Genomic DNA, 56,707 nt, shown 5'->3' on the forward strand with positions numbered 1-56,707 from the left:
TCCCCCGGCAAGGGCTCGCTGAACTGAATACGCCCGCCGGGCCCGATCATGCTGGACAGGATCTCGCGCCGCTGCTCCAGCGCCATGTCTGCAGATCATGGCCGTTAAGGTGAAGCAGATCAAAGGCAACAAAATACAAGTCGTGCTGCCGGCGGGTGATGGCTTTGCGCAGCGCTGCGAAGACCGAAAGGCCCTTGTCGTTCAGAACGACGATCTCGCCGTCGACAATGGCGCTTTCGGCACCAAGGCGCTTGGCGTCGCCTCCCCAAAAGCCTGAGCATGACGTTACGGCACTTTTAAATTAGCGCAAGCGAGTATTAGCTGTCTAGTCTCCTTCACATCGGCTCTGGTCGCCTCCCCCTTGCTGCCGCGCGTTGCCAAACCGGGAGCGCGATATGGTAGGATGGGCGCATGCCTGCTCATGACCGAGCGGCCGATGTTCATGGCTTGAGCTCGACGTGGCAGAGGGCTGCAACCGTCAAGTTTCCCAAGTCGTCGTGGCGATGAACGATCGCGTCGAGGATCGCTTACTAAGCGGCGTTTACTAGGTTCCGCTGGTCCAGCCCTACGCGATCACACCATAACCACGTCATGACAAATCAGCCATGGTATGGCGCGGCGGGCCTGTTCCGCTTGTGGCCGGCGCCTACCCACCCGGGTTCCCCAACCATGGCGTCGGCCATTTTCGTTCTCTCAGCTATTATAGGCCTTTGCTATCGGCCTATGTGTTGGCCTTGGATGGCGAGATCGCGGTTGGATCGCCTCGTTCGTTTGGATGTTTCGCTGGCGTTGGGAGGAGGCGCATATGTTCGCCAGCCGGCGGATACCACACCGCCCCACCGGTCAGGCCCAGCGCGCCCGCTGCAAAGTCCCGAAGACGGCTGCTGGGCCGCTGGCGGGCAGCGGCTACTTGCTGACGATCCAATCCACCAAGCCAGTTCGATCAGCTCGCACCCAGTCAAATCGCGCACCAGGGGGCCTTAGCTAAATCGCGCCATTGACACTCAGGCGCTCCGGTTTCCCTGAGTAGGCGTCGGAATGCAGAGCGGAGAACGTCGGCTTGAAACGCGGAGACGGCAACAGTAGACGGGTCGGCATCTTCCCAGCCTAGCGCCACGTCGCGACGACGTTGACGAAGGCGCTTCAGAAGCTCGCGTGAGGCTCGGATAGCCCTGCGCGACTGATCCATGTCCCGGCGAAATGTGGCGGGTTCCGCCATGGACTTCTGGCGCATCAGCAAGGTGGCCGTAGTGGCCGCTTGAGCGATATCTATGAGCTTTGCAACCATCGCAGCCTCCCTCAAAGCAATGGTAAACGCCACATTAATAAGCCCGCCGAAACTCTCTCTGCAATGAAAAGAGTTGTACGATTTTTACGAATTCCCGCACCTTCAGTGATGCCGGACCGCTGCTATCCTCGCTCTTGTTCTGTCATCGCAATGAAGGACGACATCTTCGAGCAGCCGTCGCACACCTGTTGCATGAAAAAAGCTGTAGGCGTTTATAGGTGCCCGGGGAATCCGCCGTTTGTTTGCGTTGTGGAGCGGGACAAAGCAGGTTTCCTCACTCAGGCTGCCTACCGTGAAGCGGGGCACAAGCCCGACTTCCACGCGTTGCCGTGGGAAGCTGAACACAGCGCCGTCAAAGAAAGGCAGGTGAACGGGACGGCGCTCGCTGAACGGGACGGCGCTCGAACGCGCCGGCTGCCTTCACGTTCACAACCGGCGCGCCGTGCGGCTTATCAGGCGCGCTCCATCGCAGAAGGGAAGGCATCAGCTGCAGCACTGCTGGCCTCTCCCCCACATGAAGGCTTGCGCGCATCGCTAGGCCACGGTGCCGATAAAGTTGTACTCGACCGGCAAGGGAGTTGGTGACTCGTACTCCGGACGCTTGCATTCGATCAAGCAGCCGCAACGCAAGGCCCTCGTTATTGAACAGAACGAGGCGGATGAAATGGTGAAGTCGCGTCAACCCATTGGGCGGCGACTCGTTTCGGAGTAGGGAACTTGCGACACACCTCAACTCGACCTGATCTTCTGGCGGCCTGTGGCGCGAGGCGTCGTCAGAAGTAACCGCGAAAGCAACAAATAAAACGGGCGCCAACTGGTCCGAATAACCGTTTGCCTGTTGTCAGCAAGGATCGGTCCCTCCATGCTCTGACCGCTGCAAACACTGGCGTGGAGAAGCCTCGATGTCACAGACCGATGAAAGTCTTATTACCGCTACCATCGAAGGCTACGTTTTGGCCATGTCCACCGGTGCCGAAGAAGGGCTGCGGGCAGCCTTCCACCCACGCGCATCAATCATCGGTAACTTCCAGGACGCGGTCGAATGGCTGAGTGTCGATGCCTATGTCGGCGAGGTGATGGGTGCGGGCTTGCCGCCGAACACCAGCCCCAACTGGACAGTCGCATGGCTCGACATTACGGGCGATGCAGCGACTGTGAAGGTTGAGGACGAGTTTGGAACCACAAGATTCACCGACTATCTTTCCCTGCTCAAGATCGCTGGAGAGTGGAAGATCGTTAGCAAACTCTACCACCTTCACCATTAGGACCGTCCAGATCACAGGCCAAATATCGCGAAACTGGCGACCTCCAACCTGTCGTAGGTCTCCCAGCGCCTTTAGAGCTTGAGCTCACTCCTTAGCGCGTCGATTCGCTTCGAGGCCTCGGCTTTGCTTAGATCTTCAGCTTAGCTTCTGTCGTCGCCCGCCTGCTCACATAATGTTTTCAAGTAGGAAGCTTGCGACGGAGTCATTGGCTCGTCACCAGTCGTCCATTCGTCAGGATCCTTGCTGATAGTTTCGTTTTTGGCTCGGGGTGAAGTTTGCATGACGCTCTCCGTGTTGGGAACGGCACAACGCATTTGATCTGCTTTTGTTCAATTGCGAGGGCATAGGTGTTCACGACTGCAAGTTTACCCGTGCTGGAAGAATACGGCGAAATTGCTTAGCTTCCGCTCGCGGTCGCCAACGATGAGCCGACGCCAACTCTGCGCGACATCGAAAGAACCTCCGCGCCCGCAATTTACCCCAACGGTGAGGAGAGAATCCCCATGAAAGCAATCGTAGCGACGGACCGGACTGCAGGAACGGCCGGGATGAAGTTGGTGGAGCTACCCGAGCCTCAAGCGGCAATTAACGACGTGGTCGTACAGGTTCGTGCGGCAGGATTCGTCAACACCGAACTGGAGTGGCCCTCGACGTGGGCCGACCGAGCCTTCCGTGACCGGACCTCTCCGATTCTCGGCCACGAACTGGCTGGTGTTGTCACTGCGCTCGGCTACGGCACCACGGGGCTTTCTATAGGTCAGCGGGTGTTCGGCCTCGCGGACTGGCATCGCGACGGCACCCTCGCCGAGTATGTTGCCATGGAGGCCCGTAACCTCGCGCCGCTGCCCGGCGATGTCGACTTTACGGTGGGCGCTAGCCTGCCGATCTCCGGCCTAACTGCATGGCAGGGGCTGTTCCAGCATGGCCGCATCAAGGCCGGGCAGAGCGTTCTCGCGCATGGCGCTGCCGGTGCCGTCGGTTCGATGGTGGCGCAGCTTGGCAGGGAGGCTGGAGCCTATGTGATCGGCACCGGGCGTGCTGTCGACCGCCAGAAAGCGCTCGACTTCGGTGCAAATGAATTCCTCGACCTCTCAAAAGACACCCTTGAAGATGTAGGCGGCGTCGATCTGGTGTTCGATGTCATCGGCGGCGATGTCCAAAAGCGATCCGCAACGCTCGTCCGGGCCGGAGGAACGCTTGTGACAGTCGTCGGACCAACGGATATACGACCTGCAGACGGCCTGGCGGTTGACTTCGTCGTCGAGGCTGATCGAGCCCAGCTTTCTGAGATAGTGCAGCGGATCCGGGATGGACGACTGCGGACGAACATCGGCAAGGTTTCGAGCTTGGGTGATGCCATCGGGACCTTCAACTCAACGGACCGACGCGCGGGGAAGACGGTTGTCCGCGTTCGTCCGTGAGAACTTGGGAGAGGAGGCGGCTCCTCTCTCCTCGTGGTCGCGTCAGGCAGCTGACACGGTGGGGCGCAAATAAGCGCCTGTCGCGGGATGTAGCCATTGTAAGCCGGGCGAGGAAGCGGCGTCGTCCATCGCAACCCGATGAGCTGGTTTACCAAACAGAGGAGGTCGAATGCTCTATGTGTTGAAAGGCCGCGATGGGGCTCTGCAAGAGTGATACGATTGCCGTCAGGGTCTGCGATCTGGGCAATCTTTCCGTAATCACCCTCCGATTCACGTGTGAGCATCACGCCACTTTCTTCAAGCGACCTCCGGGCTTTGTCCATTTTGGGGACCACAATAGTCAGCCTGCCGGACCCAGCATTTTCCTTATCATGGAAGATTTGCAAGTTCGCGCCTGCGACGTTGCGCCATTGGATCAACCCGTCCATGGGACGATCATCAGGCCTCCGCTCGAAAAGCCGGGTATAGAACTCCTCCGCTTTGTCCATCCTTGCCGTGGCGAGCACGGCGTAAATTCCTTGGATTTACATTCACATGCCTCGTGCAAATTGATTCCACCAATAAATGGGCAAAGGGCGGGTCCCGTTCCGAAATGCGGTGTTTGCGGCAACCTAGTTTGTACGTTTCCGGCTCTTGCCTTTTTCGGAAGTTGCACCACAGAATAGCTGATTGAGGTTCTATCTCTCTGGGAGGATGGGATGGACATTCAAGCACCTGTTCGGCCTGCACAGCGAACGGCCAAGGAGTTGGTTCGCGAGGTCCTGTTGGGTTCTCAACCGGGCAATATAATTTCCGTGAAGGCGACCATTGCAGCGGTGCGCGAGCGCGGCCATGATCTTCGTGAGACTGACTGCCAGTTGGTCGAAATGATCGTCAATTCAGCCTCCGTTTGGGGACTGTTCATCGCCTTTGACGTTCGAGAGGCTTGATGCCCCACCGCTGGTTCAACCCTCCGGTTTATGTGAAGACTGAGCGCCCGGGGCTTCGCCTTGGTGTCAACCGAGTTGATGCCGCGGCCGAGGAGCTTCTAAAGTGGTCCAATCGTGGCCCCAAGTGGCGGCTGGCGGCCGAGGCTTGCCTATCTGCGATGGATGGCAAAATGCCAGGTAATGACTTCCGGCTGCTGTTCGAAGCCGCGGCTGATGAAGAGGAGATGCTGCTGCCGGATTGACACCGCTGGACGGGACCATTCGGGTCTGTTCGCGTCGGTTGGCGAATTCACCAGCGCAACGGGCATCTATGCCGTCCGGCTACCGAGCGACGCCCCAGATGGACAGTTGTTCGCCGGTGGGCGTACCATAGGCCCGGGGGTTGACCGATGGAGGTCACATGGTTGATGAAGAGCATCGCCGCGAACGCGGCAGCGGGTGCTGAAAGGCGCCTCAATCATCAGCGGAATTACAAACTCCGAGATCAGTTGCACCATTCGGAACCAAAACAGTGGCGGAGCTGAGCTCAAAGTCCCGGTGGAATCGCGTGTCCCTGAGCGGTTCGTGCTTTACGTGCCGACCGACGGCGTTGCCTACCAAGCAGTCCTGCGGTGGCGCAGGAACGACCGAATTGGGGTTCAATTTATAGGAACGTTGCCAAAGCCGCGTCTCCACTATGGCTAGGCAGCGCCGGTGCATTGGCTTGCGAAATTTGGACACTATCCGGCGCTCCGCACGTGTTTCAGGGCAGTCGTACTTTAGAGGTCACCCCCCGGCGAACCTTCGTTTCAGGTCGACATGGTCAGAAGGCTGAAGATCACGGGAATATTCCTCGTCCAGATAGTTAGCCAGACGCCCACGCGCTGCGGGGGTACCCAGTGAAGACGTCAAACACCGTCCAGCTTTCGGCGGGTTCCTTCCTCAGCTCGTAGCTTTGGGAAGCCATGCCGTCACTAGGTAAGTCTGCGGTCCAGTTCTCAAGCAGCGATCGACATCGTGTGGGAGTGCATGTTCTTGAGCAGATTCGGTTTCAAGTATCGCGAGGGGTTGGCTCAGCGGCTGGTGAGCGACCCAGCAGGCTCAGAACCGGCACCCGTTTGCGCAGCCCTTTGGTGCAGATAGGTAGAGTCAAAATCTGCGGCGCGAACGAGCCCTGCCCAGTCGCTCGCCTGAAAACGCGACCCGACGGTGGATATCAGACCATCGCGTCTAAGGTCCTGGAGCACTCGGTTCACGTGCACGGTGGAGAGGCCAACTGCGTCGCCAAGTGCAGCCTGCGTTATGGGGAGATAGGCCACATGATCTTCAATGCGACCTACCGAGCGAAGGCGGACAATGAGTTCGCAAAAAATGTGAGCGATACGAGAGTAGGCGTCGCGCCTTCCGACGTTGGTGACCCACTCTCGATAGATCGCCGCATCGATCACAGTGGAGCGCCAAAACACTCTCGTTATGGAAGGGTGCTGGTCGCATATAGTGCGAAGAGCGTCGTGCCGCATGAAGCCCACCCGAGCGGGCATGAGAGGGGTGAAAGTGCAATCCATGACCGACAAATGCAGACCATGCAGGTCGGGAATGTCGCCCGGAACAAAAAAGGAGGAGATCTGACGCTTGCCCTCCCCGGTTAGTGTGGTCGACCCTATCAAGCCGTCAAGAACGACGAAGGAAAGGCTCGGCTTGTCGCCCTCGCGCAGAATGTCTTCGTTGGCCTGATATTCCTTCTCCTGAATCGGGATGTTCCCCAGAATGCCAATATCTGATTGTGCGAGTTCCGAGATGGTCTGGAGCTTGCGTATCAAGATGTTGAAAGACGGACTATGTGCCATCAAGAACCTGTTCGGGTTTTTGCTCCCAACTTTTAGTTAGCGCTAATGTTCCCGCTGCCCAGAGGAGACGACGGCCAATGGTCAGTGCGTCGACGATGGCGGGCGGGGCTGGGGGTTCAGCTGTCCTCAATCCTTTTCGCCTGCCGCACCCTGTTCGAAACGGCCGGATCACAACCTGCTTTCCACCGGATTAACGAATGCTATTGCGCGCCAGGAACCTTAAGAGTTCGCAGCCGTTCAACTGTTGGGGCGCTCGAAGCAGGCTTTCAATGTCATCGGGTTCCGTGCTGATCGTGGAGACGTCGAGAACTCTCTCCGGGAGGCCGGGTTCGAGGTGATCGCCGGCTTAAAGGGCCTTGAAGCGATTGCGACTTTCGATCGTGAGCCGGAGCGAGTTGCGGCTCTCCTGACAGATATAGACTTGGGGACGGCCCAAGCGGGTGGGATGTGGCCCGGCACCTCCGAAGCGCCGATCCTACTATGCCAGTTATATGACAGCGTTGGTCGATGCCATGGCCTGCTACGCAATTGACCGACATCAAATCGACATCCTGTCTCTCGGCTGCGTTGAATCGGACAAGGGCCAAATCCCCAAGGGCGGTATCTGGCACTGGCGCGAGATCATTTCTGCCGCCATGCGCCTGCAAAGCCAGAATGCACTGGGCCAAGCTGGGCTGCTGGAGGACGAGACCGTCTACTACGCGTCGACGGAGCACCTATGAAGTCTAATCCGATCGACCTCGACGACTACACCCGGTCCGCCGCAGAGCTACCTGTTATTGCTGCCTCACTGGTCAAGCAACATGAGGAACGGCTGGCGGCGCTTTTCGCTGCGCCGCGTCCACCCTACAAAGCGGTGTATGGGCCAAGGCCTCAGGACCCGTAATAGCCACCTGTTCTTCGCACGATGTCGGCTTTCAGAAACCGCCTAAAGCGATCCCGATATTGGGCGCAATGGCCATCCGTTCTGATTAAGTCGTCTTGGCCAGCCGTGGTCTTCAATCGGCCCCGCATGATGAGGTATGATCAAGAAGGATGTAGACTAAACCGGAAGAGACAAGGTGCAGGTGCAAGCATTGAGAGAAATAGCAGGAACCGAACCAATCCACAGGAATATTTTGTTGGTATTTATGTTGGTAGCAGATGCGGCTAACATTCCCCTAAGCATCTGAAAGCAAAAAGCGATTTTCTTCACTTGAATTCCGCCTCTGGGCACCAGTTTTCTCTGAACATCAAGGGCTTGACTTCCTGGCGCCGCACCGACGGATTCCTGATTTCGGCCTGCCGGCTGTGCCGGCAAGCCTGCGCAACCGAGTTATGAACTTTCGGGGCGCACGGTCTCCACGCGCAGCGAGCCGGCTGGAAGCGGCTGCAGCAGTTCGGCTTCCGGCTTGGTCAGACTGAGCCAAGCCGCCCAATCGCCGGGCCGAAGCACCACGACCTGCCGACTGTGATAGGGCGCAATATCCGGTCCAGGCTCGGTTGTCAGCATGGTGAAGGTTGGCGGCTTGTTGCCGGCAGCTTCACGCCAAAGCCCTGCGATGGCCATGAACGGCGAGCCGTTGAGCGTGAAGCGATGCTTTGCCTTCGGATACTTCGTGCCCGTGAACTCGAAGAAGGCGGATGCCGGCACGAGGCAGCGTTTGCTGCCGGCGAATTGCCGGCCTTCGGAGCGGAAGTTGAACACTGGTCCGCCTTTCGGGCCGGCCGGCGGAAATCCAAACGTCATCGACGTCAGTTCAACAACGCCAGTGTCGCCGGCGGCGCGCATGATCGGGGCTGGATCGTTGATATGGATGTCATCAACCCGCGGCAGTTCAAGTTCGGTCTGATGGGTCGGGATCTCGAGTGCCAGCGACTCCAGCATCCGGCAATATTCAGCCCAGAGAATATGCTGCTCATAGTCGTTGCACATGGAAGGCTCCCGACCGGTCTGCCAGTTTACCTCACGCCAAACAAAGAGGCGATGGACCGCTCAACCCTCGCGGTCGCGCTCGAGCAGTATATCGGGCTCGATCGCCGCGTTGACGAAGGCGGCGCGGGCATAGCGCGCCTCTTGAAGGCCTTCCAGAACGCCAAGGCAGGCTTTACGGGCGGCGACGTGATAGCCGCCTGTCTTCACGGGCCATCGGTTCATGAGGATGTCAGCGGCCTGCGCGACACGCTCCACCTTGTAGATCGTGTTTCTGGACCTGCCAAGCGCCACGCGAACCGGCTCATCGAAATGCTGATCTTGCATGCTTCCCCTCCCGAACGCGATCGCGAGTCAATTCGGGGGAGGCAAGTTCGGTTCCACGGGAGCGATTTGCCAACGCAATAAACCCGCCCAATGAAATCACTTTGCGCCCATCGGCCAAATGGCGGATTCGCTTTGCTTGGTGATCCCCTCCACCTAGGGCAAACTGCCTGCCGGGGCTGCAGGAGGAGAAATGCGAGCACGCGCAGCTACGATCGGCGATCTCGAAAGTGTCTTCCGTGATCTGTCCACGCGGATGTCGGACGAGTATGTGGCCGCCGGCAAGGACAGCAAGGTCGCCTACGACAATCTGATGATGAATTTGAAGGAAGGCCGAGCGCACGCGCTGGTCGAGGGCGACAAGACGGTGGCGATCGTCGCCTGGCACGAGAACAGCGACGCCGCCGACACGCTGTTTGCCGCGCAGGAGGGTTTCTTCAGCGCCGCGACGGTCCGCTTCTGCAGGCGCCACATCCGCCACATTCAGGCGCTGGCCGGCAACCTTCCCATCCACTCGCGCAGCTGGCTGCAGCGGGCCGACGTCGGCAAATGGTTCCGTGTCATCGGTTATGTCGAACGCGGCCGAGAGAACGGCGCCACTGTGTTCGAATTGCCGCCGGCACGGGGAGCGTCAGCTGCGCGGGCTGCCTAGGGCTGCGCACCCACGGATGCCATCACGGAAAAGCCCCCGCCAGGATGGCGATGGGCCAATATCGCCTGCAATGGGCTCATATCGGGGGCTCAGATATCGGGCTGATCCAGCGCCTCGAAAATCACCCGTTCCAGCGGACCGAGATCCTCTTCGATCTCGCTGACCTCAAGGCCTAAATGCCGAGCATCCAGGGCAGCTCGCGTGGTTAGGGTTCGAGCCGTTGCCTTGTCGGCAGGCAGTTCGCCCGGCAGGTGCTCGTGGATCCAGCCCTGCAGGAAATCAACGCCGCGCTCGCTCATCGATTTATCCCTTCCCTTATCTGGGGGATCATTCCCCCAGAATGACCCCAGAAGCGACGATCTGAGCCGTCAGGCTGGTGAGCCTGCCTCGCTTCACGAGCGTCGGCTTTTGGTAGATTTTCTTCATGGCGGTGCCTTTCGCGACAAATCGCTCGTCGGCAACAACGTCCGTCGCGGGGCAGCGTTCCATGGCGGGCTGTTGAGCCCGACCCCCTGACACATCGTATTTGAGAACAGCCCCGCTCCCGCGACCCGTGATGTTGATGCCGCGGCAGGTTGCGAAGCCAATGCGGGGCGTGGCATTTGTCGATGCCGATCATTGGGATGGCAAGCAGGACATGGCACGGCCACCAGACATCGCCCGACACCAGGCCGCCAAGGCAGGCGTTAGCCTGAACCGGGCGCTTTCCAAACTCGGCCTGTGTTCGCGCAAGCAGGCCGAGCTGCTGATAGCCGAAGGGCGCGTGCGGGTTGGCGGCAAGGTGGTGCGCGATCCGTCGCTGCGTGTCGATCTCGGCCGCGACCGCATCGCTGTCGACGGCGAGCAGATCGTCGGCGAGGCAAAAGTCTACCTGATGATCAATAAGCCGCGCGGACAGGTCACCACGCGCGATGACCCGCAGGATCGTGGCACCGTCTATGACTGCCTGGTGGAACTGGAGTTGCCTTTCGTGTCGCCGGTCGGCCGCCTCGACAAGGCCAGCGAAGGCCTGTTGCTGATGACCAACGACACGCGCTGGGCCAACCGCCTGCTCGATCCGGCCTCGCATGTCGCCAAGACCTATCATGTCCAGATCGGCACCGCGCCCGACGAAGCGATGCTGGCGCGCTTTCGCGACGGAGCGATCGTCGACGGCGAACTGCTGACCGCAAGTTCGATCGAACTGCTGCGCAGCGGCGGCCGCACTGCCTGGCTGGAAATCGTGCTCGACGAGGGCCGCAACCGCCAGATCCGCCGCCTGCTCGGGGCATTCGATATCGAGGTGCTGAGGCTGGTTCGGGTGGCGATCGGCGGTTTGCAGCTCGGCGAACTCGCCAAGGGCAAGGCGCGGCATCTGACATCGGAGGAATTGGCGGTGCTCGCGCGTTAAGAGGCAGGCTTGCCGCGAAACCCTACTTCTGGTTCCACCTGCGTATCACCGGCTCGCTCAGATCGTGCTCATAGCCGAGGATGCTGAGGCTCGCGGTATCAAGTACGAAGTGCGCACCGCCTTCGGGTGGCAGACCGAGCCAGCGCGCGGCCAGCACGCGCAGGAAATGCGAGCTTGAAAACACCAGCACATTGCCCTCGATTGCCCGCAGCCCGGCGATGATCCTGTCGGCCCTGGCGCCAACATCCGCTACCGACTCGCCGTCGGGACAGCCGTCACGGAACAATTGCCAGCCGGGGCGCTGCACAACAATCTCCTTGGTCTTAACGCCCTCATAGGCGCCATAGTCCCATTCCTGCAGGTCGTCCTTCTTGACGGCAGCAGCGCCGAAGCCGGCAAGCGTGCAGGTGCTGAAGGCGCGCTGCGACGGGCTCGACCACACCGCCTGGAAGGACAGATCCTTGAGCCGGTCTGCCACGCCGCGAGCTGCCGCCTCGCCCTTTGCCGTCAACGGTATGTCGGTGCGGCCGGTGTGTTTTCCCGAAGCGCTCCACTCCGTCTCGCCGTGACGGACGAGGTAGATTTCGGGGTACGGATTGCTCATGCGCCGGCCTTTCGGTTTTACGTCCGCACCCTACCCGGGAGGGCCCGGCCAGCGCCAGCCACGTGCAGGCGGAAAAGGAAAGGCCGCAACCGAATCGGCTGCGGCCTTGTGCTCAAACGTCAGTGCCCGGAGCGGTCAAGCGGGCTGCAGATCGCCCGACAGCGCCAGGTCGGCTTCCTCGGACAATGTGCCGGCCATGGCGGCGGCGAACTTGGTCTGGTCGAGTTCGCCTTCCCAGCGCGCCACAACGATCGTCGCCACTGCATTGCCGACGAAGTTGGTCAGCGCCCGGCATTCCGACATGAAGCGGTCGACCCCTAGGATCAGCGCCATGCCGGCAACGGGTACCGTAGGCACGACAGAGAGCGTGGCGGCCAGCGTGATAAAGCCGGCGCCGGTGATGCCGGCGGCACCCTTGGAGCTCAGCATGGCAACCAGCAGCAGCAGAATCTGGTCGCCATAGGTGAGCGGCGTATCGGTCGCCTGGGCGATGAACAGCGCCGCCAGCGTCATGTAGATGTTGGTGCCGTCGAGGTTGAAGGAATAGCCGGTCGGGATGACCAGGCCGACCACCGAGCGGTTGCAGCCGGCGCGCTCCATCTTGGCCATCAGGCCGGGAAGAGCGGCTTCCGAGGACGAGGTGCCGAGCACCAGCAGCAGCTCTTCCTTGATGTAGCGGATCAAGGCGAGGATCGAGAAGCCGTTGTACCAAGCGACAGCGCCGAGCACGACCAGCACGAAGAGCAGCGACGTCAGGTAGAAGGTGCCGATCAGAAAGGCGAGGTTGGCAATCGCGCCGATGCCGTATTTGCCGACGGTGAAGGCCATGGCGCCGAAGGCGCCGATGGGGGCGGCCTTCATCAGGATGGCGACCAGGCGGAAGATAGGCGAGGTCAGCGCCTGCAGGAAATCGACGACCGGGCGGCCGCGCTCGCCGACCAGAGCGAGAGAGATGCCGAACAGCACCGAGAAGAACAGCACCTGCAGGATGTCGCCTTGCGCGAAGGCGCCGGTGATGGTGTCGGGGATGATGTTGAGCAGGAAGCCGACGATGGTCGTGTCATGCGCCTTCTCGGTGAAGGTGGCGACCTTCGAGGGGTCGAGCGTCGCCGCATTGATGTGCATGCCGGCGCCCGGTTGGACGACGTTGGAGACGACCATGCCGACGACCAGCGCCAGGGTCGAAAAGACCAGGAAATAGATCATCGCCTTGCCGGCGACGCGGCCAACCTTTTTCAGGTCGGAGACGCCGGCAATGCCTGTGGTCACCGTCAGGAAGATGACCGGCGCGATCACCATCTTGACCAGCTTGATGAAGGCATCGCCGAGCGGCTTCAGCGAAGCACCGAGTTCGGGATAGAAATGACCGAGCAGGATGCCGGCGGCGATCGCCGTCAGGACCTGCACATAGAGATGACGGTAAAAGGGTAGCTTGCCGCGCGGTTCGGCGGCAGCGAATGCTGGCTGCATGACGTCCTCCATGGCGCCCCGATCGAAAGCTCGACCTCCCGGGGCAGTTGTTTTCCGCAGCCTTGCGACTGCTGTATCGGTGATTGCAACTGCCGTGCCAGACTGTGCGGCATTACCGCAGCCATTGATTTTGTTGGGTATTCGACCGATCGAGGCTGATGCCGCTCAACCTCAAGTGCGGACATCCGCATGATTGAATTGTGCTTTGTGCGAAATTATGCACAAATAGGGAATGTTGCAACGCCCTGCCGCGGTCCTGTCGCCGACGCCCGAGCAACTCGGCAAAAGCGCGCGTCGCGCCTGGCTGCTGTTTGCGGCGATCGCGCTGGTGATCGTGGTAACGGCGCTCACCGGCGCCGGCCTTTATGCGCGCCGCGCCGAGGTCGCGGCACTGGCGGCGCAAGGCCGCACCGATGCCAATCTGAAGGTTGCGCTGCTGCGCGCCGTGCTGGAAAGCCCGCGGGCGTTGCCGCTGCTCTTGTCCGAGGACCAGCAGGTGCACGACGCCCTGCAGAACAAGGGCGCTGTCACGATCGACGTGCTCAACCGCAAGCTCGAAGGGCTGGTCTCCGGCACCAAGGCTTCGGTGCTTTACGTCACCGGCGTCGACGGGTTTGCGATCGCCTCCAGCAACTGGCGCGAAACAACCAGCTTCGTCGGCAACGACTACGGTTTCCGCGCCTATTTCTCCGGCGCCATGCAATCCGGAACGGCCGAATATTTTGCGCTGGGCAACACCAGCAAGCGCCCCGGCCTCTACATTTCGCGGCGCGTCGGCAATGCGGCGGCGCCGCTCGGCGTCGTCGTCGTCAAGATGGAATTCGACCAGCTTGAAGCCGACTGGCATGAGGCCAACCGGCCGGCCTATGTCAGCGACGACCACGGCGTCGTGCTGATCACCAGCGTGCCGTCCTGGCGCTTCATGACCACCGCGCCGCTGGCCGGCCCGGTGGCTGCCGCCATCCGGAGCAGCCAGCAATTCGGCAACGCGCCGCTGATCCCCTTGCCGATCACACGCCCCGAGGCATTGAGCCCTGACGTGTCGATGGTGCATGCGATAACACCGGGCGGCAGCGATGCCGAATATCTCAGGCTTTCGACACTGGTCCAATCGACGCCATGGCGGCTCGATTATCTCGTGCCGGTCGAAGCGCCGATCGCGGCTGCGGTGCGTGAGATGCGGCTGCTGGCGCTGGGCGTCATGGTGCCGTTGCTGGCGCTGGCCGGCTATCTCCTGTGGCGCCGTCAGTCGGCGCAGATGCGCATCGCCGCCGAACAGGCGGCGCGCATCGAACTCGAGCGCCGCGTCGTCGAGCGTACGCATGACCTCAGCCTGGCGCGCGACCGGCTGCAGGCCGAGATCACCGATCATCGCAGCACCGAAGCCAAGCTGCAGGTCATGCAGCAGGAACTGGTGCAGGCGAACCGTCTTGCGACCCTCGGCCAGGTTGCCGCCGGCGTCGCGCATGAGATCAACCAGCCGGTGGCAACGATCCGCGCCTATGCCGACAATGCGCGTGTGTTCCTGGAGCGCAAGCAGACCGCCTCGGCCGAGAAGAACCTTGGCGCGATTGCCGCGCTGACCGAGCGCATCGGCGGCATCACCGAAGAGTTGAAGGTCTTTGCCCGCAAGGGGCGCACGGCAGCCGAACCGGTCGAACTGCGCGGCGTCGTCGAGGGCGCCGTGGTGCTGCTCAGAAGCCGCTTTGCCGGCCGGCTGGACGCGCTCGATATCACGCTGCCGCCGGTAACGCTCAAGGTGATGGGCAACCGGCTGCGGCTCGAACAGGTGCTGATCAACCTGTTCCAGAATGCGCTGGAAGCGCTGGACGGCCGCGACGGCGCCAGGGTGGAGGTTTCGGCCCAGGAGACGGCCGACGGCGTGGCGCTTGCCGTCGCCGACAATGGGCCGGGCATTTCGCCTGCCATCCTCAAGTCATTGTTCACGCCGTTCAACACCTCGAAGGAAAAAGGCCTCGGGCTCGGCCTCGTCATCTCGCAGGACATCGTCGCCGACTATGGCGGACGCATCGAGGTGGCGAGCGGCAGAGACGGCACGCGCTTCACCGTTCACCTCGCCAGGGCAGCATGATGGACACCGCACCGGTCGTATTGATCGACGACGACAGCGAATTGCTGAGGGCCACGCGGCAGACGCTGGAACTCGCTGGTTTTTCCGTCTCGGCCTTTGCGGTGGCGAACGAGGCGCTGGCCGGGCTCGACGCCAATTTTCCCGGCGTGGTGGTGTCCGACATCCGCATGCCCGGCATTGACGGCCTTCAGCTCTTCGACCGCGTCTTGCAGCTCGATGCCGACATTCCGGTCATCCTGGTCACCGGGCATGGCGACATCGCGGTTGCGGTCAAGGCGATCAAGGATGGCGCCTACGACTTCATCACCAAGCCCTTCGCCGCCGACCGGCTGGCGCAAAGTGTGGCACGGGCGGCGGAAAAGCGCCGGCTGGTGATGGAGAACCGCGCCTTGCGCAAAAGCGCCGAACAGGCGCAGGACGGCCTGCCGCTGATCGGGCAGACGCCGGCGATGGAGCGATTGCGCCGGACGCTGCGGCAAATCGCCGATACCGATGTCGACGTTCTGGTGACCGGCGAGACCGGCTCCGGCAAGGAGGTGGTGGCGAGCCTGCTGCATCGCTGGAGCCGCCGCGCTAGGGGCAATTTCGTGGCGCTGAATTGCGGCACGCTGCCGGACACGGTGATCGAAAGCGAACTGTTCGGCCATGAGGCCGGCGCCTTCACCGGCGCACAGAAGAAGCGCATCGGCCGCATCGAGCATTCGAGCGGCGGCACGCTGTTTCTCGACGAGATCGAAAGCATGCCGGCCTCGACCCAGGTGCAGATGCTGCGGGTGCTGGAAATGCGCGAGGTGACGCCGCTCGGCACCAATGAAATCCGCCCGGTCGACCTGCGCGTCGTCGCCGCCGCCAAGGTCGATCTCGGCGATGCCAGCCGGCGCGGCGCCTTCCGCGAGGATCTCTACTACCGGCTCAATGTGGTGACGATCTCGATCCCGCCGCTGCGCGAACGCCGCGACGACGTCGCCCTGCTGTTCTTCTACTTCGCCGAGCGTGCAGCCGCCCGCTTCCGCCGGCAAATGCCAGCCGTGCCTGCCTCAGTGCACCGCCATCTGAGCCAGCACGACTGGCCGGGCAATGTGCGTGAACTCGCGCATTTCGCGGAGCGTTTCGTGCTGGGACTGGAGGAAGCGGCGCAAGCGCCACCTGCCGCATCGGCGGTGCCGGATGACGCCAGTTCATTGCCGGAACGGCTGGAACGCTATGAGGCCGATGTCATCCGCGAGGCACTTGGCCGCAATGACGGCGATGTCCGGCGCACGATCGAAGCGCTCGGCATTCCGCGCAAGACCTTCTACGACAAGCTGCAGCGGCACGGCATCGTGCGCAGCGATTTTTCCAGGTAATTCATTTTCCAGGTAATTCAGGCCTGTGGAACCGAAAGCAGGGTAGATATTGTGAACCGGCGCAAAAAAACCGTGGCAAGTCGGCATCAGAAAGTGTTGAAGACCGCATCGGCGGCCTTCGGCACGGCGCGATCCGGTTGCGCTCGGCAGATGTTGATGATTTGTTGCCGGTCAGCGGAGAATGAATGATGCGAGAACCTGTCGGTCAAGATGAATATGGATCGACCAACCCGTTCGATCCGGACGATCTGACGAATTTGAACGCGATCGGCCCGGCCATGGGCGGCGGCAACGACTTCGAGAAATACGCCGTTGCCGTGATCATCGTCTTCGGCGCGCTGATCATTGGTGGGCTGATGGCCGCTTCCATGACCTTTGGTCACCGCAACGGCTTCCTGTTTGCGCTTGGCGGCGCAACCGCGGCCTGGATATCGGGCAATGCGCTGCTCCTCGACCGTCCCCGCATCTACGCGGCGTTCGTCGTGATCGCGGCGCTGATGCTCGTCGGGTCGACGCTTACGCTCGTCCTCTGATCAATCTCTTGTTTTGATCAGTAGCCAATCGCCTCGCCGGATGCGGCGCGGCTGTCGATGGCGCCGTTGTAACGGGCGCCGCCGCCCTTCTCGATTTCCGCCAGGCTCTTGCCGCCGACAAGAATGCCGGCAGCCTGACCCCAGGTAGAATCCGCGAGATCGAGGTGGTAGCCCATGCCGGCCAGCAGTTTTTCAGCGTCGGGCGACAGGCCGAACGGTTCGACATAGATCGTGTCGGGCAGCCATTGATGGTGGATGCGCGATGCGTCGATCGCCTCCTGGATGTTCATGCCGTGGTCGATGACGTTGACGATGGCTTCCAGCGTGATGGTGATGATGCGCGAGCCGCCGGGGCTGCCGATAACCATGAACGGCTTGCCGTCCTTGGCGACGATGGTCGGGCTCATCGATGACAGCGGCGTCTTCTTCGGCTGGATGGCATTGGCCTCTCCCTGCACGAGACCGTAGAGGTTGGGCACGCCAGGCTTCTGGGTGAAATCATCCATCTCGTTGTTGAGCAGGATGCCGCTTCCGTCCGCGACCACGCCGGCGCCGAACGAGCCGTTCAGCGTATAAGTGACCGCGACCGCATTGCCGTCATCGTCGATGATTGAATAGTGCGTCGTTTCCTTCGACTCGCCGAAGCCCTTCGGCATCAAATCCTGCGAGACGCCGGCGCGGAACGGGTCGATCTTGTCGCGGATCTCCTTGGCGTAACCCTTGTCGAGCAGTTTCGAGACCGGATTGTCGACGAAATCGGGATCGCCGAGCGCCGAGTTGCGGTCCACATAGGCGTAACGCATCGCCTCGACCATGACATGCACCGTCTCGGCCGAGCCCGCGCCGAGATAGGACAGCGGGTAGCCCTCCAGCACGTTGAGGATTTCACAGATGATGACGCCGCCCGAGCTTGGCGGCGGCGAAGAGACGATCTCGTAACCGCGATAGGTGCAGCTCACCGGTTGCAGCTCGCGTACCTTATATTGCTCGAAGTCTGCCTTGGCCAGAATGCCGCCCCTGGCGCCGCTCGCCTTGACGATGGTGTCGGCGATGGCGCCTTTGTAGAAGGCGTCGGCGCCTTTTTCGGAGATGGCGGCGAGCGAGGCTGCAAGATCGGGCTGGAGGAGACGCTCGCCGGCGCCATAGGGTTTGCCGTCCGGCTTCAGGAAGATGGCGGCGGCGGCAGGGTCCTTCGCCAGTCGTGCGGCATTGCTTGCGAATGAAGCGGCGTCACCCTGGTCGAGGATGAAGCCATCCTTGGCATAGGCAATTGCCGGCGCCATTAAATCCTGGCGTGGCAGCGTGCCATATTTTTCGCGAGCCATCTCGAAGCCGGCGACGGAGCCAGGCACGCCGACCGCGAGATAGCCGTCGAGGCTGGCGCCCTTCACCGGATTGCCGTCCTTGTCGAGATACATGGTCTTGGTTGCCGCCAGCGGCGCGCGCTCGCGGAAATCGAGGAAGGTCGATTTGCCGTCCTTGAAGCGGATGGTCATGAACCCGCCACCGCCGATATTGCCGGCATTGGGGTAGACGACGGCGAGCGCATAGCCGACGGCGACCGCCGCATCGACGGCATTGCCGCCCTTCTTCAGCACCTCGACGCCGGCTTCCGACGCCAGATGCTGGGCGGTGACGACCATGCCGTGCTCGCCCTTCGCCGGTTGAGGCGAGGCGGAATGGAGCGCGCCGGATGGCGCGAGCGCAATTGCGAGCGAAAGGGTGACGCCAATCAGCGTCCGGCGGGTCAAGGGCATGGCGGTGCTCCAAGTGCGGTGTGCCTAGAAGAGCTACATGGAGCGGCCGAGTCCATCATCAATATGAGCGAACACATATTGGTGTTCGCCTGCCGGCAGAGGCACGCTAATCTCCCCCCCTGTGGTGGAGATTAGCCAATCTCAAACAATCCCGCCTGAACCGCCCACAACCGCCGGCCGTTCCGCCGCGACCTTCGCCCGGTAGCCCGCCGCGCGATATGCGGCGACTGGAGCAATGGCGCCGCCTGTGTTCAGCCGCGCCAGGGCAAGGATCGGCTCGACATCGGTGCGGTAGGCAGCTTTCAGCGTCTGCGTCGCCATCAGCGCGTCATTGCCGTCTTGGAAACCCTCGAGCGCCTTGCGGTCGACCAGCAGCGCCTGCGCATAGGCGCGCTGCACCTCGACCGCCGACAGCATCAGGCTTTCGATCGGGTCGGTGACGTTGTGGCTCTGGTCGAGCATGTGGGCGGGATCGAAACCCTCGGCGCCGGAAAGCTCTGCATCAACCAGTTCGTTGAAGACCAGGAACAGCCGGTAGGGATCGATCGAGCCGGTATCGAGATCGTCGTCGCCATACTTCGAATCGTTGAAATGGAAGCCGCCCAGTTTTTTGAACTGGATCAGCCGCGACACGATCATCTCGATGTTGACGTTGGGCGCATGGTGGCCGAGGTCGACCAGGCAGTAGGCCTTGTCGCCCAGCTCCTTGGCGATCATGTAATTGGTGCCCCAGTCCTGCACGACCGTGGAGTAGAAAGCCGGCTCGTACATTTTGTGTTCGGTCAACAGTTTCCAGTCGGCGGGCAGTCCGGCATAGATCTCCTTCATGGCGTCGAGATAGCGCTCGAAGGCTTTGGCGAAATTGACCTGGCCGGGGAAATTCGAGCCGTCGCCGATCCACACTGTCAGCGCCCTGGACCCCAGCATCTTGCCGATCTCGATGCATTCGAGATTGTGCTCGACGGCCTGGCGGCGCGTGCCGGCATCGGCATGCGAAAGCGAGCCGAATTTGTAGGAGAGCGTCTGATCCCTGGCATCCGAAAAGGTGTTGGAGTTCATGGCGTCGAAGCCGAGGCCGTAGCGCGACGCCGCCTGCTTCAGCCGGTTCGGATCGGCCTTGTCCCACGGGATGTGCAACGAGACGGTCGGTGTCGCCTGCGTCAGTTGGCTGATGACGGCGCAGTCCTCGATCTTGTCGAAAATGTCGCGCGGCTCGCCGGCGCCGGGAAAACGGGCAAACCGCGTGCCGCCTGTGCCGACGCCCCAGGACGGAATGGCGACGGTGAATTTCTCGACCTTGTCGCGGATGGCATCGATGGCGATGCCGCGGCGGTCGAGGCGTTCGCCGAGAGAGGCGTAGTCGCGCTCGAGGTCGGGTTTGCGCTGGGCGTTGTGGCTGGAGACGAGATCGGCGGCGATGATGGTTTCGGACAAGTGCTATTCCTCCCAATGCGTTCAGTCAGCGCTGCCCCTCATCCGGCCCTTCGGGCCACCTTCTCCCCTTATAGTGACGGGGAGAAGAGAAGCGCTCCGCTCTTAACTCAGCGCGTAAAGCTCTGCGCGTTGCCGGCGTCGACGTTGATGATGTTGCCGGTGGATTTGGCCGACATGTCGGACGCCAGGAAATAAATCGCTTCGGCAATGTCTTCGGGAAACACCGAGCGCTTCAGCATCGAGCGCGAGCGGTAGTGTTCTTCCAGATCGTCGGTCGACATCTTGTAGGCGGCGGCGCGCTGTTCCTTCCACTCGCCGGTCCAGATCTTCGAACCGCGCAGCACGGCGTCCGGATTGACGACGTTGACCCGGATCTGGGCTTCCGCGCCTTCCAGCGCCAGGCAGCGGGCGAGATGGATTTCGGCCGCCTTGGCGGTGCAATAGGCGGCGGCGTTGGGTGACGCGGCAAGACCGTTCTTGGAGGCGACGAAGACGACATTGCCGCCGATCTTCTGGGCCCGGAACAGCCGGAAGGCTTCGCGCGAGACCAGGAAATAGCCGGTCGACAATATGTCCATGTTCTTGTTCCACAGCGCCAGCGTCGTCTCCTCGATCGGCGCCGAGGAGGCGAGACCGGCATTGGAGACGAGAATATCAATGCCGCCGAACTCGACGGCTGTCTGGGCGAAGCCGGAAATCACCTGCTCCTCCGCGGTGACGTTGATCAGCACCGGCCGGACGAAGTCCTTGCCATAGGCTTTCGCCAATTCGTCATTGGCGCTGGCAAGTGCGGCCTCGTCGATATCGGCCAGCACCACGCAGGCGCCTTCGCGCAGCAGCCGGCTGGCGGTGGCGCGGCCGATGCCGCCGGCGCCGCCGGTGACCAGCGCGATCTGGCCGGCGAGCGACTTCGGCTTCGGCGCGCGCTGCAGCTTCAAATCCTCGAGCAGCCAGTATTCGATGTCGAAGGCCTCCTGCGCCGGCAGGCCGACATAGGACGAGACGGTCGAGGCTCCGCGCATGACGTTGATGGCGTTGACGTAGAATTCGCCAGAGATGCGGGCGGTGGCCTTGTCGCCGGCGAAGGTGAACATGCCGACGCCGGGCATCAGGTAGGCCACGGCATTGGGGTCGCGGATCGGGGGCGAGTCCGGATGCTTGCAGCTGTCGTAATAGGCCTGGTAGCCGACACGGTACTCAGCAATATCCTCGGCGAGGCGCGCAATCACGGCTTCGACGTCGGGCTTCGCTGGGTCGAACTCGATAACCAGCGGGCGAATTTTTGTGCGCAGGAAATGATCCGGGCATGAAGTGCCGAGTGCCGCCAGCGGGCGCAAATCCCTGGAGTTGACGAATTCGAGCACGGCGGCGGAGTCGTCGAAATGGCCGAGCTTGTGGCTCTTCTCCGAAATCAGGCCGCGGATCCTCGGCATCAGTCTCGCCGCGATGGCGCGGCGCTCAGCGGCGTCTAGCGATTTGACGACTTCGCCGCCGAAGATGGCGAGACCCTCGGAGCGGCGCTCGAACCATTCGATCGCCTGGTTGATGACCGAGATCGTCGTCTCATAGCACTCCTTGGGTGTGTCGCCCCAGGTGAACAAGCCGTGGCTTTCGAGGATGACGCCCTTGGCCTCGGGGTGTTCGACGCAGAATTTCTCCAGCCAGAGGCCAAGTTCGAAGCCCGGCCGCTTCCACGGCAGCCAGCCGATAGCGTCACCGAATATCTCCTTGGTCAACGCCTTGGAATCCTTGGCCGCGGCAATCGCGATAATGGCATCGGGATGCATGTGATCGACGAACGGCTTCGGCACATAGGCGTGCAGCGGCGTGTCGATCGAGGCCGCGCGCGGGTTGAGGTTGAAGGTGCAGTGGGGAAGATAGCCCACCATCTCGTCCTCATGCGCGACGCCACGATAGAGGCCTTTCAGCGCCTGCAGTTTGTCCATGTAAAGCGTGGCGAAACCGTCCAGCTTGATCGAGGCGCTGTCGCCGCCCGAGCCCTTGACCCATAGCACTTCGACTTCGGCGCCGGAGAGCGGGTCCTTCTGCCGGATCTTGGACGAGGTGTTGCCGCCGCCATAATTGGTGACACGCTTGTCGGAGCCGAGCGTGTTGGAGCGATAGACCAGAAGCTCAGGCTCGCTCAGCCCCTTGGCTTTCGCATCGTCCCAAAGGTTGGCAAGGCGCGAGCCGGAGCGCTTGTCGAGCATGATTATCCTCCCTGGGACGCAAAAGGCGCGGTCCATTTTGCCGGAAATGTCTACGCAAGCATCTCGGTTGTCAATCATAAACGATCAAGATCGATCATATTGCACTGCACAATGAAATTATATGAGCGGAAATGATTGACACTGGTGGTTTTCTAGTGCCTCATGACCATGCAGGGAGGAACCATGCACGAAAAAGAGCGCCACAGGATCATTCTGTCCGCCGTCCAGGAAAAGCCTGTGGTGACGGTGCAGGAGATGGTCGACCTGACGGACTCCTCCGAGGCGACGATCCGGCGCGATATCGCGGCTCTTCATGTGCAAAAGCGCCTGCGCCGCGTGCGCGGCGGCGCCGAAGCGATCTCGCCACCGCAGTTCATCGGCCTCGCCGGCCGCCCCTTTTCCGTCAACGAAACGCTCAATGCTTCGCAGAAGCGCGCGATTGCGCGCGAAGCGGTGGAGCTGTGCAAGGACGGCGAGCCGATCATCATCAATGGCGGCACCACCACCTTCCAGATGGTGCATTTCCTGACCGGACGCCGCATGCCGATCTTCACCAATTCGTTCCCCATCGCCGAGCACCTGCTCAAGCATTCGAAGAACACCGTCATGCTGTCGGGCGGCACCATCTACCGCGAGCAGAACATCATCCTCTCGCCCTTCGACAATGACGTGACGCGCAATTTCTACGCGCGCCGCATGTTCATGGGCGCTCAAGGGCTGGGGCCACTTGGCCTGATGGAAGGCGACCCGCTGCTGATCCAGGCGGAGCAGAAACTGATCGACCAAGCCGACGAACTGGTGGTGCTGGTCGACTCATCGAAATTCCGCCAGCGCTCGAGCCTGATCCTGTGCGGGCTGAAGCGCATCGCCGCCGTCATTACCGATGACGGCATCGAGGATCGCGAAGCCAACATGCTGGAGGCCGCGGGTGTGACGCTGATCGTCGCCCGCAAGTCGGCAAAGGAAGAATCCTCGCTGCAGGCCTGAGGCCAACCGCAGCGACGATGGAATGCAACGCTCAAGGGAGGAAATACGATGAGCTTTCTGAAGAAATTGATGGTGACGGCCGCGTTCTCGGCCGCCATGTTCGTGAATGCCGCTTATGCCGAGAACGTCAAGATCGCGCTGGTGGTGAAGTCGCTCGGCAACGGCTTCTTCGACGCCGCCAACAAGGGCGCCGAAGAGGCGGCCAAGGAACTCGGCGATGTCGACATCATCTACACCGGCCCGACCAAGGCGACCGCCGAAGCGCAGATCGAAGTGGTCAATTCGCTGATCGCGCAGAAGGTCAACGCGATTGCGATTTCGGCCAATGACGCTGACGCGCTGGTGCCGGTGCTGAAGAAGGCCATGGAGCGCGGCATCACCGTCATCTCGTGGGATTCGGGCGTCGCCAAGGAAGGCCGCCAGCTGCATCTCAACCCGTCCGACACCGGCCTGATCGGCGAGACCATCATCAAGCTGGCCGCCGACTATCTGCCGGAAGGCGGCGAAGTCGCCATTCTGTCGGCTTCGTCGACCGCGACCAACCAGAACGCCTGGATCGACGCGGCCAAGAAGATCCTGCCGGAGAAATTCCCCAAGATCAAACTCGTCGCCACCGTCTATGGCGATGACGATTCGGCCAAGAGCACCGACGAAGCCAAGGGCCTGCTGAAATCCTATCCGAACCTCAAGGCGATCATCGCGCCGACCACCGTCGGCGTCGTTGCCGCTGCCCAGGTCGTCACCGACGCGAATCTGATCGGCAAGGTCAATGTCACGGGTCTGGCGCTGCCGTCGGAGTTCAAGAAGTTCATCGACAACGGTTCCAGCCATGCGGTTGCCCTCTGGAATCCGATCGACCTCGGCTACTCCGCCGTCTACCTCGCTCATGATCTGGCGGTGAAGAAGGAAGAGGCAAAGCCGGGCGCAACGCTGTCGATCGGCCGCGTCGGCAAGGTCACGCTCGATGACAGCAACTCGGCTGCGATGGCTCCGCCCTTCCAGTTCGACAAGTCCAACATCGAAAAGTTCTCCAAGATCTATTGATCTCGGACGTCTCGGACCAAGCGCGGCGGGACCCAAAATCCCGCCGCGACTTTAAACGGACCTTGTTTCAGGGCTTGATACGGATATGGACACGACAGCCCAGCACGGCATTGCGAAGGAGGAGCCCACGGGTCCTGCCCCGCGCCTGACGCTGTCCGGCGTCTCCAAAAGCTTTCCCGGCGTGCGCGCGCTGCACAATGTCAGCCTGTCGCTTTACCCCGGCCAGGTTACGGCGCTGATCGGTGAAAACGGTGCCGGCAAGTCGACGCTGGTCAAGATCATGACCGGCATCTACCAGCCCGACGCCGGCACGATCAGCATTGACGGCCAGGCCGTCACCCTGCCCAGCGCGCATGCCGCCTTCGGCCACGGCGTCACTGCCATTCATCAGGAAACCGTGCTGTTCGACGATCTGAGCGTCGCCGAAAACATTTTTCTCGGCCATGCGCCGCGCACGCGGCTAGGCACCATCGACTGGCGCACCATGCGAAAACACGCGCGCGAAGTGCTCGACACCATGCATGCCGGCCATATCGACGCCGATGCGCGGCTGAAAGACCTCGGCATCGCCAACAAGCATCTGGTAGCGGTTGCTCGCGCGATGTCGATCGATGCGCAGATCGTCATCATGGATGAGCCGACCGCAGCCCTTTCGATGAAGGAGATCGAGGAGCTTTTCCTGCTGATCGAATTCCTCAAGGAGGAAGGCAAGGCGATCCTGTTCATCAGCCACAAGTTCGACGAGATCTATCGGATCGCCGATCGCTACACCGTGTTCCGCGACGGCGAGATGGTTGGCGAGGGCCTTATCAAGGATACCGGCCAGAGCCAGATCGTGCGCATGATGGTCGGCCGCTCGGTCGATCACATCTTTCCGCAACGCAAGGCCGAGATCGGCGCGCCGGTGCTGTCGGTCGCTGGCCTTTCGCACCCGACCGAATTCAACGACATCGGCTTCGAACTGCACAAGGGCGAGATCCTCGGTTTCTACGGCCTTGTCGGCGCCGGGCGGTCAGAGGTGATGCAGGCGGTTTCAGGCATCACCCGCATATCGGGCGGCACGATAACGCTGGAAGGTAAGGTGATCACGCCGAAATCGGCGGCGGATTCCATCGAAGCCGGCATCGTCTACGTGCCGGAGGAACGCGGCAAGCAGGGCGTGGTGATCGGCCTGCCGATCTTCCAAAACGTCTCGCTTCCCTCGCTCAAGCGCACCTCCAAATCCGGCCTGCTGCGATTGTCGGAAGAATTCGCGCTCGCCCGCTCCTACACCGAGCGGCTAGACCTGCGCGCCTCGTCGCTGAGCCAGGATGTCGGCACGCTGTCGGGCGGCAACCAGCAGAAGATCGTCATCGCCAAATGGCTGGCGACAGCGCCCAAGGTGATCATCCTGGACGAGCCGACCAAGGGCATCGACATCGGCTCCAAGGCCGCCGTGCACGGCTTCATGGCGGAGCTCGTCGCGCAGGGCCTGTCGGTGATCATGGTGTCGTCGGAACTGCCGGAGATTCTGGGCATGTCCGACCGCGTCGTCGTCATGCGCGAAGGGCTGGTTGCGGCGGTCTACGATAATAAGGGGCTGGACGCCGAAACGCTGGTCCGGACGGCAGCGGGGATCGCGGCATGAAGGCTCTCCTGAAATTCCGCGAGATCTGGCTGGCAGCGGCGATCGTCGTTTTGATTGCTCTGATCTCGACGCGCTTCCCGGCCTTTGCCGACCCCGGCAATCTCGCCCAGGTGTTCAACGACACCTCGATCCTGATGATCCTGGCGCTGGGACAGATGGTCGTCATCCTGACCCGCTCGATCGACCTGTCGATGGCCTCCAACCTGTGCTTCACCGGCATGGTGGTGGCGATGCTGAACGCCGCGCATCCGGCGATCCCGATCCCGCTGCTGATCGTCATTGCGCTGGCCGTCGGACTGGTGCTCGGCGCCATCAACGGCCTGCTGGTGTGGCGGCTGAACATCCCTTCGATCGTGGTGACATTGGGCACGCTCACCATCTATCGCGGCGCCACCTTCGTCCTCTCCGGCGGCGCCTGGGTCAATGCCGACAAGATGAGCCCGGACTTCATCGGCTTCCAGCGCGCAGCTTTCCTGGGCATTCCGGTTCTGTCCTGGATCGCCATACTGGTCATCGCGCTGTTCTTCGTGGTGATGACGCGAACCGCGCTTGGCCGTTCGATCTATGCCATCGGCGTCAACCCGACGGCGTCGGTCTATGCCGGCATCGATGTCGGCCGAACCAAATTCATCGTCTTCTGCATTTCCGGCATGATCGGCGGGCTCGCCGGTTATCTCTGGATTTCTCGTTATGTCATCGCCTCGGTCGAGGTCGCCAATGGCTATGAACTCAATATCATCGCCGCCTGCGTCATCGGCGGCATTTCGATTGCCGGCGGCATCGGCTCGGTCGGGGGCGCGGTGTTAGGGGCGCTGTTCCTCGGCATCATCTCCAACGCACTGCCGGTGATCAACATCTCGCCCTTCTGGCAGATGGCGATTTCAGGCAGCGCCATCATCCTGGCCGTCGTGCTCAACGCGCGCGGCGAACGCCAGCAGGGGCGGATCATTCTGAGGAAGGCGGAGGCGGCATGACCGACACCCCCGCCCCGCGCCACATTCCAGACCGGCTCGACAAGCCGCTCTCTTCAGCGATCTTTTCCTGGGAAGCGCTGCTGGTCGTCGTGGCGGTCGCCATCTTCGCCATCAACAGTTTCGCATCGCCCTATTTCCTCGATGCCTATTCGCTGTCGGACCTGACCTTCAATTTCACCGAGAAAGGCCTGATCGCCTTCGCCATGGCGCTGCTGATCATTTCGGGCGAGATCGACCTGTCGGTCGCCGCCATCATCGCGCTCGCCTCGACTATGATGGGCATGGCGGTGCAGGCCGGCGCCGACACGCCGGTGCTGGTGGCGATCGGCATCGTCGTCGGGCTCGGCTGCGGCGCTTTCAACGGGCTCCTGGTGACGAGGCTCGGCCTGCCGTCCATCGTCGTTACCATCGGCACGATGAGCCTGTTTCGCGGCATTGCCTTCATCATCCTGGGCGATCAGGCCTACAAAGGCTATCCTGAGAGTTTTGCTTTCTTCGGCCAGGGCTATGTCTGGTGGGTGGTGTCGTTCGAACTGGTGCTCTTCCTCATCGCGGCCGTCGCCTACTGGTTCCTGCTGCATCGCACCAGCTTCGGCCGCCGTGTCTTTGCCATCGGCAACAATCCGGTCGCGGCACAGTTTTCCGGCGTTCGCGTCGGCCGCATCAAATTCATCCTGTTTTGCCTTACAGGGCTGATGGCCGGCATCGCCTCGGTGCTGATCACCTCTCGGCTCGGCTCGACGCGACCGTCCATCGCGCAGGGTTACGAGCTCGAAGTCATTACCATGGTGGTGCTCGGCGGCGTCAGCATTCTGGGCGGCTCCGGCAGCATTTTAGGCGTCGTGCTCGCCGCCTTCATCATGGGGCTGGTGACCTTCGGCCTCGGCCTGCTCAACGTGCCCGGCATCGTCATGTCGATCTTCATCGGCCTGCTCTTGATCGTCGTCATCGCGCTGCCGATCGTCTGGCGGCGGCTGCGTGGTAACGGCTGATGCCTGAGAAATACGCCTTCAAGATGCAGCTCAAACCCGGCATGAAAGCCGAGTACAAAAAGCGCCACGATGAGATCTGGCCGTCGCTGGTGGCGCTGCTGAGAGAGGCCGGCGTCGCCGATTATTCGATCCATCTCGATGAAGACACCAACATCCTGTTCGGCGTGCTGTGGCGGCGCGACGACCATGGCATGGCCGACCTGCCGAAGCACCCGGTGATGCAGCGCTGGTGGGCGCACATGGCCGACATCATGGAGACCAGGCCGGACAACCAACCGGTGGCCATCCCCCTGGAAACAATGTTCCATTTGGCATGAGTGCGCTGCGCCATATCGCCGTCATCGACATCGGCAAGACCAACGCCAAGGTCGCGCTGGTCGATCTCGTCACGTTGAGCGAAGTGGGGTTGCGCCGCATGGCGAACGCGCCGCTGCGGCAAGCGCCCTACCCGCATCACGATGTCGAGTCGCTGTGGAGGTTCATCCTCAACAGCCTTGCCAGCCTCAACCGCGAACAGCGTATCGACGCGATTTCGATCACCACGCATGGTGCGACCGGCGTGCTGGTCGACGCAGCGGGCGAACTGGTGCTGCCTGTCCTCGACTATGAGTTCGACGGCCCCGACAGGCTGGCTACAGAGTATAGTGCGATCCGTCCGCCCTTCATTGAGACCGGGACGCCGCGCCTGCCGCTCGGCCTCAATCTCGGTGCGCAATTCTTCTGGCTTGAGAAGCGTTTTCCCACCGAATTCGCCAGGGCCGCCGCGATGCTGATGTATCCGCAATACTGGGCGCTGCGCCTGACCGGCGTTGCCGCCAACGAGGTGACCTCGCTCGGCTGCCACACCGATCTGTGGAGCCCTTGGGAGGCGGACTTTTCCTCGATGGTCGACAGGCTGGATTGGCGCAGGCTGATGGCATCGGTGCGGCCGGCCAGGGACCAGCTCGGCCCGATCCTGCCGGCGCTTGCCGCGCGCACCGGGCTCGATCCGCAGACCCCGGTTTTCTGCGGACTGCACGATTCCAACGCCTCCCTATTGCCGCATCTTCTGTCCGACGAGCCGCCCTTCTCGGTCGTCTCGACCGGCACCTGGGTGGTATCGATGGCGGTCGGCGGCAGAGAGATTGCGCTCGATGCTGCGCGCGACACGCTGGTCAATGTCAGCGCGCTGGGCGACCCCGTGCCCTCGGCGCGTTTCATGGGTGGCCGTGAGTTTTCCCGGCTGACCAAGAACAAGCCGCAGGACTGCAGCGGCAGCGAGGTGCTGGCCGTTCTGACAAAAAAGATGCTGCTTTTGCCTTCTACCCAGCAGGGATCAGGTCCGTTCCCGCACCATGCCGCGGCATGGCTTGGTGCCGAGGGCATCAGCAAAGGCGAGCGGTTCGCCGCCATCTCCTTCTATCTGGCGCTGATGACGGCGACCTGCCTTGAGCTGATCGGCGCCGACGGCCCGACCACCGTGGAAGGACCGTTTGCCCGCAACCGGCTCTTTGTCGGCATGCTGGCGGCAGCGACCGCGCGCATCGTCATCGCCTCCGAGGCGGCCACCGGCACCAGCATCGGCGCGGCACTGCTCGCATCCGATCAGCCAGTGACGCACGGCAAGGGCGAAAGAATTGAGCCGCAGACCGACCCGGTCTGGGCGGCCTATGTCACCGCGTGGCGCGCGGCAGTCGACGCGCAAGGCTGATCACAAAATCCGCTTCCCAAAGGCCGACATGACGAAGTTGACGGCGTCGGCGCCGATCCGCGGCTCCAGACCGGCGGTCAGCCCGGAAACATCCATCGACAGCAGACCGCCGGACAGCGAGATCGCCTCCATTGCCTGATGCGTCTCGCGCACCGTCAGCCCGCCCGAGCCCGCAGCCCAGGCGGCAAATTCGGTCGCCGTCGGCGAATAGCTGACGTGAAAGCCCTGCGTGCCCGACGTCGCGATGCGGATCGCCTCATGCATGAGGTCGCGCATGCCCATGGCGTCGATGTCGGTCATGGTGAAGGCCGAAACGCGCGAATCCTTCAGCACCCTTGCCTCCGCCGGATCGGCATGGCGCAGGCCGACGATGACGACATTTTCCGGCGACAGCTGCGGCTGCAGTGCGCAGGGCTTGTGATCGAGACCGAGCGCGCGGGCCAGCACCGAGACTTCAGGCATGTCTTTGGCCTCCTCGTCCTCGGGCATCAGAGCGGCGATGGAATCGATCCAAATCAAGCCGAAGGAATGCGTGGCGCGCGCCGTTGCGGTCAGCGCCTTGTGGGCGATACGGCGATCGGCGCCGGCAGCGAGCCGGATCAAGCCCGAGGGCGGCCGCTCGACGTCGGCGAGTTCGACCACGTCGAAATTCATCGCCTCCAGACGCGCGCCGGTTCCCTCGCGGGCGATAATCCCGCCGGCTTCCGGTTCGGCCGAGATCGACACCATCTTGCGGCCGGAGAAATCCGCGACGTCGTGCATAGGGGCCTTCTCGACATATTCCGACGTCATCGCCAAAAGCATGGCGCCGTAGTTCATGCGGAAGGCGACGCGGTCGCCGACGGTAGGTCGCGGATCGGCATCCTGCACATCGAGCAGCAGATGGTCGCTGGAAGCGCCGAGCACCCTCACCCCCTTGGCGATCGGCGTCAGCCCTTCGACCAGCACGTCCTCGCGGCCTATATTGGCGATGGCGCGCAGCCGGTCGCCCTCGTCGGCGAAGACCGGCTGGTTGCCGAAGGCGTCGTAGCCGGATGTGCCGATCGGCCGCGAAGGCTTGAGTTTGACCTCGATGATGTCGCTGGTCAGCCGGCAGGCATCGGGTTCGAGTTCGGGCCACGGCACGTCGCGAAAGGTTTCGACACCGCCTTGCAGGATCGCCTCGCCCACGCGCAGATTGTTGATGCCGGGCGGCAGCTTGCCTTCGAGCAGCAGCGTCAGCGACGACGAGGCGCCGCCGGAAATGAAGTCGAGGCTTTTGCCGGACAGGCGCTCGGTCTTGTAGGCATGGGCGACGAGTTGGCCAAGGTTCTCCGGCGTCGGCATTATGGCGCCGAAGCAGCCGAGATTGGTGCCGATGCCGGCGATGCGCACGCCCTTGAATTCCAGGATCTGCTCGACGGTGGGGATCAGGTCGCTTGGCCAGATGCCTTCGCGGAGATCGCCGAGATCGATCATCAGCATGATGTCGTGGACGCGGCCCATGCGCTCGGCAATGCGCGATATCTCGCGGATGGTGGTCAGTTCCGACTGCAGGCTGATGTCGACGGTGCGCACGACCTCCTCGACGCGCGCCATGGGCGGGCTGCGCAGCAGCATGACCGGCGCATTGATGCCGCTGTCGCGCAGCCGCCGAATGTTCTCAAAACGCGATTCCGCGATGCCGGCAACACACCGCCGCGCAGCATGGCCCGCGCCACCTGCGGCATGCCGCATGTGCCCTTGGTGACACCGAATACCTTGATATCAGACAATGCGCAGCGTTCGACGATGGTGCGGGCGTTGCGCTCGATGCGGCCAAGGTCGATAGCGACTTGCGGTCCCGACATCGCTCAGCTCCCGTAGACCAGCCCTTGGGGGTCGATCTCCGGCTTGCGGCCGGCGACGAGGTCGGCCAGGAACTTGCCCGAGCCGCAGGCCATCGTCCAGCCGACATGGCCATGCCCAGTGTCGAGATAGAGGTTGCGATATTTGGCCTGACCGATGACCGGCACCGAGTTCGGCATCATTGGTCGCAGGCCCGCCCAAAGCAGCGCCTTCTTCTCGTCGAAAGCGCCAGGGAAAAGGTCTTTGCCGGTGCTCAGCATAGACTTGAAGTCGCTGGGCTTGAAGCTGCGGTCGAAGCCGGTGAACTCGGCTGTCGAGGACATGCGCAGGCGGTTTCCGAGCCTGGAGTAACCAACCAGCCGGTCCTCGTCGGCGCCGCCCATGGTCGGTCCCTTGCTCTCGTCCTCCAGCGGGATGGTCGCGCTATAGCCTTTAACCGGATAGACGGGCAGGTCGATACCGTAGCGGCGGCCGATCAGGCCGCTCTCGGGGCCCATGGCGATGACGACGGCGTCGCCCGTCACCGGGCCGGCCGACGTCATGACCGCACGCACCCAGTCGCCTTCTATGTCGAGCCCCTCGACCGTGGTGTCGAACAGGAATCTGACGCCGAGCTTTTCGGCGGCATAGGCGGCCAGCCCATCGACGAATATCCTGGAATCGCCGGTCTGGTCGATTGGCGAATAAACGCCGCCGGCGATCTTTTCCTTCACTCCGGCGAGCCCGGGCTCAAGTTCGACCAGCCGGTCGCGGCCGACGATCTCGATCGGCAGGCCATGCTTCGCCAGAAACTGGTAGTTGTCGGTGCCGGTGTCGAGACTGTGCTGTGAGCGGAAGAAATAAAGAATGCCCTTCTTGCGCTCGTCATAGTGGATGCCGGTGGCGTCGGAGAGCGCGTTGATGCAGTCGCGCGAATAGAGCGCCAGGCGCAGTTTGACCTGGCTGTTGGCGCGCAGCCGGGCCACGGTGCACTGGCGCAGGAAACGCAGGCTCCAGGCGAGGAAATAAGGATCGAAGCGCAGCCTGACCTTGATGCCGAGATCATGGTTCCAGAGCGCGCGCAGGAAGGTCTTCAGCGCCGCTGGCGAGGCCCAGGCGGTGGCGTCGCCCGGCGACACCAGACCGGCATTGGACTGGCTGGTGCCGCGCGCCGGCGCCGGATGGCGCTCGATAACGGTGACCTCATGGCCGTCGGCGGCCAGATAATACGCGGCCGCGGTGCCGACAACACCGGCTCCAAGCACCGTTATCTTCATGCCACCCCCTCTTCGCGGCGCAGCGCCTCCACGCCGCATCGCCAATGCCTTCAATAGCGCTTCGCCGCGCGCCTTGCGAGCCCTCGGAAGTGCCCGGCTCAGCCTCGCGCGGAGTTCTTGCCGGTGAGGACGCGCTCCCAGGCGAGCGCATCGGCGACGATCTGGTCGAGGTCGTCGCGTTGCGGGGTCCAGCCGAGTTCGGCGCGTGCAAGGTCCGAATTGGCAACCACGGCGGCGGCGTCGCCGGGGCGCCGGTCGCCCATCTTGACCTCGAAATCCCGGCCGAAGGCGCGCCGCACGCTGTCGATGACCTCGAGCACCGAATAGCCGTGGCTGTAGCCGCAATTGGCGACGAGGCTGCCGCCGCCGGCGCGCAGGCGCTGCAGCGCCAGCCGGTGGGCCGCGGCCAGGTCGCTGACATGGATATAATCGCGCATGCAGGTGCCGTCCGGCGTCGGATAATCGGTGCCGAACACCTGCATGAAGGGGCGTTTGCCGAGCGCGGTCTCGCAGGCGACCTTGATCAGATGCGTGGCGCCAGGCGTCGACTGACCCGTCCGGCCCCTGGGATCGGCGCCGGCGACGTTGAAGTAGCGCAGCGCAGTGTAGCGCAAGGGATGCGCAAGCGCTGCATCGCGCAGCATCCATTCGCTCATCAGCTTGGACAGGCCGTAGGGCGATTCCGGCGCCAGGCGGGCATCCTCGCGCACCGGCTCCAGGCCGGCGCCGCCATAGACGGCGGCGGTCGAGGAGAAGATGAAATGCGGCACGCCCTCGCGCACCGCGGTTTCGATCAGCGTGCGGGTCTTGGAGGTGTTATTCTCGTAATAGGCGAGCGGGTCGGCAACCGATTCCGGCACCACGATGGAACCGGCGAAGTGGATGATCGCGTCGACCTTGTTATCCCGGATGATCTGGCCGACCAATTCCCTATCGGCGACATCGCCGACGACCAGCTTGGCCTCCGGCGCCACCGCCCATTCGAAGCCCGTGGAAAGGCGGTCGAGAACGACGACGCTCTCGCCGGCATCCAGCAGTTCCCAGACCATGTGGCTGCCGATATAACCGGCGCCGCCCGTTACCAAAACCGTCATCCGTGTCCTCTTTTACTCATGATTTATCGGAAACTGTCTCAATCACCGCCTTACTGGAAAGCCTGCGGCAAGGCCATTAGAAACGCCTGAATGTTAAATCCGTAACAGTCTCACCGGCCTGTGGCATCGTACGGAAACAAAATTGATCCACATCAAGGGAATAGGCCACGATCCGGGGTCGTTAGGAACAGGCTTGGGGCGTGGCATTTTGACCAAAACGGCCCGGTGGACGACGAATGGGCCAACGATTATGATCCCGCGCAAAACTGGGAAGGCGACATGAACTATCAGCGGTTCTTCGAGGAAGCGATCGACCAGCTCCACGCCGAGCGGCGCTACCGGGTTTTCGCCGATCTCGAGCGCATTGCCGGCAAGTTTCCGCGCGCCATCTGGCGTTCAAACGGCCGCGCCGAGGAAATCACCGTCTGGTGTTCCAACGACTATCTCGGCATGGGCCAGAACCCCGATGTCATTGCCGCGTTCCAGAATGCAGCCGGCAAGATGGGTTCGGGCGCCGGCGGCACCCGCAACATTTCCGGCACCTCGAACCCGCTCGTCGAGCTCGAGCTGGAACTGGCCGACCTGCACGACAAGGAAGCGGCCCTGGTCTTCACCTCCGGCTTCGTCTCCAACGAGGCCTCGATCTCGACCATTGCGCGGCTTTTGCCCAATTGCCTGATCATTTCGGACGAGCTCAACCATGCCTCGATGATCGAAGGCGTACGGCGCTCGGGCGCCGAAAAGAAGATCTTCCGCCACAACGACGTCGCGCATCTCGAAAGCCTGCTGCAGGTGGCGGGCAGCGAACGCGCCAAGCTGATCGTGTTCGAGAGCGTCTATTCGATGGATGGCGACATCGCGCCGATCAAGCAGATCGTCGAACTGGCCGAACGCTACAACGCCATGACCTATATTGACGAGGTCCATGCCGTCGGCATGTACGGACCGCGCGGCGGCGGCATCACCGAGCGCGAGGGGCTGGCCGACCGCATCGACATCATCGAAGGCACGCTGGCCAAGGCGTTCGGCGCGCTGGGCGGCTATATCGCCGGCAACAGCGCCGTCATCGACGCGGTGCGCTCCTATGCGCCGGGCTTCATCTTCACCACGGCGCTGCCGCCGGCGATCGCCGCCGCCGCCACCACGTCCATCCGCCACCTCAAGCGCTCGCAGGCCGAGCGCGATGCGCAACAGCGCCAGGCGTCGCGGACCAAGGAGGTTCTGTCTGCAGCTGGCCTGCCGGTGATGGAATCGCCGACCCATATCGTGCCGGTGCTGGTCGGTGACCCCGAACTCTGCAAGATGGCCAGCGACCGTCTGCTCGGCGTGCACGGCATCTACATCCAGCCGATCAACTATCCGACCGTGCCGCGCGGCACCGAGCGGCTGCGCATCACGCCGACGCCGTTCCATACCGATGCGCTGATTGCGGGACTGCAGGACGCGCTGGTCGAGACATGGGATGCGCTGGGCATTCCCTATGGCTCCGCAGGGCGGCCCACTGTCACCAAGAGCGACCGGATTGTGCCGCTGCTGGTGCCGAAGTCGGGCGGCTGAAGCCGCCGCCCATTTAATCTCAAACCGTCCTCATCCATCCCGCCAGCCGGTGTGCCGCTTCCTCGAGCTGGTCGAGGCGGCGGTGGAAGCACAGGCGCAAAAACGCCTCTCCGCCAGGGCCGAAGGCGGTGCCCGGCGCGAGGCCGACATTGGCCTTGTCGACAATGTCGAAAGCGGCCCGGCGCGGATCGGTGATGCCGTCTACCGTGAAGAACAAATAGAACGCGCCTTGCGGCACGGTGAAGCGCGCTTTGCCGGTTGCGCCGAGAATATCGCAGACCAGGTCGCGCGCTTTCCTGGCGCGCTCCACCTGCTCGACGATGAAGGCATCACCGTGGTCCAGCGCCGCGACGGCGCCGCGCTGCATGAACTGGGCGACGCCTGAGGTCGAATACTGGATCAGGTTCTCGAACACCTGCTGCAGCTCGGGATGGGTCTTGATCCAGCCGACGCGCCAGCCGGTCATCGCCCAGTTCTTGGAAAAGGAGTTGACGAACAGGATGCGGTCTTCCGCGGTCGAAATGTCGAGGAAGGACGGCGCACGGCCGTGGCCGTAGTGGAACAGCGAATAGATCTCGTCGGCGATGATCCACAGACCCTTTTGGCGGGCGAGATTCAGGATCGCCTGCAGCGTTTCCTTATCGGCCGTCCAGCCGGTCGGGTTCGATGGCGTGTTGACGAACAGCGCCTTGGTGCGCGGCGTCACCGCAGCTGCAATCTTGTCGACATCGCAGGACCAGCCATTGCCGGACTGGTCGAGCGTGACCGCAACCGGGGTAGCGCCGGAAATACCGGCGGCGGCGGCGAAATTCGGCCAAGCCGGGGAGAGATAGACCACCTCGTCGCCGCTGCCGGCGACCGCTGCTAATGCCAACTGAATGGCATGCATGCCGGAACCGGTGGCGATGAATTCCTCTTCGGCGAAGCTCTTGCCGAAATGCCTGGCATAGTAGCGGGAAAGCGCTTGCCTCAGCTCCGGAATGCCTTTCTGCCAGGTATAGAAGGTCTCGCCATTGGCGAGCCCCTTGGCGGCGGCTTCCGAAATGAAGGCAGGCGTCGGCAAATCGCCTTCACCGGCCCAGAGCGGGATCATGCCCTCGCGCGTACGGCCGTAATTGACGACGGCGACAATGCCGCTTTCGGGGGCGGCCACCGCTTCGGCGCGCAAGCTATCGATCAGGGTCATGACAGGTCCGTTTTGATGTCTGCTTTGATGCATGTCATTATCCAGAACCGCTGCGCACTTATGGGCGACATGCATTGGCGGATGCTCTTAGCAGATGCGGCAACAGAAAACCCCGGCCGCGAACGACCGGGGTTTTGGTCCAGAAATCTGGCCTTGTCTATTTCCTGGCGAGGAGATCGCGAATTTCGGTGAGCAGTGCGACGTCAGCCGGCGGCGGAGCCGCAGGTGCGGCCGGCTTCTCCCGCTCGAGCCGCTTGCGCATGTTGTTCACGGCCTTGACCATCAGGAAGATGATGAAAGCCAGGATGACGAAATTCAGCGCCACGGTGATAAAATTGCCGTAGGCGAACACCGCGCCTTCCTTACGCGCGTCGGCAAGATTGGTCGAATGCACTGTTGATGAGAGGCCTATGAAGTAGTTGGAAAAGTCGACGCCACCAAGTGCGCCGATGAAAGGCATGATGATGTCATTGACAAGAGAATCGACGATCTTGCTGAAGGCCGCGCCGATGATGACGCCGACCGCAAGGTCCATCACATTTCCTTTGGAAATGAATTCCTGGAATTCTTTCAGCATTCGACCCTCCTTGTCATGACGGACCGCGCTGCCGCCGTCCCTCCGGCGTCGGCCCGTGCGCACCATAACAAAAACCTGCGGTTGCAACAGAAGCAAAAGCTGGAAAACACCGCTTTCTCCTTACCTTGGTTCACGGTTCGACAGGGCGGCGTCGCGACCATGCGCCGAAAGCCGCGATGGACTTGACCTTAGAGCTGTGATTGCCTCTGGGCAGGCCGGGGTGAAAGCTGGCCGAGGAGGATTTTCGGGCCGTGCAGGGCTGGTTCATCGTCATCATTGCCGTCGCCTATGTGACGCTGCTGTTCGCCATCGCTAGCCTTGGCGACCGGCGGTCGACGGCGTCGGGACCCGGCCACGCCCGGCCCTTCATCTATGCACTCAGCCTCGCCATCTACTGCACCTCCTGGACCTTCTTCGGCTCGGTCGGCCTGTCCTCCGAGCGCGGCCTCGAATTTCTCGGCATCTATACCGGCCCGGTGCTGGTGTTCGTGTTCGGCTTTCCGCTGCTCAATCGCATCGTGCGGCTGGCCAAGAGCGAGAAGATCACCTCGATCGCCGACTTCCTCGGCGCCCGCTATGGCAAGAGCTTTGCCGTCTCGGCGATCGCCACGCTGATCGCCACCATCGGCGCGGTGCCCTATATCGCACTGCAATTGAAGGCGATCTCCGGTTCGGTCGGCCTGATGGTCGAGCATTATACGGGATCGCCGCCCTCCTTCGATCCCTTCGTCAGCGACATCTCGCTGGTGGTGGCCATGCTCTTGGCGCTGTTTGCGGTGCTGTTCGGCACCCGCCATGCCGACGCCACCGAGCACCAGGACGGGCTGGTGCTGGCGGTGGCGGTCGAAACCGTGGTCAAGCTCGCCGCCTTCCTGGCGATCGGCCTGATGGTCACCTTCCTGATCTTCGGTGGCCCGGGCGACATGATCGACAAGCTGGCCGAAAACAGTCAGGTGCGGCAAGCCATGGGCTACAACACCTCGCTCGCCACCTGGCTGGTGCTGACTTGCCTGAGCGGCTTTGCCATCATCATGCTGCCGCGCCAGTTCTACGTCACCATCGTCGAGAACCGCGGCGAGGCCGAACTGCGCACGGCGACCTGGGTGTTCCCGCTCTATCTCGTAGCGATAAACCTGTTCGTGCTGCCGATCGCCTTCGCCGGCCTGGCGCTGGTCGGCACCAAAACCACCAGTGACCTCTATGTGCTTGCGCTGCCCTTGTTCGGCGGCCATGACTTCCTCGCCATGGCCGCCTTCATCGGTGGGCTGTCGGCGGCGACCGCCATGGTGATCGTCGAAAGCGTGGCGCTGTCGATCATGATCTCCAACGACCTCGTCATCCCGCTGTTCGTGCGCCGCCTGCTCAAGACCACGACCTCTGAGAATGAGGATTGGTCGACGCTGATCCTCAACGTGCGGCGCGGCGCCATCTTCATCCTGTTGTTCATCGCCTTCCTCTACTACCGCGAAAGCACCAACTCGGCGCGGCTGTCGTCGATCGGCCTGATGTCGTTCGCGGCAATCGCCCAATTCGCGCCGGCGCTGATCGGCGGGCTGATCTGGCGCGGCGCCAATGGCCGCGGCGCGGCCCTTGGCATGGTCGCCGGCATCCTCGTCTGGGGCTATACGCTGCTTTTGCCGTCGCTCTCGGCAGCCGACGCGGACATCGTCGTGCAGGGGTTGTTCGGTTTCGAGGCGCTGCGGCCGCAGGCTCTGTTCGGCACCGTCGCCGAACCGTTGAACCACGGCGTGCTCTGGAGCCTGTCGGTCAACACGCTGTTCTTCGTGCTCGGCTCGCTGTCGCGCGCGTCAGTGCCGCTGGAGCGTATCCAGGCGTCGATCTTCGTGCCGCGCGAATCCGGCCCGATGCCCAGCCTGCGCCGCTTCCGCACCGCCATCACCGTCAACGTGCTGAAAGACACCATCTCGCGCTACCTCGGCGTCGAGCGCACCGAGCGCTCCTTCCAGTCCTTCGAAAAGAGCACTGGCGTCTCGCTGCACGGCAATGAGCAGGCCAGCATGGATGTCATCCGCTTTTCCGAGCAGCTGCTGGCGAGCGCGGTCGGCTCGTCTTCGGCGCGGCTGATCCTGTCGCTGCTGTTTCGCCGCAACGACCGCGAGTCCAAGGACGCCTTTCGCCTGCTCGACGACGCCACCGAAGCGCTGCAGCACAATCGCGACCTGCTGCAGATCGCGCTCGACCAGATGGAGCAGGGCATCACCGTATTCGACCGCGATTTCCGCCTGATCTGCTGGAACAGACAATATCGCGCGCTGTTCGACCTGCCCGACGAGATGGGCCAGGTCGGCGTCTCGCTCGACCGCATCCTGCGCCACCTCGCCGAGCGCGGCGATATTCCGGCCGACCAGCGCGTGGCGATGCTCAACCGGCTGACCAGCTTCGTCAGCCCATGGCAGATGGAGTTGAAGACCAGTGGCCGTATCCTCGAACTGCGCTCCAACCCGATGCCGGACGGCGGAATCGTCGCCACCTATGCCGACATTTCAGGACGCGTCGAACAGGATTTGGCGCTGAAGCGGGCCAATGAATCGCTGGAGCAGCGGGTCAAGACGCGGACCATCGAACTGACTAGGGTCAACGAGGAGTTGACCCGGGTCAATGAGGAGCTGGCGCAGGCGCAGATGCTGGCCGAGGAGGCCAATCTGGGCAAGACGCGCTTCCTCGCCGCCGCTGGCCACGACATCCTGCAGCCGCTGAACGCCGCCCGTCTCTACTGCTCGTCGCTGATCGAAAAGGCCGGCAAGGGCCCGGCCGGGAAGGCTGCTATCAACATCGAATCCTCGCTGGAATCGGTCGAGACGATCCTGGGCGCCGTGCTCGACATTTCCCGCCTCGACGCCGGCGCGATGAAACCCGATGACAGCGCCTTCCGCCTGGACGGGCTGCTGCGCCAGATCGGCAATGATTTTCAGCCGCTCGCCGCCGAAAAGAAACTCGATCTGAAGATCATGGCCTCGTCGCTCAGCGTCTTGACGGACCGCAACCTGCTGCGCCGGCTGATCCAGAATCTGGTCTCCAACGCCATCAAATACACCCCCCATGGCCGCATCCTGGTCGGCGTGCGACGGCGCGGCGAACTCGCCGAAATCCAGGTGATCGACACTGGCATCGGCATTGCCGGCGACAAGCTGAACACGGTCTTCAACGAGTTCACCCGGCTGGACGAAGGCGTGCGCGAGGCCGAAGGTCTCGGCCTTGGCCTGTCCATCGTCGACCGCATCGCGCGGGTGCTGCGGCTCGAGATCCAGATCTTTTCCAACCCGGGCAAGGGTACGCGCTTTTCCGTTATCCTGCCGGTTGCGGCGGTTGAGGCGCCGCGGCGCGAGGTCGAGCCGAAGGCGCCTGCCCGCACCGCGAATTCGCTGGCCGGCCTGCGCGTCATGTGCATCGACAACGACGCCCGCATCCTCGACGGCATGCGGCTTCTGCTCGAGGGCTGGGGCTGCAGCATCGGCACGTTTTCGGGTTCGGAGGATTTTGGCAGGGCCGATCGTCCCGACATCGTGCTTGCCGACTATCATCTCGATGGCAGAAGCGGCCTCGACATCATCGCCCGCCTGCGTGACATCCATGGTTCGGACCTGCCGGCCGTGCTGGTCACCGCCGACCGCTCCACCGAGGTCCGTGCCGCGGCCGCCGCCCTGGACGTGCCGGTGATCAACAAGCCGCTGAAGCCGGCCGTGCTGCGTTCCATGATGGCAAGGGTCAGGCCGCTGGCATCGGCGGCCGAGTAGGGTTCAATGCATGTCGCCCAGAAGTGTGCCCCGGTTCTGGGACCACGACATGCATCGAACAAGAGCTAAAGCGGGTCGCATGAATCCGTTCAGCGCGATGCGCTTTAGCCTGCTGGCTGCAACGGATCGCTGCCGATCTTGGACAGCTGGATCACCGCCTGGGTGCGGCTGTCGACGCCGAGCTTTTGCAGGATGGCCGAGACATGCGCCTTTACAGTCGCTTCGGAGACGCTGAGTTCGTACGCGATCTGCTTGTTGAGCAGGCCTTCGGCCAGCATGCCGAGGACACGCGTCTGCTGCGGTGTCAGCGCCTGCAGCCGCTTGATCAGGTCGGATATTTCGGGGTCGCGCTCGACGCCGAGGTCGATGCCGACGGGTGCTGCGATGTCGCCGGCCAGCACCGTCTGCACGGCGCCGCGGATCTCCTCCATGCTGGCCGATTTGGAGATGAAGCCGGACGCGCCGAGATCGAGCGCGCGCCGGATGGTCACCGGGTCATCATGTGCCGACACCACCACCAGCGGCACCGCCGGGTGGATGCCGCGCAGCGCGATCAGACCGGACAGGCCGCTGGCGCCCGGCATCGACAGGTCGAGCAGCACCAGGTCGACATCCTCATTGGCCACGACCAGGACCTTGGCGCTTTCAAAATCGCCGGCCTCGTGAATGGCTGCGACATCACCAACGCCGGCAAGCGCCTCTTTCAGCGCGCCGCGGAAAAGCGGATGGTCGTCGGCGATGACGAAGGTGTAACCCGACGGCAAATGTTCCTCCCCAAATCCCTTATTGATTATCGGCTTTTACGGGGACCGGACGATTATGCGGCGAAGCGCTTTGTCTTCATGCGGCAATGGCCGGACGGGGCATTCCCCGCCGGGCAGTTCAGGTCTTTTGCGAATTGAGATTGGCGCCGTCATCCTTGTCCATTTCCTTGACGATGCCCATGAAGCCGCGCAGCATGCGCTCCATATAGCTCATCGTCTTGTCGAAATCCTCCTCGCTCGGCAGCTTCGATTCGAGGCGGGCGGACAGCGAGTTCTCGAGCTTGGCGACGCGTTCGTCCATTGCTTTCATCGAGGCCTGCAAACGGTCGACTTCGTCCTGGAAGGCGGCGCGTTCGTCGGCGGCCATCTTGCAGACGAGCTGGCCGGAGCGCTCCTCGCAGATCGACATGGCGCCGGTCCGGGTGTCCATGCGGACATAACCGTTGGCGGATTTTTCCAGCCGGTAGCGGTCGGTCTCTTCGGACCAGGCCGATGCCGCAACCAGCGAGACCAGTGCGGCGGGGATCAGTATGTGCTGCAGACGCATGTTCCATCCTCCACGAGCCAGTATGCGCAACCTATCACAGCTTTGCGCCGTAAATGCGGACGAGTTGCCCTTCCCCGCATGATCGGTTCGGATTATAGCGCAACCATGTCTCAGATTATCTACAAGATCGCGCCCGAAGCGCTTTGGCGCGAGGCCGAGAAAAACGGCCGTTTCATCGGCGCTCCGATCGATATCGCCGACGGCTTCATCCATTTCTCCACCGCTGATCAGGTCAGGGAGACGGCGGCGAAGCATTTCGCCGGCCAGATGGATTTGCTGCTGATCGCCATCGACGGGGCGCTGCTCGGTGACGCGCTGAAATACGAGGTCTCGCGGGGCGGCGCGCTGTTCCCGCATCTCTATGGCGTGCTCGATATGAGCGCCGTGCTGTGGGTGCGGCCACTGCCGCTCGGGGCCGACGGCGCCCATCAATTCCCGGCGCTGGAGGCCGAATGATCGTGTTCGATCGCATCGGCCAGAAACTGCTGTTCACCTTCGATCCGGAAACGGCGCATGGCATGTCGATCGCGGCGCTGCGATGCGGTCTGCCGGTCGGCGCGCGGACGGTGCGCGACGACAGGTTGAAGCTCAGCCTCTGTGGCATCGCCTTCCCCAATCCGCTCGGCATGGCCGCAGGCTACGACAAGAACGCCGAGGTGCCCGACGCGCTGCTTGGCCTCGGCTTCGGCTTTGCCGAAGTCGGCACCGTGACGCCGCTGCCGCAGGCCGGCAATCCGAAGCCGCGCATTTTCCGGCTGAATGAGGATGATGCGGTGATCAACCGCCTGGGCTTCAACAATGAGGGCCACGAGGCGGCGGAAAAACGCCTTGCCGCGCGCCAGGGACGCGGCGGCATTGTCGGCGTCAACATCGGCGCCAACAAGGACAGCGCCGATCGTGTCCGTGACTATGAGTTGGGCGTTTCCCGTTTTGCGAAATACGCCAGCTATCTCACCGTCAACATCTCGTCGCCCAACACGCCCGGCCTGCGCACCATGCAGGCGCGCGAACAGCTCGGCGAACTGTTGTCTCGGGTCATGGCGGTGCGTGCAGCAGCTTCGGCGCAGCCGCCCCTCTTCCTCAAGATCGCGCCCGATCTGGTCGAGGCCGAGCTTGAAGACATCGCCGCCGAAGTCAGCGAGAAGCAGATTGACGGCGTCATCGTCTCCAACACGACGCTGGCGCGAACCGGATTGCGTAGCGCCACCAGCGAGACCGGCGGGCTCTCCGGCAAACCGCTGTTCGAGCGTTCGACCATCGTGCTGGCCAAGATGCGCAAATTGCTCGGGCCGGAGCGCGCCATTATCGGCGTCGGCGGCGTCGATTCGGCCGAGAACGCGCTGGAGAAAATCCGCGCCGGCGCCGATCTCGTCCAGCTCTACACCGGCATGATCTATGCCGGGCCGGCGCTGCCGGGGCGCATCCTTGCCGGGATGGTGCGATTTGCCGACAAGGAGCGGCTGAAATCATTGCGCGAACTGCGCGACAGCCGGCTCGATCAGTGGGCTGCCAGGCCGCTCTAAAACGCCGTGCGCAACCGGAGCCGCAGGATGGCCAGCAGGCTGAAGCCGCGCACCAGCAGGAAAACGTGCAGCGCCGCCCACAGGCCGTGATTGCCGAGAGACGGCGCCAAGCTGAACAATGCGGCGCTGAAGGCCAGGAACGACACCAGCATCATGTTGCGCATGTCGCGCGACCACGTGGCGCCGATGAAGACGCCGTCCATCTGGAAGGCCAGCACGCCGCTCAACGGTGTCAGTGCCGCCCACGGCAGGTAGATGTCGGCAGCAGCACGAACGTCCTGCGACGTGGTGATCAAAGAAATCAGGCCGGCGCCGCCGAGCCAGAAGATCAGCGTCGCGGTTCCGGCGAGGCCGAACCCCCAGAACAAGGTCAGACGCACCGCCCGGCGGAACGCCGTCTCGGCGCGTGCGCCGATCGCGCGTCCCGCCAACTGCTCGGCGGCTGTGGCAAAACCGTCGAGGAAATAGCCGGCGACGAGAAAGAAGTTCATCAGCACGGCATTGGCGGCCAGCGTCAGCGTGCCGAACTGCGCGCCCTGGCGGGTGAACAGCGCGAAAGCGGCGAGCAGCGAGAACGAGCGGATCATGATATCGCGGTTGAGCGACAGCATGCGCAGGAAAGCGGGCATGTCGAGCAGGCGATGCCGCGGCAGGCGGGGTGCGGCCCGGAACCGCCAGACAACGATGGCGAGACCCAGCAGCATGGCCAGACATTCGCCGGTGACGGTCGCCCAGGCCACGCCGGCGACGCCCCAGCCAAGCTTCAGGCCGAGCAGGATGCAAAGCACGATGTTGATGCCGTTGAGCACCGCCTGCAGCATCAGCCCAAGCCCGCCCTCGCCGCGTCCAAGGACATAGCCGAGGATGGCGTAGTTGATCAGCGTGAAGGGGGCGGCGAGCATTCTGATGTGGATATAGACGCCCATCGCCTCGCCGACGCGCGCTTCGCCGCCGATGAATTTCTGGCCGGCGATGGCGATCAGCGGCGCAAGGACGACAAGCACGATGCCGGCGGCGACCGCGATCAGCACGGCGCGCCAGAACACCGCCTGCTCCTCGGTTTCGTCGCCGCGCCCAAACGCCTGGGCGACCAGGCCGGTGGTGCCGGAGCGCAGGAAATTGAAGGTGCTGAAGACGACGTCGAAGACCAGGGCCCCGGCCGCCAGGCCGCCGAGCAGGGCGGCATCGCCGAACTGCCCGACCACCGCCGTGTCGACGATGCCGAGCAGCGGCGTCGTCAGATAGGCGAGCGTCATCGGCACGGCGATGGCGAGCACCGAAAGGTTGGTGACGGCGAAGGGTCTCGCGTCGGCTGGGGTTGCACCCGTGTCCAGGGGATTGCTGCCTTGCTGGTTGCGGCTTGATCGAACAGCCGATGTGCCCCATTTTCCCGCCACCGCGCAATCACTCTTGCCGTGACGGCCAACCGAAATGTTCTTCTGGCGCGAGCCCGCCGGATCCCAGTACTGGTTTTAAGCAATTCCCAAAGGGAAGCGCTACGCGCTTCTCCCGGGAAAACCGCTGCACACTTTTCCTGGAATTGCTTTAGCCATGCCCCTGCAGATCGTCCATCATCCCGACTACGATGCCGGCTTCGCCGTCAATCATCGCTTTCCGATGAGCAAATATCCGCTGCTGATGCAGGCCTTGCATATCAGGGGTCTGATCCATGCCGGGGCGCTGTCGATGCCCGAGCCGGCGCCGGCCTCCTGGCTGAAGCTCGCCCATGCGGCTGATTATGTCGACCAGGTCATCGCTTGTTCGGTGCCTGAGAAGATCGAGCGCGAGATCGGCTTTCCCGTGGGTCCGCGCGTTTCGCTCAGGGCGCAACTCGCCGCCGGTGGTACGGTGCTGGCCGCACGGCTGGCGCTTATCAACGGCATTGCCTGTAACACTGCCGGCGGCAGCCACCATGCGCGGCGTGCGCAAGGCGCGGGCTTCTGCACCTTCAACGATGTTGCCGTCGCTTCGCTGGTGCTGCTAGCCGAAGACGCGGTGAAAAACATCCTGATCGTCGATCTCGATGTGCATCAGGGCGACGGCACCGCGGACATCCTGAAAGACGAGCCACGCGCGTTCACCTTTTCCATGCATGGCGAGCGCAATTATCCGGTGCGCAAGATTGCCTCCGATCTCGACGTTGCCCTGCCGGACGGCACCGGCAATGGCGCCTATCTCGAACGGCTGGGTGTCCTCCTGCCGGAGCTCTCGGCCAAGGCGCACTGGGACATCGTCTTCTACAATGCCGGTGTCGACGTGCATGCCGAGGACCGGCTCGGCCGGCTGTCGCTCAGCGATGACGGCGTGCGTGCCCGCGACGCCATGGTGATCGGTCATTTCCGCGCGCTGGGCATCCCGGTCTGCGGTGTCATCGGCGGCGGCTATTCGACCGATGTCGCAGCGCTCGCCGCGCGCCACGCCATCCTGTTCGAGGTGGCGTCGGACTTTGCCTAAGTGGCCTTTGGTTTGAGCATGATCTTTTCCGAAAACCGGTTGCCACTTTTCGGGATCATGCTCCGCTTCACTTGCGGTAGTTCGCGACCCTGAGCAGGATGAACACCGGCACGACGATCGCGGCGCCGAGCAGGATATAGCCCAAGAAGCGATAGACCGCGTTGAAGCCGAGGTTCCAAAGATCGATGAAGAAACCCTGGATGCGGTAGAAGACGTCCATCGGCGTCCAGCCGAACGCATTCATGACCAGGCCGACCAGGAACGAAACGACCAGCAGCTTGACGATCACCCTGACGGGCGAGTCACCGAGAAAGCGCGTCACTGTGGACAAGGGGCCTGCCTCCAGATTGGTGTGCCCGGATTCGGGATACAAACCCACGAATACGCACTTGCTGCGCCCGCATCAAGGCGGGCGGACGGCGCAATCGGTCGGGTTTCCAACAGCCGTTTCCGAACAGCTGTCCAAGGGCGATTGCCCGAAGCACGCCCATCATGATATCGAGAGGCCGACGCGGGTATGATGTAATGGTAGCTTGTCAGCTTCCCAAGCTGAACGCGAGGGTTCGATTCCCTCTACCCGCTCCAGTTCCTATCCCACTTCCCGCAAGATAAAATCGTGCAGCATCTTGGCTGCCGGCGACAGCACGCGGTTCTTCACCGTGATCAGGCTGTAGGGGCGGACCTCGATGTCGAACTCGGTCTGGACGACATCGATGGCGCCGGCGAGACCGTCGGGGTTCTGGATGAATTTTGCCACTTGGATCGACACCGGGGCGATGGCGTCGGACTGCGCCACCATGACCAGTGTGAGCAGCAGCGACGAGGTGTTGAGGATGCGGTCCGGCAGGGCGATGTTGCGGTTCAGGAAATTGCTCTCCATCGCCTGGCGCAGCGGCGACCCGCCCGACTGGAACACCCAGTCAAAGGCGGCGGTGTCCTCCAGCCTCACCGCCTTCCCATTGTTTAGAGGATGGCCGTTGCTCAGCGGGTGGCCTCGGCGCACGATCAGGCAGGCCTTCTCGACGCCGATGACGCGCGATTCGAACAGGCGCGGATTGAGGTCTTCGGGGACACGGGCGATGATGAAATCATGGCGCGTGGCGATCAGTTCGCGCGCCAGCACATTCGACGTCTCGACCTGCATGGTAATCTCGATGCGCGGATAAAGGCGGCGTATCTCGCGGATCGCCGGGACCGCCAGTTCGATCGCCGGCGCCGTCACCGCGCCAAGGAACACCGAGCCGCCCTTGCCGGCCTTGAGCTCCGATATTTCGCGGTCGGCCTCGCGCATTTCGAGCAGGATCGAGCGCGCGCGCCGCGCCAGCGCCTTGCCGTAAGGGGTGAGCGTGATGCCGCGCGGCAGCCTTTCGCACAGCTTGACCTCAAGCACCGCTTCCATCTCGGAAATCATGCGCGAGGCCGCCGGCTGCGAGATGTTCATCACCTGGGCGGCCGCGCTCACCCGACCGTGATCGTCCAGCGCTGCGATCATGCGCATGTGACGCAGGCTCAAGCCACTGCGCAGAAGTGTCTCGCCATCGCCCGGCAATTCATCGTAACCGCTTGAAATTCCCTGAGGACCTCGTAAAGCCGCCATGCCTTTTCCCGCTTCCGCCACTGTTCCAGCCCGGTCTAGTCATATACCGGTTTTGGTATAGCAACCACCGAAGATCGCATTTGACAGTTATGGCAAAGGGTCACACTTTCGCGCGTCCTCAAGACTTGACGGTCGATGACGAGCAAAATCGTATCGATTTAAATCAAGACTGAGGGCCGATTGGGAGGATACCGGAGATCGATTATGACGGCGGCGGCGCTTTGGCGCATCCGCCCGACTGCGCGGCCCGCGAAGCCCCGAGGTGTCGCGTCCATCAACCAGGGAGAGTTTTACGTGAAAATCATCAAGACACTGGCCGCCGTCGCGGCCCTTGGCATCGCTGCCATGACCTACTCGGCGCACGCAGCCGACAAGGGTCTTGTCGGCGTGCTGATGCCGACCAAGACCTCGCAGCGCTGGATCAATGACGGCGATGCCGTCAAGTCCCAGCTCGAAGCTCTCGGCTACACGGTCGACCTGCAGTACGCGCAGGACGACATCCCCAACCAGCTCAGCCAGCTGGAAAACGAAATCACCAAAGGCCCGAAGGCGCTGATCATCGCTTCGATCGACGGCACCACCCTTTCGGACGCGCTGCAGAAGGCCGCCGACGCCGGCGTCGTCGTCGTCGCCTATGACCGCCTGATCAAGAAGACCGCCAATGTCGATTACTACACCACCTTCGACAATTTCGGCGTCGGCGTGATCCAGGCGAACTCGCTGGTCAAGGGTCTCAAGGAGCGCTTCCCGAACACCAAGCCGTGGAACGTCGAACTGTTCGGCGGCTCGCCGGACGACAACAACGCATTCTTCTTCTACAACGGCGCAATCTCGGTGCTGCAGCCGCTGATCGATGACGGCTCGATCAAGATCAAGTCCGGTCAGACCGGCATGGACAAGGTCGGCACGCTGCGCTGGCTCGCCGCGACCGCCCAGGCGCGCATGGACAACCTGCTGTCGGCCAACTACTCGGACGGCAGCCGCGTCGATGGCGTTCTTTCGCCCTATGACGGCCTGTCGCGCGGCATCACCGCTTCGCTGCGCGCCGTCGGTTACGGTACCGACGCCCAGCCGTGGCCGATCGTGACCGGCCAGGACGCCGAGACCGCTTCGGTCAAGCTGATCATCACGGGCGAGCAATACTCGACCGTGTTCAAGGACACCCGCGAACTGGCCAAGGCCACCGTCGAACTCGTCGACAAGGTGCTCTCGGGCGGCAAGCCGGACGGCCTCGATGAAAAGACCTACAACAACGACGTCAAGGTCGTCCCCTCGATCCTTTTGACGCCGCATGAGGTCGACAAGTCGAACTACCAGGCACTGGTCGTCGACTCCGGCTACATCAAGGCCGACGAACTGAAGTAATCCGTTTATAAAGACAGGGGTCCTGCGCGACGCAGGACCCCTTTCCGTTCACAAGCGACCCCGGTATTGTTTCTACCGGACTTTGTTTCCGTGCATGTCGTTGTCTCAAACCGCAAGCACTTTTGAGCGACATGCAACAGGAGGAGCTTGCCCTGATGACGACGATTTTGGAGATGCGCGACATCACCAAGACGTTCCCCGGCGTGAAGGCGCTGTCGAACGTCAACCTCAGCGTCGAGGAAGGCGAGATCCACGCCGTGGTTGGCGAGAACGGCGCCGGCAAGTCGACGCTGATGAAGGTTCTGTCGGGCGTCTATCCCGCCGGCACATATGACGGCCAGATCATTTTTCAGGGTCAGGAATGCCAGTTCAAAGGTATCCATGACAGCGAACACAAGGGCATCGTCATCATCCACCAGGAGCTAGCGCTGGTGCCGATGCTGTCGATCACCGAGAATATCTTCCTCGGCAACGAAAACGCCCGATATGGCGTCATCGACTGGGATGCCAACGAGGCGCGCACCGCTGCCTTGTTGAAGAAGGTGGGCCTCAAGGAGGACCCCAAGACACTGATCACCAATATCGGCGTCGGCAAGCAGCAGTTGGTCGAGATCGCCAAGGCGCTGAGCAAGGACGTCAAGCTTTTGATCCTCGATGAGCCGACCGCGTCGCTCAGCGAGAAAGACAGCCAGGCGCTGCTCGATCTTCTGCTCGAATTCAAGCGACAAGGCATGACCTCGATCCTGATCTCGCACAAGCTCAACGAGATCAACCGGGTCGCCGACAAGGTAACCGTCATCCGTGACGGGCGCACCATCGAGACGCTGGCCAAGAAGGATATCTCCGAAGACCGCATCATCACCTCGATGGTCGGCCGTTCGCTCGACGACCGCTATCCGCCGCGCGAGCCCAAGATCGGCGAAGTCGTGTTCGAGGTGAAAAACTGGTCGGTCTATCACCCGCTCCATGCCGAGCGGCAGGTGATCAAGGGCATCGACCTCAATGTGCGCAAGGGCGAGGTGGTCGGCATCGCCGGGCTGATGGGCGCCGGCCGCACCGAATTCGCCATGAGCCTGTTCGGCCGCTCCTATGGCCGCCGCATCACCGGCGAAGTGCTGCTCAAGGGCAAGCCGGTCGATGTCTCCTCGGTAAGCAAGGCGGTCCAACACGGCATCGCCTATGTCACCGAGGACCGCAAGACCTACGGCCTCAACCTCATCGACCATATCAAGCATAACATTACGCTGGCCAATCTCGACGGCGTGTCGCGCCACAGCGTGATCGACGACATGCGCGAACTTGCGGTCGCCAACGACTATCGCAAGAAGACCAATATCCGTGCGTCAAGCGTCTATCAGATGACCGGCAATCTTTCCGGCGGCAACCAGCAGAAGGTGGTGCTGTCGAAATGGCTGTTTGCCGATCCTGACGTGCTGATCCTCGACGAGCCGACACGCGGCATCGATGTCGGCGCCAAGTATGAAATCTACACGATCATCGCGCGCCTTGCCTCGGAGGGTAAGGCGATCGTGGTCATCTCGTCGGAAATGCCGGAATTGCTGGGGATTACCGACCGCATCTACGTCATGAACGAAGGGCGCATGGTGGGCGAAATGCCGGCGGCGGAAGCAAGCCAGGAAAAGATAATGCGCGCCATCGTCCGGGGAGAAGGAAAAGCAGCATGAGCACCGAAAGCGCCCCCGCCCCGCAGGGCAACGTCGCCGACGAACAGCGCCCGCGCATCGCCGTCTCGGCGCTGGCGACGAATTTACGCGAATACGGACTGATCATAGCCCTGATCGTCATCATGCTGTTCTTCCAGTTCACCACGTCGGGGACGTTGTTCAAGCCGGTCAACCTCAGCAATCTGGTGCAGCAGAACTCCTTCATCATCGTGATGGCGCTGGGCATGCTGCTGGTGATCGTATCGGGCTATATCGACCTCAGCGTCGGATCGGTCGCCGGTTTCATTGGCGCGCTGGCGGCAAACATGATGGTCATCTGGCAACTCGGACCGCTGAGCAATCCCCTGGTGGTTTCGATCGTCTGCCTGGTCGCGGGTGGCCTGATCGGCGCCGCGCAAGGGTATTGGATCGCCTATCACCGGATACCGAGCTTCATTGTCACGCTGGCCGGAATGCTGATCTTCCGCGGCATTTGCCAGGCGTTGCTTGGCGGCGGCTCGTCGGTGGGTCCGCTTCCCGACGACTTCAAGATGCTCAGTTCCGGCTTCATCCCGGATGTGATCGGCCCACTGACGCTCGTCCCGCCGGTCGTGAACGCAGCCGGCAAGACCATCATGGGCAGCGGCGTGACCCTGCACATGACGACGGTCGTGCTGGGGCTGATCGCCGTGCTCGCCTATGCCTATTTCGGGGTCCGCACCCGGCGCAAACGAGAACGCCATGGTTATGAGGCCGAGCCCTTCACCCTGTTCGTCGTCAAGACGCTGGTCGCCAGCGCGCTGGCGCTGTTCCTGGTCTATGAGTTTGCCAGCTACCGCGGCCTGCCCGTGGTGCTGCTGGTCATGGGCGTGCTGATCACGCTGTTCGTCTTCGTCACCAAGCGCATGACCATCGGGAGGCGCATCTACGCCATGGGCGGCAATCCCAAGGCGGCGCAGCTGTCGGGCATCAACACCGAGCGGCTGACGCTGATGGTGTTCATCAATATGGGCGTGCTGTCGGCGCTTGGCGGCCTGATCATCGCGGCTCGTCTCGGCCAGGCGGTGCCGGCGGCGGGTCTCGGCTCGGAGCTCGATGTCATCGCCGCAGTGTTCATCGGCGGCGCCTCGGCGATGGGCGGCGTCGGCCAGGTTATCGGGGCGGTCGTCGGCGGCTTCATCATGGGCGTGATGAACAACGGCATGTCGATCATGGGCGTCAATGTCGACTGGCAGCAGGTGGTCAAAGGCCTGGTGCTGCTCGGCGCCGTGATCTTCGACGTCTACAACAAGAACAAGGCCTGACAAGCTTCAGGCGAGGCAAGCAGGAGGCATACGATCGCGGCGCAGCCGGCAAATTGTCGGCATAAGAAGTCCCCCGAGGGATCAAGCTCGCGAGCGCAATCCGGACGAAGAGTTCAACCCGTGGCGCGGCTAGGTCCGAGCCGCGCAGGTCAAGGTTTGCCAAGAGGCATCCAAGGCCAAGCACATGAGAGAGGATTTCATCATGCTAATCTCCCAGATCCTCGACGACGCCGAGACCATCCGCGTCGTCGCCCGCAATGGCGGCGGCAAGACCAGGATCATCAACGGCGCCCGCAGCGTCTATTCGCTGGCCCTGGAAGCCGCGCGCACCGGAACGGGCCTCGCCGCGCTGATCGAACGCAAGGGGTTCGGTGAAGCGATAGACCTCGACGCCATCTACAAGAAGGGCCGGCTGGAGTCGCCGATCAATCATCCCGATCCTGCGCATCTGCATCTGACCGGCACCGGCCTGACCCATCTCGGCTCGGCGGCGACACGCGATTCCATGCACAAGAAGCTCAGCGATGGCGGCGAGGAGCAGCTTACCGATTCCATGAAGATGTTCCGCATGGGGCTCGAAGGCGGCAAGCCGGCCAAGGGCCAGACCGGCGTGCAGCCGGAATGGTTCTACAAGGGCAACGGCACCATGGCGGTGGCGCCGGGCGCCGCACTGATGTCGCCGGCCTTTGCGCAGGACGCCGGCGAGGAGCCGGAAATCGCCGGCATCTATGTCATCGGCGACGACGGCGCGCCGTTCCGCGTCGGCTTCACGCTGTCGAACGAGTTTTCCGATCATGTTACCGAGCGGGTGAACTATCTGTTCCTGGCCCATTCCAAACTGCGCAACGCCTCGTTCGGGCCGGAAATCCTGATCGGCGACCTGCCGGCCGACGTCAGGGGCTCATCGCGAATCTATCGCGACAGCAATTTGCTGTGGGAAAAGCCGTTCCTGTCGGGCGAAGCGAACATGTCGCACACAATCGCCAATCTCGAACATCATCACTTCAAATATTCGGCCTTCCGCCAGCCGGGCGACGTGCATGTGCACATGTTCGGCACGGCGACGCTGTCCTTTGCCGACGGCATCAAGACTCAGGCCGGCGACGTTTTCGAGATCGAGGCCGCGGATTTCGGCCTGCCGCTGCGCAACCCGCTGGAGATTGAGCAGCCGGTTAAGGTGGCGGTGAAGGCGCTTTGAGGCAGCATCACAATTTGGGAGCCGGAAATGAACGGAATGCGGCTTGTCATTGTGTTCACGGGCGTGGCCCTGTTCCTGACCCAACCGTCGGTGGCCTTTAGCGCCGGCCAGTGCAGCCCGAAGTCCTATCGTGAAGCCCGTTTGGCGATGACGAGCCGTCTTCTAGCAACCGGCTATTCGAAAGCCCAGGTGAGCTTTCTGATGCGCAACACGGATCACATGACATCAGCGCTTCGCAGCGACAGGCTGAACAACAATGGCAAGGTCTGCGGCATCGACTCCGCCAAGGCCCATGTCCTCGGTTGCCTCGACAAGCAGTTGTTCCCCTTGAAGCGCGGCTCAAACGCTTCGCTCGACGAGGTCAAACTGACCGAAGGCTTTTTGGGGCAGGAAACGTTTGGCCGCACGCGAACTGCTGTTTATCGGCCATTTTCATGCCTGCCTTGGCGCCGCGAAATCGTATCTCTTTCGCGGCTGACGCCGGCGGACGGGACTCAATAGATATCGAAATCGAAATACTTGGCCTGGATCTTCTTGTAAGTGCCGTCGGCGACAATGGCGTCTATCGCCGCGTTGAGCTTGTCGCGAAGTGCCGTGTCCTCCAGGCGGACAGCGATGCCGGCTTGCGTCTCGGTGCCCTTGACGTCACCGACAAGCTTGCAGCAGCCGTCGCTCGCCTTCTTCAGCCAGTCCATCAGCACGAATTTGTCGGAGATGACGGCGTCGAGACGGCCGTTCTGCAAGTCGGTGATCGCCTCTTCCTGGGTGGGGTAGAGTTTCGCCTCGGCGCCGGCCTTGCCATAGGCGTCCTGCGCATAGTCGGCCTGGGTGGTCGAGGCCTGCGCGCCCACCGTCTTGCCGGCAAGGGCTGCCGGTTCGGTGGAAGTGAGGTCGCTGTCCTTGGGCGCCACCAGCGCCAGCGGCGTCGTGTAGTATTTGTTGGTGAAGGCGACCTGTTTCTTGCGCTCCTCGGTGATGCTCATCGAGGCGATGATGGCGTCGAACTTTTTCGCCTGCAGCGCCGGGATGATGCCGTCCCAGTCCTGGGTGACGATCTCGCACTCGACCTTCATCTGCGCACACAGCGCATTGGCAATGTCGATGTCGAAGCCCTCGATCTTGCCGTCCGCGGTGATGGTGTTGAAGGGCGGATAAGCGCCCTCGGTGCCGATCTTCAATTTCTCCTGCGCCTCAGCCAGCGAGCCGGCCGATATCACCAGCATGGCAGCGCCCGCTGCCGATATGATCCATCTTGAAATCTGCATTTTGGTTCCCCTTGCGCGCCGTTCTCTTGCCGGCCACCGAAAGGCAGCCAAGCATGGTGAGGCAGCGCAGGCAAGTATTTTGCCTGACGGTGATCGAAGGTTCAGCCGGCGGGGCGGAAATGCTTGGAGAGCTTGAGGCCTTGCGCCTGGTAATTCGAGCCGAGATCGGTGCCGTAAAGCGCCTGCGGCCGCTTCAGCATGTGTTCGTAGACCAGCCGGCCGACGATCTGGCCGTGGTCGAGGATGAACGGCACTTCGTGGCTGCGCACTTCGAGCACCGCCCGGCTGCCGGTGCCGCCTGAGGCCGAATGGCCGAAGCCCGGATCGAAGAAGCCGGCATAGTGAACACGGAATTCGCCAACCAGCGGATCGAAGGGCGTCATCTCGGCGGCGTAGAGCGGCGGCACGTGCACGGCTTCGCGGCTGACCAGGATGTAGAACTCGTCCGGGTCGAGCACCAGTTCGCCGGCGCCGCTCTTATAGAGCGGCTCCCAGAAATCGACGGCATCCTGGGCGGCGCGCTTGTCGACATCGACCAAGCCGGTGTGATGCTTGCCGCGATAGCCGACCAGGCCGTTCTGGTCGCCGTCAAGATCGATCGACAGCGCAATGCCGCCGCCGGAAATGTTGGGCGGCTCGGTCGCCACCAGCATCTCGGCGCGGTGCAATTCGTTCAGTTCTGCCTCCGACAACAGCGCGTTGCCAGTGCGAAAGCGGATCTGCGACAGCCTCGATCCGGCGCGTACGACGATCGGGAAGGTGCGTGGACTGACTTCGAGATAAAGCGGCCCGTGATAGCCGGGGGCGATCTTGTCGAACTCATGGCCGCGATCGGTCATCACCCGGGTGAAGATGTCGAGCCGGCCGGTCGAGCTCTTCGGGTTGGCCGAGGCCGACACGTTTGGGGGCAGCGCCAGGCTTTCGAGCAGCGGCACGATGTAGACGCAGCCGGTTTCCAGCACCGCGCCCTCGGCGAGACTGAATTCGTGCAATTTCAGCCGGTGAAGCTTGTCGGCCACCAGATGATCGGGACCCGGCAGGAAGGAGGCGCGCACGCGAAAAGCCTTGTCGCCGAGCCTGAGATCGAGGCTCGCCGGCTGCACCTGGTCGACATCGAGCGCGCGCGGCGACTTCAGCGCGCCGGACTGAAACAGCGCGGAAATGTCCTGATCGGGAAGAATGCCTGTCTGCCGCAAAAGGCTGGCTCCGCTCCAAGGTCGGTCTCTTTGTGGCAGGTTCTTGCCGCAAAACCGCTGGATATTATTGCGGAACCTGCCTGGTACAAACCTCTTAATGAAGCCGGCAATTGACGCAAGCGCAGGTGAGGTCTAAAGGGTGGTTATCCCGTGGTGATTTGGCCGGTCGGCTTGCAGCCACGTTAAACAAGTCGCTAAAGGACCGTCGGGCCGCAAGGCCATATGGACCGGTTGCGACTTTCGCGGCCGGTTTTTTTGTGTCTGGAACAAAAGCCATGAGCACCAAGAAGCGTAACTGGAAACCTCAGACCGCACTCGTGCACGGGGGAACGCTGCGTTCCCAGTTCGGCGAGACGTCCGAAGCGATGTACCTCACCCAAGGCTATGTCTACGAGACGGCGCAGGCTGCCGAGGCCCGTTTCAAGGGCGAGGAGCCGGGCTTCATCTATTCGCGCTATGCCAACCCTACCGTCGACATGTTCGAAAAGCGCATGTGCGCGCTGGAGGGTGCCGAAGATGCGCGCGCAACGGCGTCCGGCATGGCGGCGGTGACGGCAGCGCTCCTGTGCAGCGCCAAGGCCGGCGACCATATCGTTGCGGCGCGCGCGCTGTTCGGCTCCTGCCGCTGGGTGGTGGAGACGCTGGCGCCGAAATACGGCATCGAGGCAACGCTGGTCGACGGCACCGACATCGCCAACTGGGAAAAGGCGGTGCGGCCGAACACGAAACTGTTCTTCCTGGAAAGCCCGACCAATCCGACGCTGGAAGTGGTCGACATCGCAGCGGTGGCGGCGCTCGCCACCTCGATCGG

52 protein-coding genes, 1 tRNA gene, 2 pseudogenes and 1 riboswitch (1 of these 56 cut by a window edge) are annotated in these 56,707 nt (G+C 62.5%); of the genes and pseudogenes, 32 read left to right on the top strand and 23 right to left on the bottom strand.

Annotated elements, in window-relative coordinates; translation table 11 throughout:
• The first annotated feature begins 109 nt into the window (after positions 1-109).
• From NKI61_RS00005 to NKI61_RS00015, 3 genes are all read left to right on the top strand, one after another.
• Positions 110-277, top strand: coding sequence for a hypothetical protein (locus NKI61_RS00005; protein ID WP_352838617.1), 168 nt, complete (start codon positions 110-112; stop codon positions 275-277).
• 981 nt (positions 278-1,258) lie between these two features.
• Positions 1,259-1,873, top strand: a complete 615-nt coding sequence (locus NKI61_RS00010; protein ID WP_352838618.1) for a hypothetical protein — start codon at positions 1,259-1,261, stop codon at positions 1,871-1,873.
• A gap of 317 nt (positions 1,874-2,190) precedes the next feature.
• On the top strand, positions 2,191-2,553 hold the full coding sequence (locus tag NKI61_RS00015; RefSeq protein ID WP_352838619.1) for a nuclear transport factor 2 family protein: 363 nt from the start codon (positions 2,191-2,193) through the stop codon (positions 2,551-2,553).
• Between the two features lie 143 nt (positions 2,554-2,696).
• Here the strand turns inward: NKI61_RS00015 and NKI61_RS00020 are convergent.
• A pseudogene (locus tag NKI61_RS00020) lies at positions 2,697-2,834 on the bottom strand (DUF3072 domain-containing protein); the annotation flags it as partial.
• A 222-nt stretch (positions 2,835-3,056) separates the two neighbouring features.
• Here NKI61_RS00020 and NKI61_RS00025 point away from each other — a divergent pair.
• From NKI61_RS00025 to NKI61_RS00040, 4 genes and pseudogenes are all read left to right on the top strand, one after another.
• The gene (locus NKI61_RS00025) at positions 3,057-3,974 is read left to right on the top strand and encodes an NADP-dependent oxidoreductase (protein WP_352838620.1); all 918 of its coding nucleotides are present in this window, start codon (positions 3,057-3,059) and stop codon (positions 3,972-3,974) included.
• A gap of 698 nt (positions 3,975-4,672) precedes the next feature.
• Positions 4,673-4,903 carry a hypothetical protein gene (locus tag NKI61_RS00030; protein WP_352519029.1) on the top strand — a complete coding sequence of 77 codons (231 nt, stop codon included), beginning with the start codon at positions 4,673-4,675 and terminating at the stop codon, positions 4,901-4,903.
• Entirely contained in the window at positions 4,903-5,145 is a 243-nt protein-coding gene (locus NKI61_RS00035) for a DUF982 domain-containing protein (protein WP_023669677.1), read from the top strand. The genes NKI61_RS00030 and NKI61_RS00035 overlap by 1 nt, the downstream gene beginning before the upstream one ends.
• A 158-nt stretch (positions 5,146-5,303) precedes the next feature.
• Positions 5,304-5,587 (top strand): annotated as a pseudogene (locus NKI61_RS00040) (PilZ domain-containing protein).
• A gap of 368 nt (positions 5,588-5,955) precedes the next feature.
• Here NKI61_RS00040 and NKI61_RS00045 read toward each other — a convergent pair.
• Positions 5,956-6,729: a Crp/Fnr family transcriptional regulator gene (locus tag NKI61_RS00045; protein WP_352838621.1), complete on the bottom strand. Its 774-nt coding sequence runs from the start codon at positions 6,727-6,729 to the stop codon at positions 5,956-5,958.
• 491 nt (positions 6,730-7,220) lie between these two features.
• On the opposite strand from NKI61_RS00045, the gene NKI61_RS00050 reads away from it, so the two are divergent.
• On the top strand, positions 7,221-7,451 hold the full coding sequence (locus NKI61_RS00050) for a patatin-like phospholipase domain-containing protein (RefSeq protein ID WP_352838622.1): 231 nt from the start codon (positions 7,221-7,223) through the stop codon (positions 7,449-7,451).
• 593 nt (positions 7,452-8,044) lie between these two features.
• Here NKI61_RS00050 and NKI61_RS00055 read toward each other — a convergent pair.
• A complete protein-coding gene (locus NKI61_RS00055; RefSeq protein WP_023834291.1) occupies positions 8,045-8,644 on the bottom strand; it encodes an SOS response-associated peptidase in 600 nt (199 codons plus the stop codon).
• Between the two features lie 60 nt (positions 8,645-8,704).
• Entirely contained in the window at positions 8,705-8,968 is a 264-nt protein-coding gene (locus NKI61_RS00060) for a DUF982 domain-containing protein (protein WP_023834292.1), read from the bottom strand.
• Between the two features lie 190 nt (positions 8,969-9,158).
• Between NKI61_RS00060 and NKI61_RS00065 the strand changes: the two genes are divergently transcribed.
• Positions 9,159-9,617 (top strand): hypothetical protein, encoded by a 459-nt coding sequence (locus tag NKI61_RS00065; RefSeq protein WP_023669674.1) that lies wholly within the window; start codon positions 9,159-9,161, stop codon positions 9,615-9,617.
• A gap of 89 nt (positions 9,618-9,706) precedes the next feature.
• On the opposite strand, the gene NKI61_RS00070 is transcribed toward NKI61_RS00065, so the two are convergent.
• Complete coding sequence (locus NKI61_RS00070; protein ID WP_023669673.1) at positions 9,707-9,916, bottom strand: DUF768 domain-containing protein; 210 nt, start codon at positions 9,914-9,916, stop codon at positions 9,707-9,709.
• Positions 9,917-9,944: 28 nt separating this feature from the next.
• On the bottom strand, positions 9,945-10,106 hold the full coding sequence (locus tag NKI61_RS00075; RefSeq protein ID WP_023669672.1) for a hypothetical protein: 162 nt from the start codon (positions 10,104-10,106) through the stop codon (positions 9,945-9,947).
• A 148-nt stretch (positions 10,107-10,254) separates the two neighbouring features.
• Between NKI61_RS00075 and NKI61_RS00080 the strand changes: the two genes are divergently transcribed.
• Positions 10,255-11,007, top strand: a complete 753-nt coding sequence (locus NKI61_RS00080; RefSeq protein WP_023669671.1) for a pseudouridine synthase — start codon at positions 10,255-10,257, stop codon at positions 11,005-11,007.
• Positions 11,008-11,029: 22 nt separating this feature from the next.
• Here the strand turns inward: NKI61_RS00080 and NKI61_RS00085 are convergent, their stop codons facing one another.
• Both NKI61_RS00085 and NKI61_RS00090 read right to left on the bottom strand, forming a co-directional pair.
• Positions 11,030-11,611: a histidine phosphatase family protein gene (locus NKI61_RS00085; protein WP_023669670.1), complete on the bottom strand. Its 582-nt coding sequence runs from the start codon at positions 11,609-11,611 to the stop codon at positions 11,030-11,032.
• A 135-nt stretch (positions 11,612-11,746) separates the two neighbouring features.
• Entirely contained in the window at positions 11,747-13,081 is a 1,335-nt protein-coding gene (locus tag NKI61_RS00090) for a dicarboxylate/amino acid:cation symporter (RefSeq protein ID WP_023669669.1), read from the bottom strand.
• Positions 13,082-13,313: 232 nt separating this feature from the next.
• Between NKI61_RS00090 and NKI61_RS00095 the strand changes: the two genes are divergently transcribed.
• The 3 genes from NKI61_RS00095 to NKI61_RS00105 all read left to right on the top strand — a co-directional run bounded on the left by NKI61_RS00095 (position 13,314) and on the right by NKI61_RS00105 (position 17,052).
• A complete protein-coding gene (locus tag NKI61_RS00095; RefSeq protein WP_352623843.1) occupies positions 13,314-15,173 on the top strand; it encodes a sensor histidine kinase in 1,860 nt (619 codons plus the stop codon).
• Complete coding sequence (locus tag NKI61_RS00100; protein ID WP_352513616.1) at positions 15,170-16,519, top strand: sigma-54-dependent transcriptional regulator; 1,350 nt, start codon at positions 15,170-15,172, stop codon at positions 16,517-16,519. The genes NKI61_RS00095 and NKI61_RS00100 overlap by 4 nt, the downstream gene beginning before the upstream one ends.
• Positions 16,520-16,704: 185 nt before the next feature.
• Positions 16,705-17,052 (top strand): hypothetical protein, encoded by a 348-nt coding sequence (locus NKI61_RS00105; RefSeq protein ID WP_032885862.1) that lies wholly within the window; start codon positions 16,705-16,707, stop codon positions 17,050-17,052.
• Between the two features lie 17 nt (positions 17,053-17,069).
• Here the strand turns inward: NKI61_RS00105 and ggt are convergent, their stop codons facing one another.
• The 3 genes from ggt to NKI61_RS00120 form a co-directional block, all read right to left on the bottom strand.
• Positions 17,070-18,809: a gamma-glutamyltransferase gene (ggt, locus tag NKI61_RS00110; protein WP_352838623.1), complete on the bottom strand. Its 1,740-nt coding sequence runs from the start codon at positions 18,807-18,809 to the stop codon at positions 17,070-17,072.
• A 141-nt stretch (positions 18,810-18,950) separates the two neighbouring features.
• Entirely contained in the window at positions 18,951-20,243 is a 1,293-nt protein-coding gene (gene rhaI / locus NKI61_RS00115) for an L-rhamnose catabolism isomerase (RefSeq protein ID WP_352838624.1), read from the bottom strand.
• Between the two features lie 107 nt (positions 20,244-20,350).
• Positions 20,351-22,453 carry a bifunctional rhamnulose-1-phosphate aldolase/short-chain dehydrogenase gene (locus NKI61_RS00120; RefSeq protein WP_352838625.1) on the bottom strand — a complete coding sequence of 701 codons (2,103 nt, stop codon included), beginning with the start codon at positions 22,451-22,453 and terminating at the stop codon, positions 20,351-20,353.
• A 183-nt stretch (positions 22,454-22,636) separates the two neighbouring features.
• On the opposite strand from NKI61_RS00120, the gene NKI61_RS00125 reads away from it, so the two are divergent.
• The 7 genes from NKI61_RS00125 (at position 22,637) to NKI61_RS00155 (ending at position 29,767) form a co-directional block, all read left to right on the top strand.
• A complete protein-coding gene (locus NKI61_RS00125; protein WP_023750008.1) occupies positions 22,637-23,440 on the top strand; it encodes a DeoR/GlpR family DNA-binding transcription regulator in 804 nt (267 codons plus the stop codon).
• Between the two features lie 48 nt (positions 23,441-23,488).
• The gene (gene rhaS / locus NKI61_RS00130) at positions 23,489-24,484 is read left to right on the top strand and encodes a rhamnose ABC transporter substrate-binding protein (protein WP_352514537.1); all 996 of its coding nucleotides are present in this window, start codon (positions 23,489-23,491) and stop codon (positions 24,482-24,484) included.
• Positions 24,485-24,569: 85 nt separating this feature from the next.
• Positions 24,570-26,111 carry a sugar ABC transporter ATP-binding protein gene (locus NKI61_RS00135; RefSeq protein ID WP_023750006.1) on the top strand — a complete coding sequence of 514 codons (1,542 nt, stop codon included), beginning with the start codon at positions 24,570-24,572 and terminating at the stop codon, positions 26,109-26,111.
• Complete coding sequence (locus NKI61_RS00140; RefSeq protein ID WP_023681925.1) at positions 26,108-27,085, top strand: ABC transporter permease; 978 nt, start codon at positions 26,108-26,110, stop codon at positions 27,083-27,085. The genes NKI61_RS00135 and NKI61_RS00140 overlap by 4 nt, the downstream gene beginning before the upstream one ends.
• Complete coding sequence (locus tag NKI61_RS00145) at positions 27,082-28,077, top strand: ABC transporter permease (RefSeq protein ID WP_023750005.1); 996 nt, start codon at positions 27,082-27,084, stop codon at positions 28,075-28,077. Before NKI61_RS00140 ends, NKI61_RS00145 begins: the two co-directional genes overlap by 4 nt.
• Positions 28,077-28,394: an L-rhamnose mutarotase gene (gene rhaM / locus NKI61_RS00150; RefSeq protein ID WP_023715347.1), complete on the top strand. Its 318-nt coding sequence runs from the start codon at positions 28,077-28,079 to the stop codon at positions 28,392-28,394. Before NKI61_RS00145 ends, rhaM begins: the two co-directional genes overlap by 1 nt.
• Positions 28,391-29,767: an FGGY-family carbohydrate kinase gene (locus NKI61_RS00155; protein ID WP_352838626.1), complete on the top strand. Its 1,377-nt coding sequence runs from the start codon at positions 28,391-28,393 to the stop codon at positions 29,765-29,767. Before rhaM ends, NKI61_RS00155 begins: the two co-directional genes overlap by 4 nt.
• Here NKI61_RS00155 and NKI61_RS00160 read toward each other — a convergent pair whose 3' ends face one another.
• The 3 genes from NKI61_RS00160 to galE all read right to left on the bottom strand — a co-directional run bounded on the left by NKI61_RS00160 (position 29,768) and on the right by galE (position 33,944).
• Positions 29,768-31,483 (bottom strand): alanine racemase, encoded by a 1,716-nt coding sequence (locus NKI61_RS00160; protein WP_352838627.1) that lies wholly within the window; start codon positions 31,481-31,483, stop codon positions 29,768-29,770.
• 116 nt (positions 31,484-31,599) lie between these two features.
• A complete protein-coding gene (locus tag NKI61_RS00165) occupies positions 31,600-32,850 on the bottom strand; it encodes a D-amino acid dehydrogenase (RefSeq protein ID WP_023715345.1) in 1,251 nt (416 codons plus the stop codon).
• A 98-nt stretch (positions 32,851-32,948) separates the two neighbouring features.
• A complete protein-coding gene (gene galE, locus NKI61_RS00170) occupies positions 32,949-33,944 on the bottom strand; it encodes a UDP-glucose 4-epimerase GalE (RefSeq protein ID WP_352838628.1) in 996 nt (331 codons plus the stop codon).
• A gap of 279 nt (positions 33,945-34,223) precedes the next feature.
• Between galE and hemA the strand changes: the two genes are divergently transcribed.
• Positions 34,224-35,501 carry a 5-aminolevulinate synthase gene (hemA, locus tag NKI61_RS00175; RefSeq protein WP_352838629.1) on the top strand — a complete coding sequence of 426 codons (1,278 nt, stop codon included), beginning with the start codon at positions 34,224-34,226 and terminating at the stop codon, positions 35,499-35,501.
• Between the two features lie 19 nt (positions 35,502-35,520).
• Here hemA and NKI61_RS00180 read toward each other — a convergent pair whose 3' ends face one another.
• Together NKI61_RS00180 and mscL are read right to left on the bottom strand one after the other, a co-directional pair.
• Positions 35,521-36,687: a pyridoxal phosphate-dependent aminotransferase gene (locus NKI61_RS00180; protein ID WP_023669650.1), complete on the bottom strand. Its 1,167-nt coding sequence runs from the start codon at positions 36,685-36,687 to the stop codon at positions 35,521-35,523.
• Between the two features lie 157 nt (positions 36,688-36,844).
• Positions 36,845-37,264, bottom strand: a complete 420-nt coding sequence (gene mscL, locus NKI61_RS00185) for a large conductance mechanosensitive channel protein MscL (RefSeq protein ID WP_023681933.1) — start codon at positions 37,262-37,264, stop codon at positions 36,845-36,847.
• Positions 37,265-37,515: 251 nt separating this feature from the next.
• Between mscL and NKI61_RS00190 the strand changes: the two genes are divergently transcribed.
• Positions 37,516-41,019, top strand: a complete 3,504-nt coding sequence (locus NKI61_RS00190; RefSeq protein ID WP_352838630.1) for a PAS domain-containing hybrid sensor histidine kinase/response regulator — start codon at positions 37,516-37,518, stop codon at positions 41,017-41,019.
• A 104-nt stretch (positions 41,020-41,123) separates the two neighbouring features.
• Here the strand turns inward: NKI61_RS00190 and NKI61_RS00195 are convergent, their stop codons facing one another.
• Together NKI61_RS00195 and NKI61_RS00200 are read right to left on the bottom strand one after the other, a co-directional pair.
• Positions 41,124-41,783, bottom strand: a complete 660-nt coding sequence (locus tag NKI61_RS00195) for a response regulator transcription factor (protein ID WP_352838631.1) — start codon at positions 41,781-41,783, stop codon at positions 41,124-41,126.
• Positions 41,784-41,901: 118 nt separating this feature from the next.
• Positions 41,902-42,330: a hypothetical protein gene (locus tag NKI61_RS00200; protein WP_023740730.1), complete on the bottom strand. Its 429-nt coding sequence runs from the start codon at positions 42,328-42,330 to the stop codon at positions 41,902-41,904.
• Between the two features lie 105 nt (positions 42,331-42,435).
• On the opposite strand from NKI61_RS00200, the gene NKI61_RS00205 reads away from it, so the two are divergent.
• Positions 42,436-42,786, top strand: coding sequence for a DUF952 domain-containing protein (locus NKI61_RS00205; RefSeq protein WP_352838632.1), 351 nt, complete (start codon positions 42,436-42,438; stop codon positions 42,784-42,786).
• Positions 42,783-43,853, top strand: a complete 1,071-nt coding sequence (locus NKI61_RS00210; RefSeq protein WP_352838633.1) for a quinone-dependent dihydroorotate dehydrogenase — start codon at positions 42,783-42,785, stop codon at positions 43,851-43,853. The genes NKI61_RS00205 and NKI61_RS00210 overlap by 4 nt, the downstream gene beginning before the upstream one ends.
• Here NKI61_RS00210 and NKI61_RS00215 read toward each other — a convergent pair.
• A complete protein-coding gene (locus tag NKI61_RS00215; RefSeq protein WP_352838662.1) occupies positions 43,850-45,187 on the bottom strand; it encodes an MATE family efflux transporter in 1,338 nt (445 codons plus the stop codon). The two genes, NKI61_RS00210 and NKI61_RS00215, sit on opposite strands and share 4 nt — an antisense overlap.
• A 217-nt stretch (positions 45,188-45,404) precedes the next feature.
• On the opposite strand from NKI61_RS00215, the gene NKI61_RS00220 reads away from it, so the two are divergent.
• Positions 45,405-46,307 carry a histone deacetylase family protein gene (locus NKI61_RS00220; RefSeq protein WP_352838634.1) on the top strand — a complete coding sequence of 301 codons (903 nt, stop codon included), beginning with the start codon at positions 45,405-45,407 and terminating at the stop codon, positions 46,305-46,307.
• A gap of 67 nt (positions 46,308-46,374) precedes the next feature.
• On the opposite strand, the gene NKI61_RS00225 is transcribed toward NKI61_RS00220, so the two are convergent.
• Positions 46,375-46,638, bottom strand: a complete 264-nt coding sequence (locus NKI61_RS00225; protein WP_023681941.1) for a DUF6460 domain-containing protein — start codon at positions 46,636-46,638, stop codon at positions 46,375-46,377.
• Between the two features lie 180 nt (positions 46,639-46,818).
• Between NKI61_RS00225 and NKI61_RS00230 the strand changes: the two genes are divergently transcribed.
• Positions 46,819-46,892, top strand: a tRNA-Gly gene (locus NKI61_RS00230).
• Between the two features lie 4 nt (positions 46,893-46,896).
• On the opposite strand, the gene NKI61_RS00235 is transcribed toward NKI61_RS00230, so the two are convergent.
• Positions 46,897-47,904 carry a LysR family transcriptional regulator gene (locus NKI61_RS00235; RefSeq protein ID WP_023681942.1) on the bottom strand — a complete coding sequence of 336 codons (1,008 nt, stop codon included), beginning with the start codon at positions 47,902-47,904 and terminating at the stop codon, positions 46,897-46,899.
• A gap of 294 nt (positions 47,905-48,198) precedes the next feature.
• Between NKI61_RS00235 and chvE the strand changes: the two genes are divergently transcribed.
• The 5 genes from chvE (at position 48,199) to NKI61_RS00260 (ending at position 53,936) form a co-directional block, all read left to right on the top strand.
• Positions 48,199-49,269 carry a multiple monosaccharide ABC transporter substrate-binding protein gene (chvE, locus tag NKI61_RS00240; protein ID WP_023681943.1) on the top strand — a complete coding sequence of 357 codons (1,071 nt, stop codon included), beginning with the start codon at positions 48,199-48,201 and terminating at the stop codon, positions 49,267-49,269.
• A gap of 152 nt (positions 49,270-49,421) precedes the next feature.
• A complete protein-coding gene (gene mmsA / locus NKI61_RS00245; protein WP_031203726.1) occupies positions 49,422-50,954 on the top strand; it encodes a multiple monosaccharide ABC transporter ATP-binding protein in 1,533 nt (510 codons plus the stop codon).
• Positions 50,951-52,237, top strand: coding sequence for a multiple monosaccharide ABC transporter permease (mmsB, locus tag NKI61_RS00250; protein WP_023669637.1), 1,287 nt, complete (start codon positions 50,951-50,953; stop codon positions 52,235-52,237). The genes mmsA and mmsB overlap by 4 nt, the downstream gene beginning before the upstream one ends.
• A gap of 202 nt (positions 52,238-52,439) precedes the next feature.
• A complete protein-coding gene (gene araD1 / locus NKI61_RS00255; RefSeq protein ID WP_023699520.1) occupies positions 52,440-53,435 on the top strand; it encodes an AraD1 family protein in 996 nt (331 codons plus the stop codon).
• Between the two features lie 27 nt (positions 53,436-53,462).
• A complete protein-coding gene (locus NKI61_RS00260; RefSeq protein WP_352838635.1) occupies positions 53,463-53,936 on the top strand; it encodes a hypothetical protein in 474 nt (157 codons plus the stop codon).
• On the opposite strand, the gene NKI61_RS00265 is transcribed toward NKI61_RS00260, so the two are convergent.
• Both NKI61_RS00265 and NKI61_RS00270 read right to left on the bottom strand, forming a co-directional pair.
• On the bottom strand, positions 53,930-54,700 hold the full coding sequence (locus tag NKI61_RS00265; protein WP_023688688.1) for an ABC transporter substrate-binding protein: 771 nt from the start codon (positions 54,698-54,700) through the stop codon (positions 53,930-53,932). The two genes, NKI61_RS00260 and NKI61_RS00265, sit on opposite strands and share 7 nt — an antisense overlap.
• A 101-nt stretch (positions 54,701-54,801) precedes the next feature.
• A complete protein-coding gene (locus NKI61_RS00270) occupies positions 54,802-55,896 on the bottom strand; it encodes a 2'-deoxycytidine 5'-triphosphate deaminase (RefSeq protein ID WP_352838636.1) in 1,095 nt (364 codons plus the stop codon).
• A gap of 140 nt (positions 55,897-56,036) precedes the next feature.
• Positions 56,037-56,114, top strand: a riboswitch (SAM riboswitch).
• Between the two features lie 57 nt (positions 56,115-56,171).
• Between NKI61_RS00270 and NKI61_RS00275 the strand changes: the two genes are divergently transcribed.
• A protein-coding gene (locus tag NKI61_RS00275; RefSeq protein ID WP_023669633.1) for an O-succinylhomoserine sulfhydrylase crosses the window boundary here: on the top strand, positions 56,172-56,707 show its beginning. 655 nt of this gene lie beyond the right edge of the window; the window shows 536 of its 1,191 coding nt (coding positions 1-536); it begins with the start codon at positions 56,172-56,174; its stop codon lies beyond the right edge, outside the window.

It is taken from the genome of Mesorhizobium sp. M0514 (genome assembly GCF_040321145.1).
Taxonomy (GTDB): domain Bacteria; phylum Pseudomonadota; class Alphaproteobacteria; order Rhizobiales; family Rhizobiaceae; genus Mesorhizobium.

Coding starts and splice junctions, on each gene's coding strand:
- NKI61_RS00095 (WP_352623843.1), top strand. CDS start 13,314: ATGTTGCAACGCCCTGCCGCGGTCCTGTCGCCGACGCCCGAGCAACTC.
- NKI61_RS00120 (WP_352838625.1), bottom strand. CDS start 22,453: ATGCTCGACAAGCGCTCCGGCTCGCGCCTTGCCAACCTTTGGGACGAT.
- NKI61_RS00045 (WP_352838621.1), bottom strand. CDS start 6,729: ATGGCACATAGTCCGTCTTTCAACATCTTGATACGCAAGCTCCAGACC.
- NKI61_RS00160 (WP_352838627.1), bottom strand. CDS start 31,483: ATGCGGCATGCCGCAGGTGGCGCGGGCCATGCTGCGCGGCGGTGTGTT.
- NKI61_RS00035 (WP_023669677.1), top strand. CDS start 4,903: ATGCCCCACCGCTGGTTCAACCCTCCGGTTTATGTGAAGACTGAGCGC.
- mmsB (WP_023669637.1), top strand. CDS start 50,951: ATGAGCACCGAAAGCGCCCCCGCCCCGCAGGGCAACGTCGCCGACGAA.
- NKI61_RS00155 (WP_352838626.1), top strand. CDS start 28,391: ATGAGTGCGCTGCGCCATATCGCCGTCATCGACATCGGCAAGACCAAC.
- rhaM (WP_023715347.1), top strand. CDS start 28,077: ATGCCTGAGAAATACGCCTTCAAGATGCAGCTCAAACCCGGCATGAAA.
- NKI61_RS00145 (WP_023750005.1), top strand. CDS start 27,082: ATGACCGACACCCCCGCCCCGCGCCACATTCCAGACCGGCTCGACAAG.
- NKI61_RS00125 (WP_023750008.1), top strand. CDS start 22,637: ATGCACGAAAAAGAGCGCCACAGGATCATTCTGTCCGCCGTCCAGGAA.
- NKI61_RS00055 (WP_023834291.1), bottom strand. CDS start 8,644: ATGTGCAACGACTATGAGCAGCATATTCTCTGGGCTGAATATTGCCGG.
- NKI61_RS00220 (WP_352838634.1), top strand. CDS start 45,405: ATGCCCCTGCAGATCGTCCATCATCCCGACTACGATGCCGGCTTCGCC.
- NKI61_RS00065 (WP_023669674.1), top strand. CDS start 9,159: ATGCGAGCACGCGCAGCTACGATCGGCGATCTCGAAAGTGTCTTCCGT.
- NKI61_RS00180 (WP_023669650.1), bottom strand. CDS start 36,687: ATGACCCTGATCGATAGCTTGCGCGCCGAAGCGGTGGCCGCCCCCGAA.
- NKI61_RS00235 (WP_023681942.1), bottom strand. CDS start 47,904: ATGGCGGCTTTACGAGGTCCTCAGGGAATTTCAAGCGGTTACGATGAA.
- NKI61_RS00015 (WP_352838619.1), top strand. CDS start 2,191: ATGTCACAGACCGATGAAAGTCTTATTACCGCTACCATCGAAGGCTAC.
- hemA (WP_352838629.1), top strand. CDS start 34,224: ATGAACTATCAGCGGTTCTTCGAGGAAGCGATCGACCAGCTCCACGCC.
- NKI61_RS00100 (WP_352513616.1), top strand. CDS start 15,170: ATGATGGACACCGCACCGGTCGTATTGATCGACGACGACAGCGAATTG.
- NKI61_RS00080 (WP_023669671.1), top strand. CDS start 10,255: ATGGCACGGCCACCAGACATCGCCCGACACCAGGCCGCCAAGGCAGGC.
- NKI61_RS00210 (WP_352838633.1), top strand. CDS start 42,783: ATGATCGTGTTCGATCGCATCGGCCAGAAACTGCTGTTCACCTTCGAT.
- NKI61_RS00050 (WP_352838622.1), top strand. CDS start 7,221: ATGACAGCGTTGGTCGATGCCATGGCCTGCTACGCAATTGACCGACAT.
- NKI61_RS00260 (WP_352838635.1), top strand. CDS start 53,463: ATGAACGGAATGCGGCTTGTCATTGTGTTCACGGGCGTGGCCCTGTTC.
- galE (WP_352838628.1), bottom strand. CDS start 33,944: ATGACGGTTTTGGTAACGGGCGGCGCCGGTTATATCGGCAGCCACATG.
- NKI61_RS00070 (WP_023669673.1), bottom strand. CDS start 9,916: ATGAGCGAGCGCGGCGTTGATTTCCTGCAGGGCTGGATCCACGAGCAC.
- NKI61_RS00085 (WP_023669670.1), bottom strand. CDS start 11,611: ATGAGCAATCCGTACCCCGAAATCTACCTCGTCCGTCACGGCGAGACG.
- NKI61_RS00105 (WP_032885862.1), top strand. CDS start 16,705: ATGATGCGAGAACCTGTCGGTCAAGATGAATATGGATCGACCAACCCG.
- NKI61_RS00030 (WP_352519029.1), top strand. CDS start 4,673: ATGGACATTCAAGCACCTGTTCGGCCTGCACAGCGAACGGCCAAGGAG.
- NKI61_RS00140 (WP_023681925.1), top strand. CDS start 26,108: ATGAAGGCTCTCCTGAAATTCCGCGAGATCTGGCTGGCAGCGGCGATC.
- NKI61_RS00265 (WP_023688688.1), bottom strand. CDS start 54,700: ATGCAGATTTCAAGATGGATCATATCGGCAGCGGGCGCTGCCATGCTG.
- NKI61_RS00090 (WP_023669669.1), bottom strand. CDS start 13,081: ATGCAGCCAGCATTCGCTGCCGCCGAACCGCGCGGCAAGCTACCCTTT.
- NKI61_RS00205 (WP_352838632.1), top strand. CDS start 42,436: ATGTCTCAGATTATCTACAAGATCGCGCCCGAAGCGCTTTGGCGCGAG.
- NKI61_RS00135 (WP_023750006.1), top strand. CDS start 24,570: ATGGACACGACAGCCCAGCACGGCATTGCGAAGGAGGAGCCCACGGGT.
- araD1 (WP_023699520.1), top strand. CDS start 52,440: ATGCTAATCTCCCAGATCCTCGACGACGCCGAGACCATCCGCGTCGTC.
- NKI61_RS00200 (WP_023740730.1), bottom strand. CDS start 42,330: ATGCGTCTGCAGCACATACTGATCCCCGCCGCACTGGTCTCGCTGGTT.
- rhaS (WP_352514537.1), top strand. CDS start 23,489: ATGAGCTTTCTGAAGAAATTGATGGTGACGGCCGCGTTCTCGGCCGCC.
- mscL (WP_023681933.1), bottom strand. CDS start 37,264: ATGCTGAAAGAATTCCAGGAATTCATTTCCAAAGGAAATGTGATGGAC.
- NKI61_RS00165 (WP_023715345.1), bottom strand. CDS start 32,850: ATGAAGATAACGGTGCTTGGAGCCGGTGTTGTCGGCACCGCGGCCGCG.
- NKI61_RS00060 (WP_023834292.1), bottom strand. CDS start 8,968: ATGCAAGATCAGCATTTCGATGAGCCGGTTCGCGTGGCGCTTGGCAGG.
- NKI61_RS00025 (WP_352838620.1), top strand. CDS start 3,057: ATGAAAGCAATCGTAGCGACGGACCGGACTGCAGGAACGGCCGGGATG.
- ggt (WP_352838623.1), bottom strand. CDS start 18,809: ATGCCCTTGACCCGCCGGACGCTGATTGGCGTCACCCTTTCGCTCGCA.
- NKI61_RS00075 (WP_023669672.1), bottom strand. CDS start 10,106: ATGGAACGCTGCCCCGCGACGGACGTTGTTGCCGACGAGCGATTTGTC.